51 protein-coding genes and 1 tRNA gene (1 of these 52 running past the window's edge) are annotated in these 57,671 nt (G+C 34.7%); 24 read left to right on the top strand and 28 right to left on the bottom strand.

Annotation, left to right across the window (positions count from 1 at the left end; translation table 11 throughout):
- Positions 1-370 carry the start of an AAA family ATPase gene (locus BAZ10_RS05010; RefSeq protein ID WP_059155224.1) on the bottom strand. Its footprint begins 635 nt before the window's first position, so only the first 370 of its 1,005 coding nucleotides appear in the window; it begins with the start codon at positions 368-370; its stop codon lies beyond the left edge, outside the window.
- 162 nt (positions 371-532) lie between these two features.
- Between BAZ10_RS05010 and BAZ10_RS05005 the strand changes: the two genes are divergently transcribed.
- From BAZ10_RS05005 to BAZ10_RS04965, 9 genes are all read left to right on the top strand, one after another.
- Positions 533-1,003, top strand: coding sequence for a DinB family protein (locus BAZ10_RS05005; protein ID WP_078771128.1), 471 nt, complete (start codon positions 533-535; stop codon positions 1,001-1,003).
- A 49-nt stretch (positions 1,004-1,052) separates the two neighbouring features.
- Positions 1,053-1,466, top strand: a complete 414-nt coding sequence (locus BAZ10_RS05000; protein WP_078771127.1) for a GxxExxY protein — start codon at positions 1,053-1,055, stop codon at positions 1,464-1,466.
- A 76-nt stretch (positions 1,467-1,542) separates the two neighbouring features.
- Complete coding sequence (rlmB, locus tag BAZ10_RS04995) at positions 1,543-2,301, top strand: 23S rRNA (guanosine(2251)-2'-O)-methyltransferase RlmB (RefSeq protein ID WP_078771126.1); 759 nt, start codon at positions 1,543-1,545, stop codon at positions 2,299-2,301.
- 13 nt (positions 2,302-2,314) lie between these two features.
- A complete protein-coding gene (locus tag BAZ10_RS04990; protein WP_078771125.1) occupies positions 2,315-3,343 on the top strand; it encodes a DUF6263 family protein in 1,029 nt (342 codons plus the stop codon).
- A gap of 10 nt (positions 3,344-3,353) precedes the next feature.
- On the top strand, positions 3,354-3,584 hold the full coding sequence (locus BAZ10_RS04985; protein ID WP_045183787.1) for a hypothetical protein: 231 nt from the start codon (positions 3,354-3,356) through the stop codon (positions 3,582-3,584).
- Positions 3,585-3,657: 73 nt separating this feature from the next.
- Positions 3,658-6,189, top strand: a complete 2,532-nt coding sequence (locus tag BAZ10_RS04980; protein WP_078771124.1) for a YfhO family protein — start codon at positions 3,658-3,660, stop codon at positions 6,187-6,189.
- Positions 6,190-6,414: 225 nt separating this feature from the next.
- Complete coding sequence (locus tag BAZ10_RS04975) at positions 6,415-7,707, top strand: glycosyltransferase family protein (RefSeq protein WP_078771123.1); 1,293 nt, start codon at positions 6,415-6,417, stop codon at positions 7,705-7,707.
- A gap of 103 nt (positions 7,708-7,810) precedes the next feature.
- Positions 7,811-8,335 carry a TetR/AcrR family transcriptional regulator gene (locus BAZ10_RS04970; protein ID WP_078771122.1) on the top strand — a complete coding sequence of 175 codons (525 nt, stop codon included), beginning with the start codon at positions 7,811-7,813 and terminating at the stop codon, positions 8,333-8,335.
- 10 nt (positions 8,336-8,345) lie between these two features.
- Entirely contained in the window at positions 8,346-8,756 is a 411-nt protein-coding gene (locus tag BAZ10_RS04965; protein WP_078771121.1) for a nuclear transport factor 2 family protein, read from the top strand.
- 321 nt (positions 8,757-9,077) lie between these two features.
- On the opposite strand, the gene BAZ10_RS04960 is transcribed toward BAZ10_RS04965, so the two are convergent.
- The gene (locus BAZ10_RS04960) at positions 9,078-10,142 is read right to left on the bottom strand and encodes a peptide-N-glycosidase F-related protein (protein ID WP_078771120.1); all 1,065 of its coding nucleotides are present in this window, start codon (positions 10,140-10,142) and stop codon (positions 9,078-9,080) included.
- A 172-nt stretch (positions 10,143-10,314) separates the two neighbouring features.
- Here BAZ10_RS04960 and BAZ10_RS04955 point away from each other — a divergent pair, with 172 nt between their 5' ends.
- Genes BAZ10_RS04955 through BAZ10_RS04945 form a run of 3 tightly spaced genes read left to right on the top strand, consistent with a single transcriptional unit; the run spans position 10,315 to position 12,812 of the window.
- Entirely contained in the window at positions 10,315-10,938 is a 624-nt protein-coding gene (locus BAZ10_RS04955; protein ID WP_078771119.1) for a hypothetical protein, read from the top strand.
- A 57-nt stretch (positions 10,939-10,995) separates the two neighbouring features.
- A complete protein-coding gene (locus BAZ10_RS04950; RefSeq protein ID WP_059323024.1) occupies positions 10,996-11,847 on the top strand; it encodes a transketolase in 852 nt (283 codons plus the stop codon).
- 17 nt (positions 11,848-11,864) lie between these two features.
- Positions 11,865-12,812, top strand: a complete 948-nt coding sequence (locus tag BAZ10_RS04945; protein WP_078402679.1) for a transketolase family protein — start codon at positions 11,865-11,867, stop codon at positions 12,810-12,812.
- Positions 12,813-12,969: 157 nt separating this feature from the next.
- Here BAZ10_RS04945 and BAZ10_RS04940 read toward each other — a convergent pair whose 3' ends face one another.
- The 7 genes from BAZ10_RS04940 to BAZ10_RS04915 form a co-directional block, all read right to left on the bottom strand.
- Positions 12,970-15,381, bottom strand: a complete 2,412-nt coding sequence (locus BAZ10_RS04940; RefSeq protein ID WP_245803758.1) for a glycoside hydrolase family 3 N-terminal domain-containing protein — start codon at positions 15,379-15,381, stop codon at positions 12,970-12,972.
- Between the two features lie 61 nt (positions 15,382-15,442).
- Positions 15,443-15,955: a hypothetical protein gene (locus tag BAZ10_RS04935; RefSeq protein WP_245803757.1), complete on the bottom strand. Its 513-nt coding sequence runs from the start codon at positions 15,953-15,955 to the stop codon at positions 15,443-15,445.
- Positions 15,956-15,960: 5 nt separating this feature from the next.
- A complete protein-coding gene (locus tag BAZ10_RS04930; protein ID WP_078771288.1) occupies positions 15,961-16,407 on the bottom strand; it encodes a hypothetical protein in 447 nt (148 codons plus the stop codon).
- A 20-nt stretch (positions 16,408-16,427) separates the two neighbouring features.
- Complete coding sequence (locus tag BAZ10_RS19000) at positions 16,428-16,589, bottom strand: hypothetical protein (protein WP_165689683.1); 162 nt, start codon at positions 16,587-16,589, stop codon at positions 16,428-16,430.
- 25 nt (positions 16,590-16,614) lie between these two features.
- Positions 16,615-17,562 carry a DUF3829 domain-containing protein gene (locus BAZ10_RS04925; RefSeq protein ID WP_078771117.1) on the bottom strand — a complete coding sequence of 316 codons (948 nt, stop codon included), beginning with the start codon at positions 17,560-17,562 and terminating at the stop codon, positions 16,615-16,617.
- 6 nt (positions 17,563-17,568) lie between these two features.
- Complete coding sequence (locus BAZ10_RS04920) at positions 17,569-18,030, bottom strand: hypothetical protein (RefSeq protein ID WP_078771116.1); 462 nt, start codon at positions 18,028-18,030, stop codon at positions 17,569-17,571.
- A gap of 37 nt (positions 18,031-18,067) precedes the next feature.
- On the bottom strand, positions 18,068-18,388 hold the full coding sequence (locus BAZ10_RS04915; protein WP_078771115.1) for an import component protein: 321 nt from the start codon (positions 18,386-18,388) through the stop codon (positions 18,068-18,070).
- 315 nt (positions 18,389-18,703) lie between these two features.
- Here BAZ10_RS04915 and BAZ10_RS04910 point away from each other — a divergent pair, with 315 nt between their 5' ends.
- Complete coding sequence (locus BAZ10_RS04910; RefSeq protein ID WP_078771114.1) at positions 18,704-20,557, top strand: helix-turn-helix transcriptional regulator; 1,854 nt, start codon at positions 18,704-18,706, stop codon at positions 20,555-20,557.
- Between the two features lie 59 nt (positions 20,558-20,616).
- Here BAZ10_RS04910 and BAZ10_RS04905 read toward each other — a convergent pair whose 3' ends face one another.
- The 4 genes from BAZ10_RS04905 to BAZ10_RS04890 form a co-directional block, all read right to left on the bottom strand.
- Positions 20,617-20,961 (bottom strand): hypothetical protein, encoded by a 345-nt coding sequence (locus BAZ10_RS04905; RefSeq protein ID WP_078771113.1) that lies wholly within the window; start codon positions 20,959-20,961, stop codon positions 20,617-20,619.
- Between the two features lie 54 nt (positions 20,962-21,015).
- Complete coding sequence (locus tag BAZ10_RS04900) at positions 21,016-21,399, bottom strand: hypothetical protein (protein ID WP_034866291.1); 384 nt, start codon at positions 21,397-21,399, stop codon at positions 21,016-21,018.
- Positions 21,400-21,468: 69 nt separating this feature from the next.
- Complete coding sequence (locus tag BAZ10_RS04895) at positions 21,469-21,936, bottom strand: Lrp/AsnC family transcriptional regulator (protein ID WP_009089420.1); 468 nt, start codon at positions 21,934-21,936, stop codon at positions 21,469-21,471.
- Positions 21,937-22,083: 147 nt separating this feature from the next.
- The gene (locus BAZ10_RS04890) at positions 22,084-26,832 is read right to left on the bottom strand and encodes a translocation/assembly module TamB domain-containing protein (RefSeq protein WP_078771112.1); all 4,749 of its coding nucleotides are present in this window, start codon (positions 26,830-26,832) and stop codon (positions 22,084-22,086) included.
- A gap of 2 nt (positions 26,833-26,834) precedes the next feature.
- On the opposite strand from BAZ10_RS04890, the gene tsaD reads away from it, so the two are divergent.
- Genes tsaD through BAZ10_RS04875 form a run of 3 tightly spaced genes read left to right on the top strand, consistent with a single transcriptional unit; the run spans position 26,835 to position 28,999 of the window.
- The gene (tsaD, locus tag BAZ10_RS04885) at positions 26,835-27,851 is read left to right on the top strand and encodes a tRNA (adenosine(37)-N6)-threonylcarbamoyltransferase complex transferase subunit TsaD (RefSeq protein ID WP_078771111.1); all 1,017 of its coding nucleotides are present in this window, start codon (positions 26,835-26,837) and stop codon (positions 27,849-27,851) included.
- Between the two features lie 46 nt (positions 27,852-27,897).
- Entirely contained in the window at positions 27,898-28,257 is a 360-nt protein-coding gene (locus BAZ10_RS04880) for a four helix bundle protein (RefSeq protein ID WP_078771110.1), read from the top strand.
- 46 nt (positions 28,258-28,303) lie between these two features.
- Positions 28,304-28,999: an RsmE family RNA methyltransferase gene (locus BAZ10_RS04875; RefSeq protein WP_078771109.1), complete on the top strand. Its 696-nt coding sequence runs from the start codon at positions 28,304-28,306 to the stop codon at positions 28,997-28,999.
- Positions 29,000-29,079: 80 nt separating this feature from the next.
- Here the strand turns inward: BAZ10_RS04875 and BAZ10_RS04870 are convergent, their stop codons facing one another.
- From BAZ10_RS04870 to BAZ10_RS04855, 4 genes are all read right to left on the bottom strand, one after another.
- Positions 29,080-29,763, bottom strand: coding sequence for a TrmH family RNA methyltransferase (locus tag BAZ10_RS04870; RefSeq protein ID WP_078402689.1), 684 nt, complete (start codon positions 29,761-29,763; stop codon positions 29,080-29,082).
- Between the two features lie 9 nt (positions 29,764-29,772).
- On the bottom strand, positions 29,773-30,867 hold the full coding sequence (locus BAZ10_RS04865; RefSeq protein WP_078771108.1) for a hypothetical protein: 1,095 nt from the start codon (positions 30,865-30,867) through the stop codon (positions 29,773-29,775).
- A 75-nt stretch (positions 30,868-30,942) separates the two neighbouring features.
- Positions 30,943-31,773, bottom strand: a complete 831-nt coding sequence (locus BAZ10_RS04860) for a GLPGLI family protein (protein WP_078771107.1) — start codon at positions 31,771-31,773, stop codon at positions 30,943-30,945.
- 132 nt (positions 31,774-31,905) lie between these two features.
- Positions 31,906-33,066, bottom strand: coding sequence for a hypothetical protein (locus tag BAZ10_RS04855; RefSeq protein ID WP_245803756.1), 1,161 nt, complete (start codon positions 33,064-33,066; stop codon positions 31,906-31,908).
- Between the two features lie 90 nt (positions 33,067-33,156).
- Here BAZ10_RS04855 and BAZ10_RS04850 point away from each other — a divergent pair, with 90 nt between their 5' ends.
- Together BAZ10_RS04850 and BAZ10_RS04845 are read left to right on the top strand one after the other, a co-directional pair.
- Positions 33,157-34,182: an asparaginase gene (locus tag BAZ10_RS04850; RefSeq protein ID WP_078771105.1), complete on the top strand. Its 1,026-nt coding sequence runs from the start codon at positions 33,157-33,159 to the stop codon at positions 34,180-34,182.
- Positions 34,183-34,225: 43 nt separating this feature from the next.
- A tRNA-Ser gene (locus BAZ10_RS04845) sits at positions 34,226-34,313 on the top strand.
- A gap of 59 nt (positions 34,314-34,372) precedes the next feature.
- Here the strand turns inward: BAZ10_RS04845 and BAZ10_RS04840 are convergent.
- Positions 34,373-36,121, bottom strand: coding sequence for an FISUMP domain-containing protein (locus tag BAZ10_RS04840; protein ID WP_078771104.1), 1,749 nt, complete (start codon positions 36,119-36,121; stop codon positions 34,373-34,375).
- Between the two features lie 131 nt (positions 36,122-36,252).
- Positions 36,253-36,786, bottom strand: coding sequence for a TetR/AcrR family transcriptional regulator (locus BAZ10_RS04835; protein WP_078402693.1), 534 nt, complete (start codon positions 36,784-36,786; stop codon positions 36,253-36,255).
- Positions 36,787-37,219: 433 nt separating this feature from the next.
- On the opposite strand from BAZ10_RS04835, the gene BAZ10_RS04830 reads away from it, so the two are divergent.
- The 5 genes from BAZ10_RS04830 to BAZ10_RS04810 all read left to right on the top strand — a co-directional run bounded on the left by BAZ10_RS04830 (position 37,220) and on the right by BAZ10_RS04810 (position 44,650).
- The gene (locus tag BAZ10_RS04830; RefSeq protein ID WP_078771103.1) at positions 37,220-37,726 is read left to right on the top strand and encodes a tetratricopeptide repeat protein; all 507 of its coding nucleotides are present in this window, start codon (positions 37,220-37,222) and stop codon (positions 37,724-37,726) included.
- A gap of 146 nt (positions 37,727-37,872) precedes the next feature.
- Complete coding sequence (locus BAZ10_RS04825; RefSeq protein ID WP_078771102.1) at positions 37,873-39,729, top strand: M61 family metallopeptidase; 1,857 nt, start codon at positions 37,873-37,875, stop codon at positions 39,727-39,729.
- A 357-nt stretch (positions 39,730-40,086) separates the two neighbouring features.
- Positions 40,087-41,841, top strand: coding sequence for a sensor histidine kinase (locus tag BAZ10_RS04820; protein WP_245803755.1), 1,755 nt, complete (start codon positions 40,087-40,089; stop codon positions 41,839-41,841).
- The gene (locus BAZ10_RS04815; protein ID WP_078771100.1) at positions 41,819-42,472 is read left to right on the top strand and encodes a LuxR C-terminal-related transcriptional regulator; all 654 of its coding nucleotides are present in this window, start codon (positions 41,819-41,821) and stop codon (positions 42,470-42,472) included. Before BAZ10_RS04820 ends, BAZ10_RS04815 begins: the two co-directional genes overlap by 23 nt.
- Positions 42,473-43,612: 1,140 nt before the next feature.
- A complete protein-coding gene (locus tag BAZ10_RS04810) occupies positions 43,613-44,650 on the top strand; it encodes a threonine aldolase family protein (RefSeq protein ID WP_078771099.1) in 1,038 nt (345 codons plus the stop codon).
- Positions 44,651-44,882: 232 nt separating this feature from the next.
- Here the strand turns inward: BAZ10_RS04810 and BAZ10_RS04805 are convergent, their stop codons facing one another.
- Together BAZ10_RS04805 and BAZ10_RS04800 are read right to left on the bottom strand one after the other, a co-directional pair.
- Positions 44,883-45,077, bottom strand: a complete 195-nt coding sequence (locus BAZ10_RS04805; RefSeq protein ID WP_078771098.1) for a hypothetical protein — start codon at positions 45,075-45,077, stop codon at positions 44,883-44,885.
- A gap of 206 nt (positions 45,078-45,283) precedes the next feature.
- Positions 45,284-45,811 (bottom strand): helix-turn-helix transcriptional regulator, encoded by a 528-nt coding sequence (locus tag BAZ10_RS04800; protein ID WP_245803754.1) that lies wholly within the window; start codon positions 45,809-45,811, stop codon positions 45,284-45,286.
- Positions 45,812-46,649: 838 nt separating this feature from the next.
- Here BAZ10_RS04800 and BAZ10_RS04795 point away from each other — a divergent pair.
- On the top strand, positions 46,650-48,992 hold the full coding sequence (locus tag BAZ10_RS04795) for a mechanosensitive ion channel family protein (RefSeq protein WP_078771097.1): 2,343 nt from the start codon (positions 46,650-46,652) through the stop codon (positions 48,990-48,992).
- A gap of 149 nt (positions 48,993-49,141) precedes the next feature.
- Here the strand turns inward: BAZ10_RS04795 and BAZ10_RS04790 are convergent, their stop codons facing one another.
- The 7 genes from BAZ10_RS04790 to BAZ10_RS04760 form a co-directional block, all read right to left on the bottom strand.
- Entirely contained in the window at positions 49,142-50,926 is a 1,785-nt protein-coding gene (locus tag BAZ10_RS04790) for a hypothetical protein (protein ID WP_078771096.1), read from the bottom strand.
- A 28-nt stretch (positions 50,927-50,954) separates the two neighbouring features.
- Complete coding sequence (locus tag BAZ10_RS04785; protein WP_078771095.1) at positions 50,955-51,170, bottom strand: hypothetical protein; 216 nt, start codon at positions 51,168-51,170, stop codon at positions 50,955-50,957.
- A gap of 298 nt (positions 51,171-51,468) precedes the next feature.
- Positions 51,469-51,816 (bottom strand): helix-turn-helix transcriptional regulator, encoded by a 348-nt coding sequence (locus BAZ10_RS19220; protein WP_245803753.1) that lies wholly within the window; start codon positions 51,814-51,816, stop codon positions 51,469-51,471.
- Positions 51,817-53,020: 1,204 nt separating this feature from the next.
- Positions 53,021-53,281: a hypothetical protein gene (locus BAZ10_RS04775; protein ID WP_131828243.1), complete on the bottom strand. Its 261-nt coding sequence runs from the start codon at positions 53,279-53,281 to the stop codon at positions 53,021-53,023.
- Between the two features lie 143 nt (positions 53,282-53,424).
- Positions 53,425-54,369, bottom strand: a complete 945-nt coding sequence (locus BAZ10_RS04770) for a helix-turn-helix transcriptional regulator (RefSeq protein ID WP_078771092.1) — start codon at positions 54,367-54,369, stop codon at positions 53,425-53,427.
- 425 nt (positions 54,370-54,794) lie between these two features.
- Complete coding sequence (locus BAZ10_RS04765) at positions 54,795-56,444, bottom strand: fibrobacter succinogenes major paralogous domain-containing protein (RefSeq protein ID WP_078771287.1); 1,650 nt, start codon at positions 56,442-56,444, stop codon at positions 54,795-54,797.
- Positions 56,445-56,454: 10 nt separating this feature from the next.
- Positions 56,455-56,652: a hypothetical protein gene (locus BAZ10_RS04760; RefSeq protein ID WP_078771091.1), complete on the bottom strand. Its 198-nt coding sequence runs from the start codon at positions 56,650-56,652 to the stop codon at positions 56,455-56,457.
- Between the last annotated feature and the right edge of the window lie 1,019 nt (positions 56,653-57,671).

Genomic DNA, 57,671 nt, shown 5'->3' with positions numbered 1-57,671 from the left:
TCTCATCAGCCAGCACAAAATTTGCAAATACAGGTCCTTTTTTAATTGAAAAGTCGTTATCTTTTACATTATAGATCATTGTCCCTACTACATCTGCAGGTAACAAGTCCGGTGTAAACTGAATTCTGGAGTACTGCCCCTGCACAGCATCGGCCAGTGTTTTTATCGCCAACGTCTTTGCCAGTCCCGGAACTCCTTCCAACAAAACGTGTCCGTTTCCTAAAAGTCCTATAAGGAGTCTATCGATCATATATTCCTGACCTATAATAACTTTATTGACTTCTGACTTCAAAAGAGAGAAAAAATAATTCTTCTCTTTCACCTTTTCCATTAAAATTTTAATATCCTCTGCTTGATTATATTCTGACATAGACTTAAATTCAATTTTAGTGGGTAAATTTCTGCAAAAACATTGCAAAAACCACCATAATTAAACGTTATTTATCGTTAAAGTTTGTTAAAGTTAGGCTTTTAAAATTAGGCAATTTGCACGATTTAGATTACTTTTGGAGCAAATTAATCTGAATAAATAGTGAATAACCTTTTCAAAGCACATCGCGTTATTAGAAAAAACCTTGCCGATGTCCTTCAGAAAACCAGCCACCAGGATTTGATGATGATTCCCGATGGCTTTAATAACAATATCTATTGGAATATTGCGCATTGTGTGGCAACACAACAGTTATTAATATACTACCTGAGCGGAAATCCTTTCAGAATAGATAAATACTGGATTGAAACTTATAAAAAAGGAACATTACCAAATCTGGATGTATCGCAGGAGGAAATAGAAGATCTTAATTTTCTGCTTTCGGAAACTTCAAGAATTATGGCAAATGACTATGACGAAAATTTCTTTCTGGATTACACACATTACTCCACAAGCCTGGGAATGGATCTTAAAAATATTGAGGATGCAGTACTCTTCAATAATATACATGAAGGCCAGCATCTTGGATATATAATGGCACAGAAAAGAGCTATTATAGGAGAAATGTATTAACATAAAAATTTGAACCGAGATAGAATTTAACCACATAGAAACATAGGTTATGTTGACAAAAAAATATTTGGACGATTTAACTTATGAAATAATAGGATGTGCTATCGAAGTTCACAAAGTATTAGGCAGAGGCCTGTTGGAAAGCATTTATCATCAATGCTTAATAGAAGAGTTGAAACATAGGACAATAAATTTTCTCACAGAGATGAAAGTTCCTATAACATACAGAGGAAAACAGTTGGATGTAGATTTTAGATGTGACTTGTTTGTAGAGCAGTGTATCGTAGTTGAATTAAAATCGGTACAGGAAATAATACCTACATTTGAGGCACAACTTTTGACCTATATGAAATTATTGCAAAGCCCGAAAGGGCTTCTTATTAATTTCAATTGCCTGAACATTTTCAGAGAAGGGCAAAAGACATTTGTTAATGAGTATTTTAGTTTATTACCAGACCGTTAAAGGCTATGTTCCTATGTGGTTAAAAAAATAAAAAAGTTCCATTAATTGGGAACATATAGATTTAAAAGAATATTGAATGCAAGAAAATAAAGATAAAAAAGACGATTTCATATTTGGGCTAAGACCTGTAATAGAAGCAATAGAAGCAGGCAAAACTGTAGACAAAGTATTTGTACAAAATGGATTACAGGGGCCTATCGTTGCCGATCTAAAAAAACTTTTAGCTCAGCATAACCTACGTGCTAATTATGTTCCTGTGGAAAAACTAAACCGTTTTACCCGGAAAAATCACCAGGGTGTTGTTGCATTTATATCAGATATTCCGTTTTATAAAATAGAAGATGTTTTGCCACAGCTTTTTGAAGAAGGCAAAACGCCTTTCATTCTGATACTGGATCGTCTAACCGATGTAAGAAACTTTGGTGCGATAAGCCGTACTGCAGAATGTGTAGGCGTAGATGCTATCATTATTCCGGAAAAAGGAGCTGCACCTATTAATTCGGATGCTATTAAAACTTCAGCAGGGGCTCTTTATAATCTGAAAATTTGCAAAGAGAAAAACCTTGCTCATGCAGTAGATTTCCTTCAGCAGTCGGGTATCAAAGTTTTTGCAGCTACAGAGAAAGCTCAGAAGCTTATTTATGAAGAAAACTTTACAGAACCTGTCTGTATTGTTATGGGGAATGAAGAAACAGGAATCTCCAAAGAGGTCCTTCATCATGCGGATGAAAAAATAAAACTACCTATTGAGGGAAAAACACAATCGCTTAATGTATCTGTCGCATGTGGTGCTATTCTATATGAAGCCGTAAGACAGAGAATTATCAATCACTAAAAACTACAAAGAAATGAAGAAAGTATTAGCTTTTGCAGCAATAAGTTTATCGCTAATTGCATGTAAAAAGGAAGGAAAAACGACTGAAACTAAAACCGAGGGGAGTAAAACGGAAACAACAACTGAAACTTCACCAGAAGTAAAAGCAGAGGTAAAGCCTGCTATTTCTGATTCTGCCGGCGTTTATACCCTTAAATATAAATTAGAGAAAGGAAAAGCTTATCCTTTTGTTTTGTCACAAAAAGATGTTCAGAGCATGACAATGGGTGACAAAACTCAATCTAATACCAATGAGACTACGGATGATATGACTTTCACAGTAACAAACTTCGACAAAGGAGTTTATGATATGGATGTACATTTTATCTCTAAAAAACAAACAGGATCGGTTCAGGGACAGACACTTAGCGTTGACACAAACGGAGCTGAGCCCAAAAATGAAAATCTGAAAATCTTTTGGAAAGTAAATAAAGCTCTAATGGGGAACACTCTGAAAATGAAAATGAGTGAAACCGGAAAAATTATTTCTTTCGAAGGATTCGAGCCTATTTATGCTAAAGTGAATACTGCAGTAAACAGTGCTGTAAAAGATGCTAACCAGCGTAAAGCACTGAATGAAGGATTTAAGCAAGGGTTTAATCAGGAAGCTTTGAAAGCACAATTCAAAACCAATATCAACCTTTTCCCTGAAAAAGGGTTAAAAGTTGGTCAGAGCTTTACTGAAAGCAATAACCTAAGCCCGGACGGAAAACTAAAAAGCTCCACAACTTTTACTTTAGCAAAAGTAGAAAATGGTGTAGCTGAAATTACTGTACAAGGCGGAATTCCTAAAAAGACAGATAAGCAGTCTCAAAACGGTGTTACCCAAACAATCAGTCTTCAGGGAATACAAAACGGATCTTTGAAGCTTGATACTCAAACCGGATGGATGAAATCATCTGCTCTTACAATGACCTCTACCCAATCGCAAACTTTAAGCGACGGAAAACAAACGCAATCTGCAACGCAGAAAAATGTTTCAACAACTAAAATAAACCCTTAAGCAAAAAGCAATGTTCAAATATTTGTTTGAATTCATTCTAATTGTAATCATCATTTTCTTTGTATGGAATATCCTGAAAAGAATATTTTTTCAGCCATTTTATCAGGGGATGACCGGACAACAAGCGTCCGAAAAACAAAAAAAACAAGAAGACCAGTCTCAGCAAAAGAATAAACAAAATCTTAACTGGGATGCAGAAACTGTAGAATACGAAGAAATTAAAGATGAAACACGCAAATAATTTATAGCAGATAGATTATAAGTGTTCTATTAAACAAAGAATCAGTGGCAAAGCCATAAACAAAAATATACGAATGAAAATAAGCAACAGGAATAGTATTTTTATTGGTATCAGCCTAGTGTTATTTATACTGATGGCTGTATTCTATGCCAATCCTATTTTAACAGGTAAAGAGCTTATCCAGCCTGATATTGTTCACTACAGAGGTGGTGCACAGGAAATGCTGGAATACCGTGCTAAAACAGGCAACGAAACCTACTGGAGTGATGCTATGTTTGGAGGTATGCCTACCTATCAGACAGGTGCAAAGTTCAGTGGAGACATCGTAAAAAAAGTAGATGATCTACTGATGTTCCTTCCAAAGCCTGCCAATTATCTGTTTCTGCTTTTTTCAGGCTTTTTCTTTTTGGGAATGGTTGCACTGCGCAACTGGAAGTATGCTCTTCTGGGGGCTACATTCTTTGGACTTTCTACGTATTTCTGTATTATTATAGCTGCAGGGCATAATGGTAAGGTACATACAATAGCCTACTTTGCGCCTTTAGTAGCCTCTATTCTTCTGGTCTATATCCGAAGAAATTACTTCTGGGGATTTGTAGCCACTACATTGTTTATGGCTTTACAAATCATGGCCAATCACCCGCAGATGACCTATTATCTTTTTATTGCTCTGGGTTTCTTTTTCCTTTCGGAACTCCTTCGCGCTATTCTGAAGACTAAGGACTATAAACATTTCTTTATCTCCACAGCTGTTGTGGGCATTGCAATGGTATTAGGCTTAGGGATGAACAGCCAGAGGATGCTGTCCAATGCTGAATACGTTAAAGAGACTGTTCGTGGGAAGCAAATTCTAAAATCTTCCGGCGGGCAGAAAGATGTACAGGGTATGGACAAAGAGAGCATTACCATGTGGAGCTACGGAGTTACTGAAACGTTAAACCTGTTTATCCCAAGATTAATGGGTGGTGCTAGCCAGGAAGAAGGAAGTGATAAAATGACCGAAAAACTTCAGCAACTGGTACAGGAAAACGCAACCTCTCAGGAAGAAGTTAATAATATGATGAAAGGTCTTACCGGAAGTCTTACTTACTGGGGAGATCAACCAGGAACTTCAGGTCCTGCATATCAGGGTGCTGTTGTGGTATTTTTGGCTATACTAGGTTTTTTCTTTGCATGGCCTAAATACAGATGGTGGATTCTCGGCGCATCAGTGCTGACCATTATGTTGGCATGGGGAAGCAACTTTATGCCGCTAACAGATTTCTTTATAGACAATGTACCGGTATATAATAAATTCAGAGCCCCGTCTTCAATTCTGGTTGTAGTAGAACTACTTTTCCCTTTTATTGCTATTATCGGGCTATACCGTTTCTTTACAGATGAAAAGTTAACAGCTGAATATAAACAGAAAGTTCTTACCTACACTACAGGAAGTGTTGTCGGGATCACATTAATTTTAATTCTTTTTGGTAAAACTATTCTTGGTTTCCATACAGATTTAGAAGGACAGTATTTACCATCTTATCTTCTGGATTATTTAGTTGGTGAAAGATATTCCATGTTCCGTACCGATGCTATAAAAGCAATATTATATGTATTGATTACAGCTGGGGCAATGTTTATGGTAATGAAACAAAAACTGAATCAGAATATCGCATTAATTATTATCGGTGTGATAAGTTTATTTGACCTTTGGACAGTAAACAAGCGCTACCTGAACAACGATAATTTTGCGGATAAAATGTTCGCAAGAAATCCATTTATTACTGAAGCTTCTGAAAGCTATCTGGCAAAATCCAATGGTAATTCTTATATCGAAGGTCTCTTACAACAAGCTCCTGTTAATCAGGCTCTGGAAAGCATTTCTAAAGCAGATAAAAGTCATTACAGAGTTTTCAATACACTACTAGGACCATTCAATGAAACCAATACTTCATACTTCGTAAGTTCTGTAGGTGGCTATAGTGCCGCAAAACTTAGACGTTACGACGACCTTATCAACAAGTATTTCAATGGTGGTGGAGATCCAAATATTCTGAATATGCTTAATACCAAATATGTATTAGTGGCAGATAAAACAGGAATACAACCAAAGGAAAACCCTTTTGCAAACGGACCTGCATGGTTTGTAAGTGAAGTAAAAATAGCGGGTACTCCAAACGAAGAAATTGATCTTATTTCTAAAGTTGATAATAAAAAGGTGGCTGTTGTCGGAAAAGAAGATGAGAAGTATCTTAACGGAAAAACTCTTCAGGCTGATCCTGCTGCAAAGATTGCGGTTAAAACATACCAGCCAAACGAGATCGTATATCAAACCTCATCTGCAACTCCTCAATTAGCAGTAATGTCTGAGATCTATTATCCACATGGATGGAAATTCTATATCGACGGAAAGGAAACTGACTATATAAAAGCAGATTATCTTCTACGTGCAGTTCATGTTCCTGCCGGAAAGCATGAGATTAGAATGGCTTTTGAACCGGAAGTTATCCAGAAAGGAAAAACTATTTCACTGGCCTCAGCAGGTCTATTCATTTTATTAGCTGCATTAGGTTTTTGGTTTTATCAGCGTAAAGAACAACAAACTACGAAAAGTGAAAAATAAACCATTATAGGTATATTTAAATTTTAATAAACCACATAGATACATAGTCAGGTTATTGGATAAATGAAAGTCTGCATAGAAAATGAATTTTACACATTAGCTATGTACTCTAAATTAGTGTCTGGGAAACCTTCATTTACATTATAAAAACTATGTTTCTATGTGGTTAATAAATTCAGGCTCTGAGTATATACTTTTTATTTTGCCACCTATGCGGTTAAAATTATGAAGCAGAAAAAAATTCTTATCATTACTTATTACTGGCCTCCTGCTGGTGGACCTGGTGTACAGCGTTGGCTAAAGTTTGCCAAATATCTTCCGGAGAACAAGTGGGAGCCCATTATTTATACACCGGAGAATCCGTCTTATCCTTTACTGGACGAAAGTCTGGTAAAAGATGTTCCAAAGAATATACAGATCATACAGAACAAAATCTGGGAGCCTTATCAGCTTGCTGAAAAGCTGAATAAGAAGAATAAAAAATTTAAAGCAGGACAATTCGATGTAGGAAAAAACCAGTCGTGGAAATCTAAGCTTTCTATTTTTGTTCGTGGTAATTTCTTTATTCCGGATGCCCGAAAATTTTGGGTTAACCCATCAATTTCTTTTCTGAAAAAATACCTTGAAGCCAATCCTGTAGATGTTATTGTAACGACAGGCCCTCCTCATAGTCTTCACTTGATAGGAAAAGGTCTGAAAAAATACTTTCCGGCTATTAAATGGATTGCAGACTTTCGTGATCCCTGGACGGAAATTTCATATTACAAACACCTGAAACTGACTTCATGGGCAGATCAGAAGCACCGAAAGCTGGAAAAAGAAGTTTTTCAGAATGCTGATATTACTTTGGCTACCAGCTATGGCGATGCTGAAAACTTTAGAAAAGCTGGTGCTAACTCTGCTTGTATTACTAATGGATTTGATAAAGAAGAGTTCAATAAAAAGTCCGTTAAAAATTCAAAGTTCACACTGTCATATATCGGTGTTTTGGAACAGCTAAGAAATCCTGAAAATCTATGGAAGGTTTTATCCGATATCGTTCAGGAAGATTCTGATTTTGCACAAAATTTTGAACTCCGATTTGTAGGACGTGTGGATGATATTATATTAGAAAATCTACAAAGTTCTCCCTTAAAAGATAACCTGAACCTTGTTGGATATATTCCGCATGAACAATCCGTAAAGGAAATGGAAAATGCAGATATGTTGCTTATTACTAATTTCCCAAAACAAGAATCAGCCGGAATTATTCCGGGGAAAATATTTGAATACCTGGCTACACAAAATCCTATTCTCTCTGTAGGACCGGAAAAGGCAGATGTCGAAAAAATCCTGAATGAAACTAAAGCAGGTGATCACTTTACCTACCAGGATCATGAAGCTATAAGATCATTTGTTCTCCAAAATTATAACAACTGGAGGAATAATACTGTTAATCAGAATTCTGAAAACCTGATGCAGTTTTCAAGAAGAAATCTTACAACAAATCTGGCCAGCCTTCTGAATTCAATAGTTTAATAGAATAGCCTGAAATCTTTGGATTGAAAAGTTTATAAAATAAATAGACAGACTTGTCTGTTCATTTTATTTAAACTACATTTGTTGTACAAAATGATAAGATATGAATTCACCTCGTGAACGGATTCTGGATACAGCAACAATATTATTTCACCAACAGGGATATAATAGTACAGGAATTAACCAGATTATCAGCGAAGCAAAGGTTGCAAAGGCAAGTTTTTATCAGCATTTTAAATCCAAGGACGATCTCTGCGCTGCATTTTTAAACAGCCGCCACGATTATTGGTTTGGTGAGCTACAAAAGTTTGTTTCAAAATCTTCGGAGCCTAAGCAAAAAATTTTATCAACATTCGATTTTTTAATAGCAATGAATGAAAAGGAGAACTTCAGAGGATGCAGCTTTCTCAATCTATTGTCGGAGATCCCTACAGACAAAGCAGCTATTTTACAAATAATCCAGAATCATAAACAGGATCTCCGGGATTTTTTCAGAGATCAGCTTGATGATAAAATAAAGACAGATCACATCTACCTCTTGTTTGAAAGTTCTATTATAGAAAGTCAGCTATTTCGTTCCAATGAATTGATCAAAACTTCACAAAATATAATTGATAACCTTATCTAAAATATACACAATGGAAAAGAAAATACCTGTACCGCCATTTACATTGGAAACAGCGAAACAAAAAATACAAATGGCAGAGGATGCATGGAATTCACAAGATCCTGAAAAAGTATCATTCGCCTATACTCCGGATAGTGAGTGGAGAAACAGACATTTGTTTATAAACGGCCGAAAAGAAATTGTACAGTTCCTTACTCAGAAATGGGAAAATGAACTGGATTATAAACTGAAAAAAGAATATTGGGCTCATACAGAAGACCGGATCGCTGTAAGATTTGAATACGAATACAGAAATAAAGAAGGGAAATGGTTTCGTGCCTATGGAAATGAGAATTGGGAGTTTGATGAAAACGGACTGATGAAGAAAAGATATGCAAGCATAAACGATATGGAAATATCAGCTGAAGAAAGATATTTGTAATTCTGGTAAAATACTTTCATAAATACTAAGAGCCTGCTTAAATTTTATTGTTAATACTCTTCGATAGTTCGTCAAGCTCACTATAGACTTAACTCAGAGTGACATTGCTCGTCCAATATATCTTCCTCTTAGAAGTGTCAGGCTGAGTTTATAGTGAGCTTGACGAACTATCGAAATCTAATATTTTTTAATCAAAATTTAAACAGGCTCTAAAAACATACACCCCGCAGATTTTCATCTGCGGGGTGCTTTTCAAGTACCCGAAAAGTAATTGATTCCTTGCCAAGGCGGTTTTATCTATAAATGAATATATCCTATTTTTTAGTTTGTAACTACCGGAGCAGTAATAGGTGTATTACTTTTTGCAATTACAAAACTGGAAATTGCATAAAAAGCATCTCCATTGGTTCCGTTATTTATCCAGTTCTGGAACTTATATTCATAACTGAAAGTACCACCCAATAATGAGTTATTCAATACATCTATACGTGTTGGTACTGCCATTCCCGGACACCACCCTGCTCTGTCAGGAGCCCAATTTCCCGGACTCTGATTATTAATAGGATTGGCTGAACATCCTAAAGCACCCAACTGATGCTGGAAAGTATTTGCGTTATTTATCGCTATAGTATGCGTTCTGAAGCACCATTCTGCACAGCCTCTGCTACCCGCATCATATGGTTTGGCATGTCCCCATCCGGAAATAGTAGTTCTAAGATAAGCTTTTTCCGTGTTTGTCGGTAACTGAATATTCTTTTTCAGAGCCAGTGTATGTGCCTTACCATAAGGAACACCATCAATGGATGATTTGTTATATTGGATTACAGGTACTACTGCCGAATATTTATAATCCGGTGTACCATATACAATATCAAAGTCTACACTGTATTCTCTTCCTTTGGCAAGCCATGTCTCTGTATAAATTTTAAGTTCTGTATTTCCGGACAGTAAAGATTTGAAATCGGTAACATCAATTTCCAGTCCACGAGGTAATTTTTCCGTACCCACCCAATATGGAGTAATAAAGCGTCCTATTTCATACCATTCTCCTGTTGTTTTATTTTTTACATAAACATTGGCATAACGATCCCATTCATCACAAGTCTTGTTAGGACATTCATTTTTAATAAACATCTTAATCGTCTTTATTATTGTTACATCAGCCGGAAATGTAAAGGTTCCTTCGGCACTTTGGGATAGTCCTTCGCCAAAGGCATTTTTTACTTTGTCGAATGTTTTAATATTTACAGTGTTATCCGATTGGGCATTTACTGCATTAAGAGCTAAGCGATCTTCTATTACAGGTGTGGCGCTGTCTATACCTTTACACGAAACGATACCTGCCATTAAGTAGGCAGATATACTAAAAATTAGTAGTTTTCTCATAATTTATTGCGATTTGTTATACGAATATAGTGTATTTATTTAAGAAATGGTTTTAAAAGTCAAATTAAACCCCGATTTATTAACAAAGATTCATTTTTAATCAAATTATAAAATCTTTACAATACTCAGTACAGATCTTCCATTTTTATTACTTTTAGTTAAATATATATGGATGAAAAATTACCTGATCATTTTTGTACTACTAAGTTCTTTTGTTTTTGCACAAAAAGTACCGCAGGATTTATCTGATTTCCGAAAGATTTTCGACCAGCAACTCAAAACATGGAAAGCCTCTATTCCGGGGTTTTCTGTTCAAAATTTCAAAGCACATAATAATTTCGGATTTGATAATATTTCTCAGGAAGATCAGCCTGTCAGAGAATTTACTGCATTCGTAAAAAACTATAAGAACCTGCTGATTTTCTCTCCGGATAAAAAACATTTTATCGATTTGTACAGTTCCTCTGTCTATTATGATGAAAAGAAAAAGAAATATATAGCAGCATACGACATAGACTCGCAGGTAGACCTTGGGGATATGCAAAATCACAAAAGTTCCCGGATCTACTTTATGGGATCCTCGGCATGGATAGAGGATGCTGTATGGATAGACAACGATCGTTTTATTCTCGCAGGTATCCATTCGGACGAGCAATCACAACGTATTCCATATATTATAATAGGGAGTATAAAGGACAAATCTCTTCAGGCTTATCATTGTACAGGTAAGGCTTGTATACAGACTATAGGATATAAAGCTGCAAATATTGGAAAAATAAAAATTGAAGACGACTAATCTCATTCCTCAAAAACCATATAATTTCCTTATTTTTGCTCGGAAATAAATTTAATTATGACTAAGAGTATTGATGAATTAAGCAACATCGCTACACAAATCCGCCGAGATATTGTACGTATGGTTCATGCTGTAAACAGTGGTCACCCTGGAGGTTCTTTAGGTTGTACTGAGTTTTTTACTGCATTATACGGTAAAGTGATGAACTACAAGTTACCATTTACTATGGAAGGGAAAGGAGAAGATCTTTTCTTTTTGTCCAACGGACATATTTCTCCTGTATATTATAGTACACTAGCAAGATTCGACTTCTTCCCTGTTGAAGAGCTGAATACTTTCAGAAAATTAAATTCAAGATTACAGGGCCACCCTACAACTCATGAAGGTTTACCTGGTATCAGAATCGCTTCCGGTTCATTAGGACAGGGACTTTCTGTAGCTATCGGTGCTGCACAGGGTAAGAAATTAGATGGTGATAAAGCTCTTGTTTATACATTACACGGAGATGGTGAGCTTCAGGAAGGACAGGTATGGGAAGCTTTCATGTATGCTGCTGCTAAGAAAGTAGATAATATTATTGCTACAATAGATTATAACGGAAGACAAATTGATGGTGATACAGATGATGTATTAAGCCTTGGTAATCTTCACGCTAAGTTAGAAGCTTTCGGATGGGAAGTTCTGGAAGAGAAAAACGGTAACAACCTGGAGTCAGTAATCGGAATCCTGGGCAGAGCAAAAGAAGAAACAGGAAAAGGAAAACCTGTTGTTATTCTTTTACACACAGAAATGGGTGCCGGAGTAGACTATATGATGGGATCGCACGCATGGCATGGAAAAGCTCCTAATGATGAGCAACTAGCCAAAGCTTTGGATCAGTTACAATTAGACGAGGTAGCAGACTATTAATTCTTCAAAACAAAAAAATGAAATTCACCTATACAGAAAAAAAAGATACACGTTCAGGCTTTGGAGCAGGGCTTGCTGAACTTGCAGATAAAAACCCAAATGTAGTTGCTTTATGCGCTGACCTTATCGGCTCTCTGAAGATGGAAAAATTCATCGAGAAAGCTCCGGAAAGATTTTTCCAGATAGGTATTGCCGAGGCTAACATGATGGGTATTGCAGCTGGTTTAACAATTAACGGAAAAATTCCTTTTACCGGAACTTTCGCTAACTTCTCTACATCCAGAGTATATGATCAAATCCGTCAGTCTATTGCATACTCCGGAAAAAATGTAAAAATCTGTGCTTCGCATGCTGGTCTTACATTAGGAGAAGATGGTGCTACTCACCAGGTTTTAGAAGACATCGGGATGATGAAAATGTTACCAGGTATGGTAGTAATCAACCCATGTGACTACAACCAGACAAAGGCTGCAACTATTGCTATTGCTGATTATGAAGGTCCTGTATACCTTCGTTTCGGTAGACCAACTGTTCCGGTATTCATTCCGGAAGATATGCCTTTCGAAATTGGTAAAGGAATTCTTCTACAGGAAGGTAAAGATGTAACTATCGTAGCTACAGGTCACCTTGTATGGGAATCTCTTGTTGCTGCTGACGAATTAGAGAAAGAAGGTATTTCTTGTGAGGTAATCAATATTCACACAATTAAACCTTTAGATGAAGAAATCATCCTGAAGTCAGTAGAAAAAACAGGTAAACTTGTTACTGCTGAAGAGCACAACTACCTTGGAGGTTTAGGAGAGTCTGTTGCAGGTATGCTTGCAAGAAGAAGACCTACTCCACAAGAGTTTGTTGCTGTAAACGATAGCTTCGGAGAATCTGCAACACCTGCAGAACTAATGAAGAAATATAAAATTGATTCTGAAGCTGTAAAAGAAGCTGTAAAAAGAATTCTGAACAGATAATCAAAATCTTATAAATACTAAAAGGCCGGATATTTTCCGGCCTTTTTTGTGAAGCAGGATTAACTTATTCAACCTTGTCAAAGAAAGTATAACATCAAGCATTAACTTTGAAAAGATTTTTTGGTTAAACCAGTTATCACACTGCTTATAGTGCAGATTAATCTTCAACGTCAAATATTTCTTTAAACTTAATATTCTCCGAAGAGTTTCCTACACTTATACGAAATTCTCCTGGCTCTACAACCCACTCCATTTTATCATTAAGCAGCTGCATGTGTTCTTTGTTGAGAGTAAATTGTACTTCCTTTGTTTCTCCTGGCTCCAGAGTTACTCTCTCAAATCCTCTAAGATCCATTTCGTAGGTTGTAACTGAAGATACCAAATCCGAAAGGTACAATTGTACAACTTCATCTCCCTTTACTTTACCAGTATTGGTTACTTTTAGTTTCACATGCAATTCATCCCCGGCTTTTATTTTTTTTGAAGATAGAGAAAAGTCGGTAAACTCAAAATTGGTATAGCTAAGACCATAACCAAACGGATATAAAAATCCTGTAACTCTGCTGCTACCCGAGCCATTTGGCCCGGTACCGGGCTGCCCTGCCTGTGCCGCAGGCTTCGTTGGAAAATTCATTTCTAACTGACCAATCGATTTAGGGAAAGATATGGACAATTTTCCACCGGGATTGTTTTCACCAAACAAAGTTTCTGCAACTATTTTCCCGCTTTGCGGTCCCAGAAACCACGTTTCCAAAATGGTGGGCAGGTACTTGTTTTCCCAGTTTATAGTAAGAGGTCTTCCGTTCACAAGAACCAAAACTATAGGTTTCCCTGTTTTATATAATTGCTGTAGAAAGTAAGTCTGTTTTCCCGGAAGATTCAAGCTGCTTCGCGATCTGCTCTCACCAACTTCTCTTTCACTTTCCCCCATTACAGCTACTATAACATCTGATTTTTCCGCCATACTTATTGTTTTGGCTATTTCAGACTTTTCTTTTTCTGTAGGTTCAACAGGAATAATTTCTGTTTCTGGCCATCCTTCGTCAATAACGTCTACGCCTTTGGTATACGAAGTATTGATATGATGAAGTGAAGCATAATCCTCAATTCCCTTCCGAATTGTCATCACAGGATTATTAGATGGTCCGTAACGGCTCGTGGTGTAATTCACTCCATCTGCCAATGGACCCGTAATCAAAATATTTTTTATTTTTCCTGCATCAAAAGGTAATGTTTGCTTTTCATTTTTAAGTAAGACAACAGAACGACGGTTAACATCTACAGAAAGCGCCTCATCCTCATTTGTATGCACTTTACGATCGGCTTCTTTAGCAAAGCTCCGGATAGGCTCATCAAATAAGCCCAGTTTAAACTTTGTTTTTAGGACAGCCCTTACCCTTTCATTTAGTACTTCTTCTTTTATTTTCCCAGATTTCAGAGCATCCATAAGTGGTGTGATGTATTCTTTTGGCTGTGAAAAATTAGTCCGGACATCCAGTCCTGCTTCCAGTGCTTTCTGAATACCCTCTTCATAGTCTTTTGCTACATGGTGTTTACTATGTAAAAATTCCAATGCATCACTGTCTGATACTACATAACCATCGAATCCATATTCTTTGCGCAGCAGATCTGTTAAAAAATATTTGCTGCTAATTAATGGTACACCGTCATAATCGTTATAGCTCGCCATTACTCCCAACGGATGTTCTTTACGAATCACTTCTTTAAACGGATAGAGATACATTGTATGCATTTCTCTGGGCGCTACATGCGGGTCAGTTCTGGCAAGGCCATCTCTTCCGCCTTTGGGTACAGAATAAACAGCATAATGCTTGAGCGTAGAGGCCACTCCATTTTGCTGAATTCCCTTTACCATACGTTTTCCATATTCCCCTATCATAAACGGATCCTCGCCGTAAGTCTCTACAACCCTGCCCCAGCGCGGATCTCTTGAAATATCTAATATAGGAGCATATACATTTGTATATCCCAGATAATAAGCTTCTTTTCCTATAGTATTTCCGATTCTTCCGACCAGATCTTTATCCCATGTACTCCCGATATTAATAGGTGCGGGAAATGGCGTCGCTCTGTCATGAGTGAGACCGTGTATACCTTCGTTGGTAAAATCAACAGGAATTCCGAGTCTCGTTTCTTCTATAAACCATTTTTGGATATTATTGAGTGCCTCGGTATGGTTACTGTAAGGATAAGAATATTTTGTAACAGCGCTTTTGTGATAAGGAAGGCTGTTTAGCATTTCATCGATATTAGCAAGCCCATGCACCCAGATTTCATTTTTCCATTGAGGTGTTGGCTGCTCATCTTTTAAAATTCTTCCGTATCCGTAGAGGGTTACCGTCTGGTTGGCTTTTTCCTGCAGGGTCATTTGGGAAAGCAGGTTTTCAACTCTTTTATCGATAGGAGCTTTTCTGTCTTCAAAGATATCCTTCTTCCCGTTTTTGTTAAAGTCTATCCAGTCTTTATGATAAACTTTCAACTTTTGTGCTAAGCCTAAAAAGGACACTGCCAGCAAAGGTAGTGTCAATATGCTTTTATTGATATTCATGTTATTAGTTTTCACAAAGTTATACAAGTTTCCATAAAAAAATGATTTTACTTTCGTAAAATCATTTTTCATTCTCAACTACTATTCCTACTAGTTTCAATATAGGAAATAGTATATTTTCTAAGTATTCGTCTTCTATTTTTTGCGAGGATTTTGAATTGGAAAAGTAATTACTTACTCTGTAATTCTTTATAAATTGCTTTTTCTTTTTCCCGATTGCATAACAATAACCTCCACTTTCATCTTTTACAAAATAAGTCATTTCATCGAAATTCATAATCTTCCTGTTGATAATATTTTTTCGGTAAATACTCTTTTCAGATTTATAAAAAATGTATTTTACAGGAATTCTGAATATTAAGCCGAAGACAAAATAGACCATATAAAGTACCCATACTATAAGAGCTATAAGAAAATTATCCCGCGACATATAATCCATACAAAGATAGATAACAGGGGCAGCAACAATTCCAAGCACCAGCCACCATACTAAAGTGCGAAGAAAATTGTAATTGGGCATAAAGCTGATTTCGCTGCCATTTTCCCTAAACTGATATCTGTCGAATACATTCATTGTACTTACGCCTTACTTTTCATAATATCTTCTGTCTCATTAAGCAAGCGCTCAATAGCTCTTGTAGTCACTGCCTGACCAACAGTGAGTACTTTCTCTTTCCCATCCACTTGGAAATAAGCTGCCAATATGAGGTTAGTTGTAATAAGTCCCATATATTTGGTATGAATCACTTCGAAGGTTATAAAATCTGCAATAGGATAAGTCTTCTCAGGAATAAAGATTCCATGTTTTCCAGTAACCGTTAATTGGTCCATATCGATTATAAACTTTTTGATGAAAAAATTGATAATGATAAAAACTGCAACAGCTGCAATAGCAAGCCCTAGTATTGCTGAAACATTATAAGACATTACTGCTATTATAAAGAAAAGAAGAGCCACTATAAACATCAATACGGGTTGGTTTTTGAAAATATACCGATTACCTTCTTTTTTATAGAATTTATACATGATATTTTTATCTGTTTTTTTTAATAGATTATTAACCCCGGAACTATAAGAACTAATGCCGTAATCATTGGTAGTAAGTCTCCATAAGTAAAAATCCATTTTGTTTCTTCAGAAGGACCAATTTTCACCACGACAGTGATACAGAAGCCTATAATGATAAGTATAATGCCTAATATTTTCATCTTTTATTTATTATATGTGATTGATTTAATCCACAAAATAATTATACCGGCCGAGTACATTTTTAGCTTCTCTTTCCAGATCGTCCAGGTCACTCATCAACTGCTCATTATTTTCATTCATGCTGCGTTGTACAATTCGCATTTTCCCCAAAAAAGTATTTACAGCATTATTAAATGAATTGTAGCTAGCTTCTTTATTCTTTTCTGCAGACGGGATTTTATTTTCAAGATTTCGGTTGTACAATTTCTCTAATTGTTGGTATTGTTGTGCAAAAAGCTTTTTATAAGCAGCCTCGTCTTTAATATCATAAGAATCATCAATAATCTTTTGCGTAAGATCTAATATCTCTTTGGATTGGGTAATTTGTTGCTTAAGCGGATGATTCTTTAGCATTTCTACTTCTGCCTTGTCAGCTTTATCCTCTAGTTTTGTAAATAACTGACTGGCGGCATTTCGGTTCTCATCTATAATCTTGTCGGCCTTAGCTTTAATCTCAGCAATTTTTTTCCCTTTATCATCCTTCCAGTCTTCAGCATTTTTATAAGCTGATAATTCTTCCTGCAGTGCTTTTAGACCTTTAAATGTATTGATCATTTTATCCACTAAGTTCTGATATTCGCTTCCTAATACTTTTGGTGCTTTTATTTCTTCAAGAGCAATAAATGTAGCGGTAGGTGTAGATACTGGAGTGAAACGCATAGCATTAGGATTTTCCAAAGTATTTTTAACAAAATCATCCATGCTGGTTAAACCTTCTTCAAAGCTTTTTATATACTCTGTCTGTGCTTCATCCATTTTTACAATCTTATTATTGAAGGCAATAATATCCTGACTCTCATCTCCGGAATCAACACTAAACGGATTTGCCTTGGTGGTTTTATCCTGTTGTGATAGTTTTTCTTTTATCTTATTACAGGATATGACTGTACATGTCAGTAGAGAGAGGCCTATTACAATTATTATTCTTTTCATTCTTTATTATGTGATTTTATTGTTTATCAATTCTTCTAGCTCATTATACACTTCCTGCATTCTTTTTTTACCAAAAGATTGAGACATTGCAGGACGCTTTATTTTAGGTACATCTTTAAAGTTAGCATACAAATAACTGCCTATCGGAATGAAACCCATCATCACAAAGCTTTGTAATTCAAATCCTTCAAAATCTTTTAGATCATACTGATTCTTTCTCAAACCATGTTTTACAGTAATTATTTTGGCATAAGGATCTATATAAACCCTGGGTCCCCGAAAAGTGAGTAAGGTAGTAAGTAATAATGACAATACAAATATTACAATACCCGTTTTGAAGTAGCTGGTATTAACTATCAGAACAAGACCAATGAGCAGCCATGCCAATACTATTACATGCTGTAGCGAAGGATACTGTTTTACCAGATACCCCGTGCTATCTTTTTTCAAATGTTTATAGACCGACATATTTGTATGGTTATTTTAAATGCCAGAGTATTTTTGATTAGCCTACAAATGCAAATTTGTCTTCAAACATTTTTCCAATCAGTGGTAATGGTTTCTCAGCTTCATTTGCGGCATTAATAATTCCGATAATCATCAGAGCAAAATTTATAAGACCTATATAACCTAAAACATAGAGTCCTGTAATACTCATTATAATCTGAAGCGCTATACCCAATACTATTCCGAAAATAAAAAGTCCGAACGACTGGCGAAGGTGGTATTTCAGTAAACTGTTGGCATTATCTTTTCCCATAACAAAAGATACAATCCACCCGATAATAGTGATATACGAAATGACTGATAAAGTTTTGTTGTCCATAATAAAATTGATTAAAGGTTAAAAAATATATTGTTTTGTGTTTTACAGCTTGACTATGGCAAAATTGTACAATCGGAATAGTAAAATCAATTTTACAGTTACTACATAACAGCTACCACGAAAAAGTGTGCGACTACAGAATGACTACATCTTTCGTAATAAACTGAAAAACAATAAATTGAAAAATACATTTAGTGGTGATATAATTGGGTAGGCTGTGGATTTTTGTTACTTTTATTAAAATTATAACCAGACCGAAGACTTCTATAAAAATAATACAGAATCTGAACACATTATTAATAAAGCATTTGTTTAATGAAAGGGAAATTTTATCTGATATTATTATTCTGTATTCTTTTGTTCCATTCTGTAAAAGCAAAAAATATTTATACAGACAGCCTGATCAACCGATTAAAAACGGAACAGTTACCTGTTGCTGAAAAGCTAAAAGTTTATGAGCTTATTATTGAGAAATACAGAAGCGAACAGCAATATGATAAAGCATCCGATTATAACAAGAAATATCTAAAACTTGCCATAACATCGGATAACCTTTTGGCAATAACAAAAGCTCATGTTTTCCAGGGCATTATAATGTGTAATCTGGAAAAATATGATCAGGTACAGCTTTATATAGATTCCGCCGCTACAAGTGCTTCCAAAACTAATAATAAAATAGCACAAGCCTATGCCAGCTTTTTGCCTGCCTATTATTCTCATTCGCTTTATGAATATAAAAAATCTGTTGCATACATTCTGAAAAGCCTCTCTTTACTGGAAAAAGCAGAAAAAGATCCTATTCTTGAATTCAGGTTATATTACCTTTTATATGGTACCTATACAACCTGGAACGATCTGAAAAACAGCTTCAAATATGCTCGGAAAAGTATAGAACAGGCTGAAAAATCGGGTAATAAAAATCAGCTAAGCAATGCTTATACCGCACTGGCAACAGCCTATACCTATCAGTACGAAAAAACCAATAGCCCGGATGACCTGAATGCCATCATGAGTAATTCTGAAAAAGCAACTGCTTTGTATAAAGAATTTCCGGGGCAAGTATCGGATTACACTTATGCGATCGCCCGGAATAATACTGCCAGCTATCTGCTGAAATACTTTCCAAAATTAACAGATGATCTTCGCAAACAAATAGAATACAATATTGGTGAAGCACTAAATGCTTCGACGCATACAGCTAAACCACAATCTATACAGGCTGGAGGTTTTGGTATGCTCGCTAATCTTGCAACGCGGGATAATGATCTGAATAAAGCGGAACAGTATCTTTTGCAGGCAGAGACAATGTTACTTACACAGTCACCTGTTTATTATTATATTATGATACAGATTGTAAATGATCTGGCAGAATTATATGAGAAGAAGGGAGATCTGACAAAGGCTCTTGAATATCAGAAGAAAGTAACAAAATATAGTATAGATCAGTTTAATGAAGACGAAGCTGCCAATGTAAAAAGACTGGAAGCTCAATATCAGTATGATAAAAAAGAACAGGAAGTTTTGTCTCTCAAAAAGCAAAAACTTTTATACATTATTCTGGGATGCATTGGTTTAATTGGCGCCTTTTTTATGTTCCGATCTTACCACTTCCGACTCAAATACTCCCTTATAAGAGAAAAACAGCTCAATACAGAGAAAAATGAAGCTGAAATACAGATAAAACTGGAAAAAGAAGAGCAGGCAAGGCTAAAAGCTGAACAAGAGTTATTAACACTACAACAACAAAAGTTGCAAACCGAAGTTTTAGCGAATCACCTTCATCTTCAGCATAAAAATGAAGTGCTCCAACAATTACAAACCCGATTATCGGATACAGATATCAACATTAATCAGGTCGTAAAAGAAGTTAGCCGCGTAGACAAGGATTTTGAAAAAGCTAAATTCAGAATTCAGGAACTGCATCCGGATTTCTTCAGAAATATCAGTGAAAAGGCATTGCAAAAACTTACAGCACTGGACCTGAAGTATTGTTCCTATATTTATCTGGGTATGGGTACCAAACAGATTGCCCATCTGCTGAATGTGGAACCTAAAAGTGTAAGAATGGCAAAATACCGTTTGAAAAAGAAGTTTGGTCTGGATGAAGATACGGATCTTGATACTTTCTTTTCGGTTACTTTAGGAAGTACAGATCCGGATAATATTTAGTAAACATTTGATATAAGCTATCTTAATATAGCTTATATCGAAATTGAGAAAATCTCTGTTTAATTAATAGCTTTTTTAAAATAATAGTAATATTCGTATCCACCGTCAAAATTGCGGGTAAATGAGGTTGTGAGTTCCCAACCGTTTTCGCCCATAATATCCAGAGCTTGTGACGGACTGGTCGTTCTGGAAATATCTGCTCTGATATTATCACTAACATATTTACCGTTCACCCATGTTTTATCTTTATAATAATGCTGGAAAACAACTTCGGCATAAGCAAATCTCTGACCGGCAACTATATTACTACTCTTATTAAAAGACTTATAGGGCTTAACAACATCATTCTTAGCAAAAATGAACAAACCGCTGAAAACTGTAACAAATACAAAAAACTTTCTCATAGTATATACTTTGGATTTTAAATTGATCGAAAATATTAATATATTATCGGAAAACTATTTAAAAGATCTCCACTTCGGAATAAATACCAACAGACCAACCCCGATAAAAAAGAACATCATAAATACATCTGTATACAGGAATGTCATCAGATAATTCAGGTGAATGATAAAGTGGATCATAATAAGTACAGGGAACAAATAAACTGCAATTTTTCTGAAGTAGTAAATTCCTACTAACGACAAAATAGCCAGAGCATCCAGACTAAACAGCAATGTAATATACCATTGTGGTATCTGCATCTGCTCTTTCATCCCTACTGTCATGTAGTCTACATTGAGATTATTAATCAATAACAACAATAAAACACCCAATATTAAATAAAAAGGGGTTCCACGTTTTGGCTCATGCTCGTTTTCGAAATAGTCCTGTTCTTCCATAAAAAATAATAATAAAAAAGCTTTTGAAAATTCAAAAGCTTTTGTACTGTAAATTTATTAAATAAAGTTTTAAATAATTGCCTGAATAAGACGATTTTTATCACTTAAGTATTCTTCCATAGAAATCATACTCTCTGTACGCATAACATCTGCAATATCATCGATCTGATAAATAATACGCTTAGCGTCATCTGTGTTTTTAGCTCTTATTTTAATAAAAATGTTATATTTTCCGGAAATAACACTAGCCTCTACTACATTAGGGATTTTTGCTAATTCCTTTAATACCTCCTGCGTTCTGTTAGACTTTGTAAGTAGGATACCGATAAACGCAGTAAAATGGTAATCCAATTTCCCATAGTCTATATTCAGAGAAGACCCCAGGATAATTCCTGCATCTTCCATCTTCTTAACTCTTACGTGAATAGTCCCCGCAGAAACATCCATTAATTTTGCAATTTCTGTAAAAGGCATTCTCGTATTTGCAACTAAATAGCCAAGAATCTTATTGTCTATTTCGTCCAATTGATAGTTCATAATTTTTATTTTAATTTAAAAAAAAATATTATTCTTTATTTATAATGCAAATTTAAGAAAATATACTTTAAACAAAAAACTTTAACGATTTTTAATATATATGCACTATAAAAAATCAATTACGATAAAAACAACAAAATAGATGCGTTACTTTCTTATAGAATCCTGAACGGCTTTGGTGTCAGTTTTATTTTTCTTCTTCTCTTTATTTTTCTTTTTTCCAAATAGTTCACTGAACTTATTAAAACTTCTGGTATAAGCTACACCAGCTCCATAACTCTGATTATCACTGGCATTAGATCCCACCACAAGTCCGATATTGGCTGGTTTGGAATAAGCATGAAGAACAAGACTTCCGTCATTTGCCTTTGAAACATCATACTCTATAGAACCTTCACCCGAGAGGTAATTGTTCTGTACATCTGCAGTACGGGTGATCGGAATACCGATACCTGTTTTAATTTTCACACGCGGAGAAAGAGTAAGATTAACACTTGTATTAGCCCGGTCTCCTGTATTGGACGCCTGATCTCCTTTAATATAATCCATATCGATCTGGAAATCGTTACTAATGGCATTAAATACTGATGCCAGATTTTTGAACAGCATACTGTATCCTGTAGATACTGCTGCGTTCCCAATTGTAACTCCATCTAACGAGGAGGTTACGTTGAAACTGTTCATAATAAGTACAGAACCGATCTGTTTAATCTTCTCGTCTTCTGTATTCAGTTTAGAAGCCAAAGCTTCACGAATCTGACTGGAGGCATCCGGTAATATAATATCCATTGCAATAGCACCTTGCCTGTTCAGCTCTTGCATTTTGTTTTTAATCTTAATCTGCAATTCAACATTCGTAGGCTGAAGCTTCCCTACAGTAAGGTATTCTCCTAGATTTGTAACAACTCTGTAATAATTTGCTACAATATTCAGATCCGGATTCATTACATTTCCGTCCCACGAAATACTACTTCCTTTCTGAATCTGGAAGGTTCTTTCCAGAATTGCTTTTGAAACAAAGGTTCCGTTGTCTACAGCATAAACCCCATTCATGGACATCATTCCGGTACGGTTCATATTAAACCTAAGGTTATTGGCCATACCTCTTACACTGATATTTCCTACATTATCCCCTACTAATACATTTACTGTGGAGTTTTTATCCACATCAAGGATTAAACCAATGTTCATATTGGCTCCTGAGTTTACTTTTTGCTCTATCGAAACCTCTCCTGTCTTTTCGTCTACTTTAAGGAATCTCAGCATTTTAAATTCTTCAACCGAAGAAGCGGTACTTGTATTTAGCGTAAATTCACTACCACCAAGAACAGCAGCCTTGGCATCTAAGTTCAGTTTTGAAGAGGATCCTGATATGTTGATAATCCCTTTTGCTGTTACACGTCCCCAGAAAGTATCGAAATCTTTTTGCGAGGTATTCAGTAATAATAGATCGTCTGCCTGTATAATAAGGTTGATCCCAAGCGCTGAGATTTTCTCAAAATTAATTGCTCCTGCTATAGTTCCCGAGGAATTAGCTCTTCCATCATTTACTTTAAGTCCGTCTAGTACGACCAAACCTTTGGAAACCGGAATTACCGCATCGGCAAAGTTGTAATCTACACCTGTAAAGATAAATTTGAATCCAAGTCCGGTCATTGCAATATCTCCGGAATAATCGATATTATTCAACGGACCTGAGATTTTCACTTCACCATTAGCTTTACCTCTGAGGTTAGAAAAAAGACTCTTTACAAATTCTCCGGCGAATGCAATATTAAAATCTTTTAACGATGTTGTAAGATCTAATGTTGGCGAAGGAGTATTGTTATTTATTGTTCCGTGAAGGGCAAGATTATTCTCTCCTATTATTCCGGAATCCGATGCAATATGGGCATCTATATCATAAACATTTACTGCACTGCTGTTTTTAGCATTCAGTACAAGATTACCAACATCCTGACCGCTCATTTTAATGGCTTCAACCTTAATATCAACAATAGGCTGAAGATCATTTTTATTCATTTTTATTTTAGCCGAACCATTGGCAATACCACGGATATCCATACTATTTTCTCCCGGCAGGAATGCCAGAACTTTAGCTAATTGTAGATTATTCAGTTTTATTTCGGTATCAAAATCCTTTCCGCCTTTAAACATTCCGTTAATCAGAATACTACTTTCTTCTGAAAACAATCTAAGGTTACTCACCATAAAATCTCCTTGCTTCTTTCGGTATACAATGGAATGGTTGAGCTCTGCAGATGTGTCTACACTCCAGGTATCATTATTCAGTTTTACAGATGTTGGCTCAAAACGTACAGCAATATCTCCGTTAGGGTTGGTTACCTGATTCAGGTTGACTGCATATTGTTTAAGTTTTCCGGATGCATCCTGCGATTCATTTCCAACTTTAAATGTGGAAGCGATATGCAGAATCTTGTCATCTTCATTAGTCCCTTTCAGTACAACATCCCTTACAATATTCTTATCGTATTTTATTTTCTGAATATTTGCCAGAATCTGCTCCTGGTGGAGTGCTGTATTAATTTTCAAATGGATACTTTCTACAACAGCGCTATCTGTAACAACAGCTTTTTCTTCTATTTTATACTGAGGATTGAGTCTTGCCAATGCTCTGTCGGCTTCCCTAATCTCTTCTTTCTTAGTCATTACATACTTCAGGCTTGGTACATCCGCATCCAAATTAAGATCATTGGTATCACCTGTATAAGCTCCTTTAATATGAGCTCCGGAAGGTATATATACGTCTGGTAAGAAGTAGCTGATAAGCTTTTGCTGTACATCGAATTCCAGATCAAAATTTTGTCCTTTGTATATTTTTTTCGGCAGATAGCCTACCAATACATTTCCAAGACCACTTTGCGCCATACCGGCCAAATCTCCGAGATTAAAATGCCCTACTACTTTACCTTTTGCTGCACCTGGTGCATCAACATCAATAATTCGGTTTCCATTTTCAAAAAAGGCCTTGACATTGGCATTTGGTATTTCAAATTTCTGATCGGATGAAGTAAATTTGAGATTTTCCAGACTGGCATCCAGATTAAGGTCATTGATATCCGTCATCGAAATTTTACCGTCAAAAATGCCACTTACACTGGCGTTATTATTGGCATTATTACCAAAATAGTTCAGATTGAGGTACTCTATTTCACTTTTTACATCTGCCTGTATTCTTTTGGTACTAAAGTCAATGAGTCCTTTTACATTCCCTTTAATCTGATCATCGTTGATAACGATAAGCCCATCATATTTTCGCTGGGCTAGATTGCCATCTAAAGAAAGATTGTGTACATCTTTCCCCATAATCTGAATGCGCTGTATATTGGATTTTGTTTGTAATGAAAGTGTATTGACATCAAATCCCTGTCCGTTTACATTTATATTTCCTGTAATAAGTCCTACGTCCTTATTTTTGGTGAATGCAGTAACATTAAGGTCTTTTACAAAAATATCACCTACATATTTTGGATCTTTTGAGCTATAATCCGATAGGGTTACACTTTTTATTTCAGCTTGTCCTATTCCCGTGACCAGATTACCGCTGGCAATAACACGGTGCGGGTCTACATCTGCTTTACCATTGAACTTTATATTCTGGAAAACATCCGCAAAATTTCCCATCTTGCCGGAAATAAATTTCGGCAGCATAGCACGCAGATCAGGATATGTGAAATCTGCGGACATCTGATCTGTGGTAATATGATATTTACCTTTTAGTAGATCTTTCACCTGCATTTTGGATGTCTGAACTTTTACATCTTTCCCACGTACTAAAAAGTTATTCAGCGTAAATTTGTTCAGAGGACCATCCATTTTACCGGAAATATTAATCGGAATGTAATTATCCCATCTGTCTACAAAATAACTGATGTCATAACCACTTACCTGACTCCCCTGCTTCAGGGTCATATCCCAGAAAACTTTATTAGTAAAATCTGCAAAATGAGTTTTCTTATCCAGTTTCAGAACCAGATCTCCCATCAATAATGAATGATCTGTATTTAGTGTAAGATCTTTAAATGTTAGCTTTTCTTTGGTCAGAGAGAAATCTGTAGAGAAAGTTTCCACAAAGTGTTTCTTTCCCCAACGAGCCGTCTGAAAGGTCATATTATTAATTCGTGCACTTACCTCAGGACCTTTAACTTTTAGTAAAGGAGCTGTAAGATTAAAATGATCTGCCGTTAGCCATTTTGCTTCTTCACCAGTATGATTCTGATTGACAATAGATATTTTACTATCCAGAATCTGCACTCTGGAACGCAACTGGAATATTGGTTTATTAGGGTTTCGGGGCTTGCCATCATCAAATTTGCTGATAAAGCGATTAAAATTGTCTATGGAATCACCTTTATAAGTAATCACTTTTACATCTGCATTTTTTAAAACCATGGACTTAAAAGCCAAAGTATTTGTTTTTCCAATATCTAGTAAAGAAAACCAGTCGGAACTCGCACGGTATTCTTTTGCTTTTATAAAGGGAAAACCTTTGTGGTCTTTTATTTCTAATCCTTCGATGGTAACATCTCCGAAAATATTAAGCTCTACATTTTTTTTAGAAATTTCGATTCCGAAATCTTTGTTCAGGGAACCTAGAGCTTTGGTTGCTGCCCAGTCTTTGGTAGCTGGTAAGCTTACAACAATAAAAAACAAACCAACTATACCCAATCCTATGTAAAAAAGGTACAATAATAATTTGGCCCACCAGCTGTAATGTGAAGCATCTTCTATAGCCTGTTTTGCAACATCCTCGGCAAAATGTTCTGCTTCATCTACCGCTTTAGAAACCGTATCTATGGTTTTATCTACAGCTTTTCCGATCTGCTTTTCAATCGGTTTTTCGTTATTGTCCTTATTATTCTCTAAATTTGCCATCTATGAGCAAGTCTGTTATTTTAGGTATTGAGTCTTCTTGTGATGACACTTCTGCTGCCATCATACAGGGGAATAGCATTTTGTCCAACATCGCAGCCAACCAGAAAATTCATCTGGAATATGGTGGCGTTGTACCGGAACTGGCTTCACGCGCGCATCAGCAAAATATTATCCCTGTTGTTCACCAAGCACTCAACCAAGCAAATATACAACAAAATGAAATTTGTGCCATAGGTTTTACCCGAGGACCTGGTCTTTTGGGGTCACTTCTTGTGGGAACCTCCTTTGCTAAATCGTTGGCGATGTCTCTGGATGTCCCATTGATAGAAGTGAATCATCTTCAGGCACATATCCTTGCACATTTCATTGAAGATGCTAATCCTAATCCACCAAAATTTCCATTCATTTGCCTTACTGTAAGTGGTGGACATACACTGATTGTACTGGTAAAAGATTATTTCGATATGGAAATTCTTGGCAGAACAATAGATGATGCCGCCGGAGAGGCTTTTGATAAAATAGGTAAAATTATGGATCTGGATTATCCTGCCGGACCGATTATAGATAAACTTTCTAAGGAAGGGGATGAAAACGTATTTCAGTTTAACAAACCTAAATTAGAGGGTTACGACTACTCTTTCAGCGGAATTAAAACTTCAGTTTTATATTTCCTTCAGAAAGAAGTAAAGAAGAACCCCGAGTTTGTTAAAGAAAATCTGAACGATTTGTGTGCTTCTGTTCAGAAGAACATCATTGATATTCTCCTGAAAAAACTGGAAAAAGCAGCTGATGATTATGGCGTAAAAGAAATTGCTATTGCCGGTGGCGTATCTGCTAATTCAAAACTGAGAAGTGCCTTACAAGAGCTTTCTGAGAAAAAAGGATGGAATTATTACATCCCAAAATTTGAATACACAACAGACAATGCTGCAATGATTGCAATGGTTGCCAAACTGAAATACGAGAAAGGAGAATTCACTGATCTTAGAGCTACTGCTACTGCTAAGTATGATCTTTAATATTTTTTGTAAATTCGATTAATCGTGTAACCGTAAAATCGCCATTATGCATCAATTTTATTTTGAAAAATTAGAGGTATGGCAAAATGCTAAAAATCTATCTGTAATTATTTATCAACTAACGTCGAATTACCCTGAAAAGGAACGATTTGGATTAACTTCACAGATGAATAGATCATCGGTTAGTATTGCCGCTAATATTGCAGAAGGATCTACAAGAAAATCTAATAAAGACAAAAGCAGATTTATAAACATTGCATATGGTTCCACGATAGAATTATTAAATTTTCTAATTATTTCTGTTGAGCTAAAATTAATATCTGAAGAAGTCTACGCTGAACTTCGAAATAAAATAGAACATATTGCTAATCAACTAAATGCTCTCGAAAAGAGATTTAGTGCCTGATTATTAACAATTACACAGTTACACAAATTAACATTCAACTTTTTTAATGAAACTTTTTTACGGAAATATTACTGAAAACACTGCGCAGATTCATGAGGATGACCAGCAACATATTGCAAAGGTTTTGCGTATGCGGGAAGGTGAAGAAATTTCGGTTACCAACGGAGAAGGCGCTTTAGCGCATGGAAAGCTTTATTTTGAAGGAAAAAAAGCGCTGATTGAGGTTACTGAAGTCCAATTAGAAACTCCGGATTTCCCACATCATTTACATATAGCTATTGCTCCGACTAAAAATATTGACCGCACTGAGTTCTTTGTTGAGAAAGCGACTGAAATGGGCGTAACAGAAATAAGCTTTTTATTAACCGAAAAAACGGAGCGTAAAAATCTGAATATTGATAAAATCAGAAAGCAGGTTATTGCTGCTTCGAAACAAAGTTTACGTTTCTATTTTCCACAAGTAAATGATCTGATTAAAATATCCGATTTTTTACAAAAGGTAAATGCCGAAAAAACCTATGTAGCACATTGCCATTCGGAATTAGAAAGACAGGATATTACCCGTTTGCAAATACAAAAGGACATTTGTTTCCTTATAGGCCCTGAAGGAGATTTCAGTTTGAAGGAAATACAGATGTTAAAAGAAAAACAGATCAAGGCTGTAAGCCTGGGACCCCAACGTCTTCGTACAGAAACCGCAGGTGTATTTGTAGCAGCCTGGGGATACGAAAAGATGTTTTAGTCTCTACATATTATAACATATAAAAATGGTCAGAAAATTATTCTGACCATTTTTTATACTGATTTGTTTTATTTTTAATTTTAGAAAGTAGCCTCTATATTGTGCTTTTTTAGATAGTGATTCAATACCTCATCACCAGAACGGGCACTGTTAACAGCCCAGCGAATTTTCATTGCCAGTTTTTTTTCATCAGATAGTTTGTAATCAATATCCGACTTCAGAAGTTTTTGTTTCAGCTCGTACATACAAATAGCAGCAGCTACAGAAACATTAAAACTCTGGGTAAAGCCATACATCGGAATAATCAGGGTTTCGTCTGCAAAATCCAATACTTCCTGAGAAACTCCTTCCATCTCGGTACCAAATATTAACGCTACAGGTTCTTTCAGTTCATATTCTGGTAAAGAAACCGCATTTTTTTCCGGAGAAACAGCCAGTATTTTATAGCCTTTATCTCTAATCTGTTGCAGTGAAGATATTGTTTTGGGCATTTTCTCTACCTGCATCCATGTATCGGCTCCACGGGCAACTCTGATATTGGGATTAAATACATTTTCTTCTTCCAACGCTGCAATCTTATGAAATCCACAGGCTTCTACCGAACGAATAATTGCTGCTGCGTTACGAAACTGATATATATTCTCCAACACAGGCAATACAAAATCGGAGCTCTCTTCTGCATATTTCTCAATTTTAGAAAGTCTTTCTTCAGTCAGAAATCCTTTCATATATTCATAGACATCTTGATATCGCGGATCATTCATGCCCCAAAATTACTTATTTTCATCGATAAAGCGGCGCTCTTCTTCTGAAAGCAAAATATCGGAGTCTTTCTTTTCGTTATCAGGAATATTTTCCCATATTTTCTTTTTGAAATCTATCCTATTTGTCAAGCCTTTATTATCTGCTTCTTTAAAGGTCTGAAAAGTAATTTCGCGATGAAAAGATCCTTCATGTTTCTGATTATCATATATAACATAATAATCTCCATAAGACCCAGCCAACCCCGGGATGTATTGATTATTTTTCTGATAAAAATCAAAATATACATTCATATTACCAGGATGGAAATCATATTCAATCCCTTTTTCATTTTTTCTCTTAACAGTTCCCAGTGAATCAGAATTATAATTTACTTCATAATGAGTAATAACTTTATCTTTCTTATTATAAACTATACTACCCTTTAGCCTATATCCCGTTGGCAAATTTATTTTATACTGAATGATTTGTTCATCCCCTTTTTCATTAACCAGCCAACCTGTACATTTCGTTTCTTTTACATTAATAAAAGTAATCAGTCTCTTTAATTCAAAATTTAAAAACATACTGGCAATAAATTCTTTAGACTGATCTAAACTTGAACCACTGAAAAAGCTATTGTTGTCGTCTGTCGTTTGAAAGTATCTGATATTGTTTAGTCCTATCTGAACAAACGAATCATATTCTCCCCTGATTGCATTTTTATAATTATAAATATTTGAATCTGTCCAGAATTTAGCATCTGCAACTAATAAAAGACTTATTTTATTATCACTTATATTCTTCTGTTTGTACAAGATATCATATACAGATGGCTTATTGTAATATAGGCGGGAATAATTATTATCCACTTCTTCCAAAATTTTCTTTACATCGATATTTACAATATTTACACCTTCTATATCTTTATACAAAGGCTTTAGCTTCACTATAGGTATATAAGATTTTATATTTTCTTTCTGATAAGAGGCTGCAAAAACCTCTATTCCAGATGTATCATCCGGTAACAAAACCTTTCCGTCGTCATTCGTGTACAGAATTTTATCCGCCTGTGTGAGCCGCGCCTTAGCAATAGGTTCTCCAGTCTGTTCATCTACAACTTTCATTTCCTTCTGTTGTGCAAAATATAATCCCGCAAACAACAAAAAAATAAATTTACATTTCATATATTATGTACTGATTTAGGGATATGATATTACTCTGGTAAGATCAACAGGATTATTATCTTTTTTGATATTATTTTTCAGACGCTCATTTACCTCTCTTATGTTTGAAGAAGTTACTTTAGTTCCGTCATTCAGAAATACACCATCGCTTGAATTTACTGTTCCTGCAGCATTTTTTATAAAACTTACAGGTGATTCATAGTATGCTAATTTCGCTTTCTTATATTTATCCCAATCAACCAGTACTCCCATTTGCTTAGTCACTTCTAAAAACTGATTTTTACTTGTCAGTTTTAAATTTTCTGATCTGACCAAATTAAAATGGTAATCATTCTGCTCGTCATATAATTCTACAATTAACCCAGGCAGTCCATGAAACCTATATGGACCTTCCTGAAAAGGTAGATCTGTAGAAAACCAAGCCGTCCAGTTTCGACCACCCCATGTAGTTGTTGCTTTTTGCAATGTCAGGTTTTTAATTACTTTTTTATCATCAGATAATTTCCAGGTTTGATTGTCTTCCGACCTCAGTTTAAACACACTATTCTCTAGCAGATCATATTCGTCATAGATATTACTTGCTGGTTTATGTATAACCAATGCAGAAGTATTAAGTACCATATCTTTAGGAAACGGAATATTGTTATTGATAAGTGAATCGGCTATATAGAAATCGCGGATATAGTAAGTAACTTCATCTTTACCAACATCCAAATGATAGTTTTCTTTGATAAAATCAGTTGTTTTTTTGTCTTTTTTAGACCGAACTTCATAAATAAACCGGTGATTTTGGGAATGACAAAGGAGGCTCCCTAAAGTAAAAAGGAATAAAAGTTTAATTTTCATATTCAATAATCTGGTGATTAATAGCTGAAACAAATTAACTTCTAAAAATATAATTCTACAATAGGTGAAGTTTTAATTTTTCCCTAAAATATTGGTGCTAAATGTTAATAAATTTACAATAATATTCTAAAATTATTTCGACTCGATAAAGCTTCGCTCTTCTTCTGAAAGCAAAATAGGCATGGCTTTCACTTCTCCAGTTTGTATATTCTTCCAAAGTTTTTTTCCAAAATCTATTTTATTAGTCAGTCCCTTATTGTCTAATTTATAAAACTGACTGAATGTAATCTCACGATTAAAAGTTCCGGTATGTTTTTGGTCATCGTAAAGCATATAATATTCACCTGATGTATGAGCAAAAGATGGTAAATATTTATCATTGAGCTTATAGAAATCGAAGATCACTTCCCCATTGGTTGTCATATAGCGGTACTCTTCATCAGCTTCATTAATTGTTTTAAAAGGTTTCACATCACCCTGATCATAATTCATCTCACAGTGCGTGATCACTTTATCAGCTTTATTGTAAACAAAAAATCCCGTGTTGGTAACTTTATACTTTGGCGAAAACAATTTGAATGAAATCGTAATCAGGTCACCATCCTCATCTATAATTTTCCCGTCAATTTTCACATCTTTCAGACGAACAAATTTATCCAGCTTATATAATGTATAGTTGAAAAACATATCTCCGATAAAGTCCTTTGAACTATCCAAACTAGAACCATTAAATGCAGTTGTATTTTCTATAGATTTATAATATTTGATTTTATGCAGATCTGCCTGTACAAAAGAATCGAAGTCCTTTCGGCGTACATATATCGGATGGTACATATTATCTAGTGTCCACAAATCCATATTCGCTACTAACAGCATGCTTATTTCTTCGTTTCTGGTGTTTTTTTGTTTGTAAATAGCGTTATAAAGAGATGGTTTGGTATAATAAAGTTTTCCATACTTTTTATACACCGATTTAATAAGGCTGGCTACGTTATTATAATTTCGAATTTGTACTTCCTTTATATTTCTCACGCGTGGTTTTAGTTTTACCAGCGTTGTGAAATTTTTCAATATGATTTTTTCATAATTCCCTGCATAGACTTCTATATTCGAAGCATTTTCAGATATCGGAACTTTTCCGTCATCATTGGTATAGAAAACTTCATTGTCTACTAATATTCTTGCATGTATTATCGGTTTCCCGTCTACAGCATCCTGCACACGCATCGTTTTGATACTTTGAGAATAAAATAAACTAAAGGACAGCATAAAAAGAAAATAATAAATTTTCATAGGCTCATTTTAATTGTTTATAGAATAAAATAAATCATTTTTCAGATCCAAAACTCTTATTTAACGATAATTTAATGTAATTTTGGGCATATGAAGCGCAAAGTACTCATCATTTACACCGGAGGCACCATTGGTATGGAAAAAGACTACGAAAGCGGAAGCCTTAAAGCTTTCGATTTCTCAACAATTGCCAGCCGTATTCCGGAGATTAATCTCCTTGACTGCGATGTTACATTAAGTCAATTCTCGATCCCGTTGGATTCTTCTGATGTAGGTCCTGAGCACTGGACCGCCATAGCCAAAATTATTGAGGGAAATTACGAAGATTATTCGGGATTTTTAATACTTCATGGTACTGATACAATGGCTTATACAGCATCAGCTCTTAGCTTTATGCTAAAGGGGCTTCGCAAGCCGGTTATTCTTACAGGATCTCAGCTTCCTATTGGTGATTTAAGAACAGATGCCAAAGAAAATCTGTTGACCAGCTTATATTACGCTAGCTTTTACGATGGCGATGAGGCAGTGATTCAGGAGGTCGCTTTATACTTTGAATACAAACTATTACGAGGTAATCGTTGTATAAAAGCCAGCGCAGAGAATTTTGATGCCTTTAAAACTCCTAATTATCCTATATTGGGGCAATCTGGTGTAAATCTGGAAGCTGACCGTAATATCTTATATCGGGCTCCTAAAGATGAGGAATTCAATGTCGATCTGCATATTTCCAAGAAGGTATTTCTGATATGGATATTCCCGGGAATGAATCTGAATGAACTGGAAAGCTTTATTAAAGCTTCAGAAATAAAGGTATTGATCCTTCGTGTATTTGGATCCGGAACATTTTTTTCAGATAAAAATATCGAAAATATCCTCTTTAATATAAGAGAAAATGGAACGGAAATCGTGATTATTTCTCAGTGTATTTCCGGAGAAATCTCCATCGGAAAGTATGATAACAGTAACATTTTCAAACGCATTGGTGCTATCAGCGGTGGTGACCTTACTGCGGAAAGTGCTCTTACCAAAGCCATGCACCTTATCGAAAACCCTCATTATACAGAGAGCTTCGGTACATTGTTCCAGAAAAATTTAAGAGGAGAAATGTCAAATTAATTTGTGAAAACCAAACATAAGTTATATTTTTGCAACCGCAATTAGAGAGGTGGCCGAGTGGTCGAAGGCGCACGCCTGGAAAGTGTGTATACTCCAAAAGGGTATCGAGGGTTCGAATCCCTTCCTCTCTGCAAATAAAAAGAAAACCTACTAGTGATAGTAGGTTTTTTCTGTTATGCCAAATCAATATCTAGTTAGGCGTATCAGCAATACATCGTAGAGAGTATTGGTTAAAAGATTTATCAGTTGTACTTATACTCGTTACAATAGCAGTGGTTGCCGGAACCGGATTTTCAGCTGAAAATCTGATAAGCTGAACATTACTGCTTTCTGTGCTTGTCCAGTAATTTCCTACATATCCCCGGTAATCCACATGGGCAGCGGCGTGAAATGTTCCGGCAATAGGAAGCGTTATCTGTACATTGGTATTTTTTTTACTTCTCAGAACCTTTCCTGCACCAAATGAACCGCCGAAGTCTACAGGAGTAGCATCCCATTTTCCGATATTTTCAGAAGTTGTATACTCTATTAGCTTAAGCCATTCATTTGTTGTTGGAACTCTAAAGCCAGAAGGGCAAGGATCATAAGTCTGGTTTTTCACAGGTGCATAATTTGTTCCGTTATTCCAAGCGCCTGCAGGACCACTTTTTTGTGTATTATTTGTTGCACTATATGGATCTTTCAGCCCCCAGAAATAGTATCCTCCATACAATGCCGCAACCTGCGGGTTCTGATCCGGGCTGTTAGCTGTCGGATCCATATTGGTAACTCCCATATTGTAGCGCATCCATATCTGGCCATTGACTCGTGCGGCAGCTACTCCCATATAAGTAAGGTAAGTATCTACAGGCACCAAACTAATATTCAGTTTATATTTAACTCCCGGTGTTACTTTCAGATTTTCTATTTTGATATTTTTATTAACAATACTAGCTCCCTGAGAAGGGGAAGCGCCTATTCCCAAACGAACAGATGGAATATTAAAAACAGTAGTATTATTCGTATCATTATTCACAACATTAATGTTACTAACAGAATTTGGGTAAAGATCAATATTATTCCCCGTAGGTAAACTAAACTGGATCGGCGTACTTCCTAAACTACTTCTGCTAATAACTCCATCTGCTAGCTGAACACTTGCTTTGTTATAATGTGGAGCAATATTGGCATCTATGGTATGAATCTTATATCCGGTCTGAGAAACATCCAATGTCGTTGTAATCTGACTAAACATATGTTTTAGCACAATATCCAGATAATTATTAGCTCCCCCCTGTAATGTTATAGGGGAAGATTTAAAATACATTAAATCTGTGGTACCCGCCATATCACTCAATACAGCGCCTGCCAGTGTATTTTTATTAACAACAGCAGGAAGAGAAGCTATAGTTGTTGTATTTACACAATAAGATACAAAAGTATAAGTCTGTCCCCCGTCCAGCATAAGAGCAGGCGTAATTGCTGTATCACTCTCCTTACCACGGATATAATCCCTTTCAGCAACATAATTACCATTATTATCATAAACTAAAAGCTTATAGCAAATATCGTTAGGCAGCAAGCCAGGTTCGGTCGCAGCCATAAGATTTTTAGTATTATTTGCCACAGTCTGCAATTCTGAAGTTGCTTTTTGCGGAATAAGATCTGCAACAACAATGAAGTCATTATCCATCTTTATTTCCTGATGCTGATTAAGGTTCTGGTATTGTAAACTTCCGCCTGTCGAGGCCTGCGTACCTAATTCAGCAATACCGTCATAGTTGCTGCCTTTAAAGTTTATTTTCACTTCAGCTGTTCCGGTAACATGTTCTGTCTCTGCACTCCGGCACGATACCACAGAAAAAATAAGACTCAGTCCGACAGACAAAACCATAGCTTTTGCAAGATTAGGCAAGAGATAATCATTACATTTTTTTTTCGGGAATAGTTCTTCTTTCATAGTTTATTATTTAATAGGTTATAATTATTGTTTTTAAGCCATCCCTTATTTTGGGAATGACAACAGTTTTCTTGTCTGTACTAAATAATACAGACAATTTATAAATGTGATGTGGTTGGGATTTAGGCTAATTAATCTTTCAGCAGGCCGTTTACTATAATTTTAGATTTTATGGTTAACTCATTATTTCCATAAAGTCTACCCATAACTATTGAGCTTTCAAAAAGCATGTAAATATGCGCTGATAAAATCTCATCAGGGATTTCTCTTATGAAAAAGTTTCTTAATTCGTTTTTGTGCTGGCGGATTGTTTTGTGAATCTGGATTTTATCATCAGGGATTTCAGAAGATATGTTTAGAAAACTACAGCCTCTGAAATTCTCTTTCTCATTCATATATATAAGGAAATCAAATGACATGAGTATTTTTTCTTTGCGGCCGGAGGCCTTAGAAATAAATGTTTCCCATTGTGAAGACCAGTACTCATATCTTTTATTCAGAAATTCCAGACATAAATCGTCTTTAGATCTGAAATGATCATAAAAACTAGCTTTGGAAACTCCCGAATCTGCAATAATCTGATTTATGCCCGTGTTATTATAACCTTGTGTATGAAACAAGATACTGGCCGTATTTAATATTCTTTCACGTGGAGAATTGCCCATGGTAATATCGCAAAAATAACAAAAAAACAAACAGACAAGTCTGTTTGTTCTATTCTTTGCATAAAATAATGCATTATCAATTATTAAATAATAATAAACACACTATTTAACGGCATTTTTGACAACAAAAAAATATTTTATTTCTACACTTGATATGAAAATGAATTGATTTCTATCGTTTTCAAAAGAAACAACAGGTTATTTTCATTCCATAATATTGTTATTATTTCATTTTTATGTTCGGGATAAAATGAAATTTCACATAAAAAACACAACTCTTTCTCTTTAAGCCAATCTTAAGTTTTCATAAAAAGCTGTCTTATACTGTTAATATTTAGACAAAAAGATTAATGTTTCAAAAAGTTTTCTGGCACACGGAATCATAATTGCAGCACTTTAATCACAATAAATATTAATTACTAAAACCAGAAAAATGAACAAGAACAAAATGAAAAGTGTAAAGCAAGTAGTAATCGGAATGTTATTATTAGGATCTGTAAATGTGGCTTACGCACAAACAACAGACAGCACCAAACAATCACAACCCACTGACCAGGTAAAACAACAAGACAACAATGCATTGGTAAAAGAGGCAATAGCTTACCAGGATAAACAAGACTGGAACAATGCTCTTGCAACCTGGAAAAAAGTTAGTGCATCTATCCCGGATTGGGCACCAGCTTACTATGGACAGGGTTATGTCTACCAATCTCTGAAAGACAAAGCAAATGCTCAGGCTTCTTTTGAGAAATTTATCGCTACGGTAAAACCTGAAGAAGTTGAAGCTAACAAACAAAATCTGGCTTATGCCCATATGTATGTTGCTTTCGCCTTGTATGAAACGAATAAAGAAGAAGCAAAAAAGCATATTGCAAAAGCTTTAGAATACGATCCTAACAATGAAGATGCTAAAAAACTAAGTAAAAGTATCAATCAATAGGAAACGTTATAAACACATTTGATAAAAGTTTTCAAAATCCTCAGTTTAAAAAGCTGGGGATTTTTTTATATAATACCCACAGTTTTTTCATCTCATTTGTAACAAATAATTATAGTTGAACAACTTATTAGGTAAATTCAATATCAATGAATAAAATCACAACTTTGATAGGAGCTTTAGCTGTTACTATGGTCAGCGCTCAGACTATTAAAACCAACATCGACCTTGTTAATATAAAAGATGACAAAGTAGCCGTAACAATAGAGTTCCCGAAAATGAAATCATCTGATGTAAAATTTCATTTTCCTAAAACAGTTCCCGGAACTTATTCTGTAGACGATTATGGAAGATTTATAGAAGGCATTAAGTTTTACGACAATAAAGGAAGAGAATTACCTTACACAAAGGTTGATGACAATACTTATAGCCTGAAAAACGCAAGCGATCTGACTAAAGTTACTTATCTGGTTAATGACAGCTTCGACGAAGAAACGGATACTTCGAAACACAAAGCTGTATTTTCACCTTCAGGAACGGATATTGAAGAGAACAAAGTACATTTAATCAATACTCATGGTTTCATCGGCTATATAGATAAAATGCAGGATGTACCTTATAGACTGGTGGTACAAAAACCAGCAGATTTCTATGGTACTACAGCTTTAGTGGATCAGGATAAATCTGATGTTACGGATACTTATGTTCTGGCAAACTATGCTAAAGTAACGGATTCGCCATTAATGTATACAAAACCTAATTACACAAGCTTCAACGCAGGTGGTATGGATCTGGTTCTGGGGGTATACTCTCCTACCGGCAAATACAAAGCTGCAGATTTTAAAGATAATCTGGAGAAAATGGTTGTTGCACAAAAGAAATTCTTAGGTGATATGAACACTAATAAGAAATATGCTATTATGTTGTATTTATCTGGTGGAGATGGACCTAGCATTAAAGGTTACGGAGCATTGGAACACCATGAATCCACAAGTGTGGTTCTTCCGGAAGCAATGTCCAAAGAAGCTATTGATAAAAGCCTTACAGATGTAGTTTCTCACGAATTTTTCCATACTGTAAATCCTTTAAAAACACATTCTGAGGAAATACACTACTTTGATTATGCTGATCCAAAAATGTCTCAGCACTTATGGATGTATGAAGGTGGTACCGAATATTTTGCTAATTTGTTCCAGATACAGGAAGGCCTTATCGATAAGAATGACTTCTTAGCCAGAATAAACCAAAAAATTGCAGGTTCCAAAAGATATAAAGATACCTTGCCATTTACAGTAATGAGTAAGAATATTCTTCAGGATGCCTATAAAGATCAGTATGCAAATGTTTACGAAAAAGGAACGCTTCTTACTATGTGCCTTGATATAGAATTAAGAGAGCTATCGAAGGGTGAAATGGGTTACCGTGACATGATCAGAAAATTATCCCAGCGATTTGGAGAAAACAAACCATTCAAAGATGATAAATTAATTGATGAATTAGTTATTGTTACAGGCTATCCACAGGTAAAAGACTTCTACAATAAATATATTGCCGGAAACGAGCCAACTCCATATGAGAAATACCTGAATAAAGTTGGAATAGAGGTTGTAAAAACAGAGAAGCCAGTCTTCTGGCTAACGAAGAATCCAAACGGAACAACTTCTTACAACAACAAAGACAACGCATTTACTTTCTCACCTAATGCCGAGGTATCTCCTTTTGGAAAAACTATAGGTTTTAAAACTACAGACGAATTCGTAGCCGTAAACGGGAAGACAATTGATGTTTCAAAAATGAGAGACTTTATCAACTACATGTCCAGCATTAAAGAAGGTGAAGATGTTACCATTACAGTCCTAAGACAAAATGGAGACAAAAAAGAAAAAATTGATCTTAAAGGAAAAGCGATTATTGATAAACTTGTAAATGAAAAATTACAATATAAAGCTAATCCAACTCCTGCTGAGCAAAAGTTGCAGGATCAGTGGTTAACAGGAAAAAAGTAATATTTAATCAGATATAATTCAGATCTGTAAAACAGAGAAAGCCTTGTTCATGCAACAGGGCTTTTTGCTTCATATATCATAGTATTATAAGCTCTGTAATTATATTCAACTGGATTTCTTAGTATAAAATCCCGTAAATTTAGGGTCATATAATGCAAACCCTGCATTTTATCAGACATTTACTACTACAGAAAAACAGAAATTACATTAACTTTGCCTATTGAATGATATGCACCAATTACGATATTTCCGGGAAAAATATTATATTGTTAAAAACAAAGCCCAAACGGATTTAAGTAATCAGACAGTTAATTTAGTTGACCAATAGATATGAAATATAAATTCTTAAATTTTAAATTGAGGAAAATTGTTCATTACTCATTAATACTGTGCATCTTACTGATACAGGTTATCATAGCTGTCTTCTTTTACAACGAATTCACAAACGAAAAGAAGCTAAAGTTTATCGAAAGTCAGCTAAAGGATAGTAAAGCACTGGGAGGACTGACTGAAAATTCAAGAAAGAACTTCACAGAAGCACAGAATTATCTTCAAAAATATATGGTCAGCCAGGACGACAAAGACCTAAAACTCTATTTTGAATCTCTAAAGAAACTTAAAGGTAATTTTGATAAAATTGGGGAATACGAAAGTCTAAGTACAGGACTTAAAAATAGCATTGCCCGGCAAAAAAAGGATACTCCAAAGCTGATAGACCTGAAAGTATTAATGGATTCTGTATACCAATCTTCTCTAAAGCATCCTGCAAAAATCGAGGATCAATATTATGAACCGGAAAAGTATAAAAGTAATTTTGATAATCTGGATGTACAGACTCAGACTCATACTACGACTACGACTACTGATACAATTAAAAAGAAAGGCTTTTTTGGTCGTCTTAAAGATGCAATAACAGGGAAAGTCGATGTTCAGAAGGAGAAAGAAAAAGAAAGTACTATTGTTACTGTGACTAATAACAGCAAGGACAAAAGTAAACATAAAACAATAGACATTTCGGATGTAAAAACAGAAATGAATAATGCTATAAAATCTATAAATAAGCATTATTCGGATCAGATAAAAAAAGTACAGTTATCTGCTGCTAAAAGCCAGCGGGACAATCTTCGGTTTTATAGTAACTTCAATAAATTACTGGTTTACAGTAACGGGCTTATTGATGTTTATGAAAATGCTATTAAAGGTTTCAAGTCCGAGTTAGAAAAAGAATACAACGAACAAAATTCCAGGAATAGTAAAACCAGAACTTATCTGGTACTAGGGTTAATGGTGCTTATGTTTATTGTATCCATTCTGATTATGTATTTCACAAGAATCGCATTTATATACGAAATGAAACTTAATGAAGCCAATGAGTTAAATAAAAAGAATCTCGGCTTCAAAAACAGAATATTGGGTATGCTGAGCCACGAACTAAGGTCGCCGCTAAAAATTATTAATATTTTCATTGATAAAATTACCAGAACAACAAAAGACGAAGCTATAAAGGGTTACCTTAATTCGATAAAGTTTACCAACAGTTCTTTGCTTATACAATCCAATCAGATTCTGGAGTATACAAAAAATCAGGATGCCGGCCAGAAATTAGTCAATACAACCTTCAATCTTAAAGATGAAATCAGTGCTATTGCAACAGCTATCACTCCGTACATAGAGACCAGAAACAACAAGTTTGTTGTAAATGATCAAATCCCTGCAGATATTATTATATATTCAGATAATATAAAAATCAACCAGTTATTGATGAATATTCTGGGGAATGCCAATAAGTTTACAGAAAACGGGCAGATAGACCTTAACCTTACTACCCAAATGTCGGGTTCGGATAAGATTATTCTGACAACAGTCGTAAGTGATACTGGTTCCGGAATCTCGGAAACTGATCTTAAAAAGATCTTTGAACCTTATTATCAGGGTATGGTTTCTGATGAAATTGATAATCTTGGTGCCGGACTGGGTCTGAATTTATGTAAAGAGATAGTAGAATTGTTTAATGGTGAAATATCAGTTGCGAGTGAGCTCCGTAAAGGAACACAGGTAACATTCAGTATAAATTTAAATATTGATAGTAATGGAGTTACAGACAGAGCATAAAGAAATAACATTCCTTTTGGCAGATGATCATAGTATTGTACGGCACGGAATCGAAATTGTAATTCATGAATGTATTCCTGATGCTACAGTTTATCATACCTCATCTTTACACCAGATCGAGGAACTGATAGAATCAAAAAATGTAAATATCCTGATTGTTGATGCACATTTCCCAGACGGAAACAGTCTGCATATACTACCAAAACTGAAAAGTTTATATCCCAATCTCAGAATTCTCATCTTCTCCGGTCTTGAAGAAAATCTGCATGCGATAAAGTTTATACATGCAGGAGCTAATGGCTATCTTAGCAAATTAAGCGAAGAGGAAGAGGTTGAACAAGCTATCCGAAGTATTGTTCAAAAAGGCGAATACATCTCCGAAATATCCCGTAATCTTTTGGTACAATATGCTAACAATCCTAATTCAATCAATCCTCTTAGCAGTCTTACCAAGAGAGAGCTACAGATTGCAGAGATGTATGCAGAGGGATATGGAAATCTGGAAATTGCAAATCAGCTGGATATAAAGCAAAATACGGTAAGTACGATCAAGAAGAATATCTTCGATAAACTAAAAATAGAAAATCTTGTAGAGCTCATAGAGCTTATCAAAACCCATCATAAAATATAGAATTCCTGGAATTCTTTATTCATTCCTGTTGAACATCGACTAATCATCGATATATATCTACACCTTTATCGATATATATCGATGCCTTTTATTAGGCATCTTCCTTCCGGATGTCGTTTCTTTGTATAAGCAAAATTTACCAAACGAAACACAAAATTAAAAATGCGGTAGGAGGCTTTTTAATTCGGGTAAATGTTTTATAGCTATGCAAATACTAAACTATAGTTATAAAAAACACAAATGATGAAATTTATTACAGAAGTGTCCATATAACCTTCGACCGATTTTCTCGAAACAACTGATTTATAAAAACACAAACACAATATATAAACAGAGAGATTGGTCTTTTGAGGTTAATTATTAAGAAGAAGGAGATTTCTAAAAAATTGAGACTGTCTTTCAGACAGTCTTTTTATTTACACTTCAATAAACCCAGCAAGCACATTAATCGGAGGTAAAAAGTCTCATACTCTTCGGGCTCTTTTGGAAGAAGCTCGCTACCTACTTTTTTTATCAGTAAATAATCGATATATATCTATGTTCTTATCGATATCTATCGATGTACTTTATTAGACGTTTTACTTCCGGATGTTGTTACTTTGTAGAAGCAAAATTTACCAAACGAAACACAAAATTAAAATGCAGTAGGAGGCTTTTTAATTTCCGGTAAATATTTTATGACTATGCAACAAATACTATACTAAACTAAACTATAGTTATAAAAAACACAAATGATGAAATTTATTACAGAAGTGTCCATATAACCTTCGACCGATTTTCTCGAAACAACTGATTTATAAAAACACAAACACAATATATAAACAGAGAGATTGGTCTTTTGAGGTTATTTATTAAGAAGAAGGAGATTTCTAAAAAATCGAGACTGTCTTTCAGATAGTCTCTTTTTATTTAATATAATTTAGCCGCAATCACTTTTCCAAAAATATAAATTTTTCATTCTATATTAAAAATTTCAATAATGAAATCACATTAAAATTTTGTTTAAAGTCTGAGTCATTTTATTTTAAAGTTAAAGTTTTACTATAACACATTCTAAATAGATCTATAAGCAATTAAAAATATTTGGATTTAAAAATGTAATACTATAAATTTAACCTTACAATAAAAAACATACACGAAATGATTAATCTAAGCAGAATAGATTTAAGAAGTGACACCCTCACACTTCCTACAAGAGGGATGAAAGAAGCAATGACAAATGCAGCCTTAGGAGACGATGTATATGGTGAGGATCCTACGGTTAATGAACTGGAAAAAAAAGTAGCAGCAATGTTCGGAATGGAGGCAGCTCTTTTCTGCCCTACAGGTACAATGACGAATCAGTTGGGAATAAAAGTACATACACAACCCGGGGATGAAGTTATCTGTGATAAAACAGCACATATCTATTTGTATGAAGGCGGAGGAATTGCAGTAAATTCACTATGTTCCGTAAGACCATTGGAAGGTAAATATGGTATGATCACTGCAGAATCTGTAAAAACTTCCATTAATAACCCGGAAGATATTCACCAACCTATAACAAGTCTTGTAGCTTTGGAAAATACCACAAACAAAGGTGGTGGTGCTTTTTACGATTTTAAAGAAATTATAAAAATTAAAGAAGTTTGCACACAAAATAACATTGCACTCCATCTGGACGGAGCCAGACTTTTCAATGCCCTGGCAGAAACAGAAGAAACACCTTTAGATTATGGAAAAACTTTTGATACAATTTCTATATGTCTTTCCAAAGGATTGGGTTGTCCGGTAGGTTCTTTACTTATTGGCAAAAAAGATAAAATCACCAAAGCCAGACGCCTGAGAAAATTGATGGGTGGAGGCTGGAGACAGGCCGGAGGATTGGCTGCTGCAGGAATTTATGCACTGGATAATCATGTAGACCTGCTAAAGGACGATCATAAAAGAGCAAAAGAGCTGGAAAAAATCCTCAATGAGCTACCCGAAATTGAATATATTAATCCAGTCGCTACTAATATTGTAATGGCTAAGCTTCCAAACACTATTGACTCTGCAACATTTGTAAATAAACTTAGAGAAAATAACATTTATTGTTCTTCTTTTGGTAAAGACCTTGTGCGGTTTGTTACTCACCTGGATTTTTCGGATGAACAATTAAACTTGTTTGCAGAAAGAATAAGCAATATAAAGTTTTAATAAATACATTCACATTACAGGCCTTAAGGCCTGTTTTTTTTATTCCACAACAACATTTTTCTGATTATAACTATGATACATTAAAAAACAGATGCCCCGAAGGCCATCTGTTCCTGCAAATTAAATTTGCTGACTAATGAATAATATTTCTGAAGTGTGTTTTTGTATATTATTCTAAAAACTAATGTCATTTCTGACTTTGTTTTTCATCTTTTGTGATTTTAGGATTGTATTACCATTCTATAGTACGATTATCATCTGCTCCGGTATCCCATTCTTCTTTTACAGATCCTGAGGAATCAGGAGGGATTACTTTTGCAGATCCGGCAGCTATGCCGTACTCCAACTCTACTGACTCTACAATCAATACAGGTTCTTTGTAGCTTTCTTTGCAAAAGCCACATTCAGTTTTTTTACTTTTTTTCATCATTTGTGTTTTTGTTTTATATGTAATTCAGGCTCATCATTTTGCGTAAACAAAAGTCAAAATATCTATTCAATTAATCCTTATATTATACTATCCTTTGGATCATACTTTATCATTTATTTTCTATTTGCACCTATCCCCTGCCTATTACCTTTAATTATATATTACTGATAAACAATAATTAACAGACAGTTTCAGGACATTTCTCATCCCAACTGATCAAAGAAAAAATAAAGATCGGCTTCACTGGGAATATTAAGCCTCTTTCGAATTTTATTTTTCCTTTTCTGTACAGAGGTATGTAATACCCCGGTAATATTTGCAATTTCTTTTGAAGAGAAATTGAGTTTTAGCATAGCGCAAAACATAAGTTCTGAACGTTTCAAATCTGGATTAATCTTTTGCAGGCCAGGTACAAAATCCGGATATAAAGCAGTGAACTTGGTAAAAAATACGGTATCATTCTTTTTTGCCAATGCTATTACCTCATCAAAACTTTTATCATGAATTTTTGTTTTCAGTATCTTGGTTTCATTCTCTAAAATTTTTCTTTTAGATTCCGATATACTAACCCTCTTATATACAAATAAACCCAGTCCCAAGGCAGAAGCCAAAAGCATACCTGTATATATTAAAATATTATCTCTTCTATCTGCTTTCAATTCAGCAATATCGGCGGTTAATAAATATATCACATTATTATACCTGACATCATTTTTATATGATGATGGCATATCAGAATTATTATATGATTCAGTTTTTAAAGCCGAATTACAAGAAAAGGGTATATGTACCAACCATAGTATGATCAGGTGCGTTTCAATATTTATCTTCATATGATCAGAATAAAGACTATAAGATCTAAATACTTACATACTTAAAAGGAAGGTGTCAGAAGACAGATTTAGTACACAGAAAAAAGCATAGACCAGCAGGTGCATATTATTTACACATTTACAAAATACAGTTATCACACATGCCCATTCTCTTTAATCATTTAGTCATTATGAATAAGCTGTTTAATTTCAGTTTTCCGCCTGTTGTGAATAAAAATTATTCAGCAATCATATCTATTTCTGTATGGAAAACTCCCTGTAACACCCTGCCTGTTTAAAGTAATATTGAAGCAGGACTAATAATGGTTTGTATTTGTAACGTACTCGTTACCGGGTATGATTCCTTGTTTATTCGTTTACTTTTCATCATCATTATATGTTTGTTTATTATTTGTTGTTCAAAATAAGGATAGAATTTTATCTAAGCAAAAATCATGATATCTGCCGGAATAACATCTATATCAATATCCCCTTTATATATTACTTTTTCCTGTAATGTACGAAAACAATATATCCTTTACCTATTACTTTTTATACAACTAACTGAATAGCAATTTCAAAAATGACACAAATCTGTCATTTTATTATTTAAAACAATTTCTTATTTACGCAAAATAATAAATAACATCTTCTGTATACCAACTATTGCGTTTACATTAACATAGGCTACAATTATAGTCTGTCAATTCTGTTTAGCTCTTAAACAGTTGGTTCACACAAATTATTACTTATTCAAATGCTAAAAAGAAACGTTTTATTAATTATCATATTCTGCTCACTTTTATCCCAGCTATTTTCTTCTCAGGAAAAACAGAAAAATGAAGATCAGCAAAAGATCAACTTACTACTGAATGAAACTACAGATAGTGATTATCTGCTGGCGATTGAAAAAGTTGGTGAAATATTGCAATCAGCATATATCAATGCAGAATTTACAACAGATGTGTATCTTTTATTCGGAGATATAGATAATACCAGTAAAAATCTGGATATAATACTGAGGAGTATAAAAGCGGCAAATCTTAATGTTCGCAATCAGCAGATGTACTACACAATATTACAACAGCTAAAAACGAAACTAGACGATCAGAGTAAACTGATCAACAAACAAGACAGCATACAAGGTAAGATACAAGACCAAATTACTTCTCTGGGGAAAGATAAAACTATTATTGCTTTTGCTAAAGATACGTTGCGACAAAAACAATTTACAAAAGAACTGCTTGCACTAGGAGAACACTATAAAAAGACATCTGGACTGCTCAGTGAAAATGCTAAACTATTGAATGAAAAAAAGAGAAAAATTCTTGATAATAAGACCGCCATTTTCAATGCATTGCAAACAGTGGAAGAAAGGCTTCATAAATCGGAGTTCAATCTTTTAAGAAAAGAGTATCCACTGCTTTGGAAAACAGAAACGTCTGTTGTAAAAAATGATCTACCTGCTAATTTCACAGAAAAAATAAAAGTTGAAAAAGAGGTCACACTTTATTATCTTAATCATATTACCGGAAGACTGATTGCCGTCAGTCTTATAATTTTATTTTTGTTGCTATATATAAATGCAAACCTAAGGTATCTGAGAAAGACTGGATATATCAGTAATCTAGAAAAGCTTAGTTTTAATTTTCTTAATCAGGGAGCTCTTGTACCAGTACTCGTTCTAGGCATTCATATCATTATTCTCAAAAATCTATCAGCTCCGGCAGTATTTACTACACTATTGCATTTTGTTCTTTTAGTAAGTGTCTGTTTTCTTTTTCGCAAAAACTGGCAAAAAGCAAGCATGGGTAACTGGCTTTTCCTTATCGCATTTTTTTCGGCTTTCAGCTTCATCAATCTTTTTGTACCGGTAAGTTTCTTAGAGCGTTGCATTTTCATATTGATTAATGCAGGTGCTGTTTACTATATTATAAAACAACTCAAAAATGCGGATAATAACCTTTTCAAGCTCAGCTTTTTTAGATGGGCAGGTTTCTTTTTCATATGCTTCGGTATGTTGTCCATTATATTCAATCTTTTTGGAAGAGTTTCTTTATCACATACACTAAGCCTTAGTGCGACAGTGGCCCTTACATATGTGATCGCTCTAAGTGTTTTACTGAAGATAATTATAGAGATAATTTTACTCCAGATATACAGAATCCGTGTACAAAGAGGAATTACTGCAATCTTTGATCACAAAAGTCTTTCGGATAACCTCAAAACACCTTTTATCATCATAACTGGTTATATGTGGTTTCTTGTTACAGCTTCCAGCCTAAATATCTGGAGCGGAATCCAAAGTGCTATTACCAATTTGCTAAGCCATCCTGTCAGCATCGGAAACTTCACCTTTACTATGGGAAGTGTAATCCTGTTTTTTGCTTTAATATGGATGGCACATTTACTGCAAAAATATGTGGCATATTTCTTTGGTGAGATTGAGGAAGAAGATGAAGAGAACATTAATAAAAGTCAGCATTCAAGACTATTAATTATAAGACTAATATTGCTGATCGGTGGTTACATGCTGGCCATATTAGCATCCGGTATACCTCTGAACAAATTAAGTATTATTCTTGGTGCTCTGGGCGTTGGCGTCGGGCTAGGTCTACAGGGGATTGTCAGTAACTTTGTATCCGGTATTATCCTGATATTTGATAAGGCAATACAGATTGGAGATATCATTGAACTCAATTCGCAAAAGGGACGGGTAAAATCCATGGATCTTCGTACTACCAAAATAAATGCGCCCAACGGATCAGAAATTATAATTCCTAACGGAAGTCTGCTTTCCCAGAATATTACAAACTGGACTTATACCGACAATCTAAAACAGATTGAAATAAGCTTTAGCCTGAAAGGCAATGCTACACCAGAAGATATTAATCAGATCATCCACAAAGCTATAGCCAATGTTCCACTGGCAGAACATTCAAGGTCCTGTCAAATATATTACAATACCCTGTCTAAAGATAATTTCGGTATACTTATAAAATTCTGGTGTAGTATTTATCGCACAGAAGAAGTAATTAGTGATACCAAACAAAACCTTTTTACATATTTTGAAACAAATAACATTGAAGTAGTGATTTAATAATAAATCATTACATAAAAAAACGGGTAGTAAAATTTTTACTACCCGCTAAAACACTGTTAACAAACAAAATGATGTTGTTCTGTACATCCGGTTGCACCGGAAAATGGCTAACAGATTTTACAAACAAATGATGATATTTTTTTTAATTAAGGATTTTTTACACAACGGATAGGAACTCTGTCATCCGCAGACCAGTTTGCTTCATCCGAAGGCTGTCCTCTTCTGGTAACAAAAGTTTTGTTTCCGCCGCTGGAATCTCCATTCACAATAGAAGGTACCATTGCTCTTACGTTAGCATCTGCTCCTGTAAGGTAAGGCATAGCATCGCTAGCCATATATTGTGCATTATTAGCTGTCCATACGGCATTGTCACCATTTTGATACCCCGCAGCAGCCTGCGCTGTTGTAAAGTTCCCGAAATAACGTCCTGCAGCATAGAATCTTAACCGTACAGCCGTACCACCCATTTCATTAGTCCCGTCAAAATACACATAAGGAAAATTGTTGGCGGTAATGTTCCCGTTTGGTTGGGCTATTCCTCCAGCGAAGATTGTCGCAGGCAAACCATCATTTGCTCCGCTTGTATCTCCACCATTATGTACTTTGAATACTCCAAGGTTAGCAAAATCGCTAACTGTAGGCATTCTCCATTTACCTCCGGCAACCAGCTTACAAGGATCCTGAATCGGAAGCGTTATCTGATTTATAGGTGCTGTATTAGCATCTGTCCATCCATTTATAATTTTTTTAGGTACCAATGGTGTTTCCATAGATCCAAAATTCCAATAGTCAGTATCTCTGTAATTAGAACCTGTTTCCTGTGGATAATATCTGTTGTAATATATTTTATTCACCCAATCATAAGCCAGATTTCCTCTTGCCCAGATTAATCCTCCAATCGAGATACCTGTTGCCTGGAAACTCAGGTTTACTTTATAGCTTACTCCTTTCTGAAAAGTTCCTGCTGGCACATTAATAGCAGGTACATCTGTTCTCGCCGGAGAACCATTTGTAGAAACCGACGTAATATTAATCGTATGAGCATTTCCTGCCGAAGATACCAATACAGAAGAGCTGGTAACCGCCTGAGCATTGATTACAGGAAAAGTAAAAGACTTGTTGTAAGAAGTCGCAGTTCCCGAAGTTGTTGTTCCATTTGCTGCAAGATTTACAGCCCCTGTTCCTGCAATGTTGGCTGCAATTGCAGTAATTCGTCCCATTTCAGCTGTTGCATCTACACTTAGGCTTACCCTGCTGTTCACATGTTTAAAGGTAATGTTGATATAGTTCTGCTGGCCATAGATAATATTAACCGGACCACTATTATAATAAAGATAATCTGAAGTGTTGTCTACCGCTATAGTATTGGCTACATCGCTAAAAGTAGTCGCTGCTGCATTAAATGTTGGTGCTGTGGTTGTATTATAGGAAATTGCAACAAATGTGTAATTCTTTCCGGCATTCAGTGTCATCTGATTAGCTGTAGTACTTTGATTACTGCTATCATATACTTTTTCCTGAGCTGTTATACGATTACCATTCTCATCAAATACCATAACCAGATACTTTACATTGGCTGCAATAGGATTAGTACTTGGTGTTTGTGGCGTCGTTGTCCATGCCGTAGGATTAATAGAAGCCTGAGCATTAGTTTTTACTGAGGAAGTTTCCGGAGTAATAGTTGCCACTATATTGTAATCTTTATTATAAGGCACTTCCATTACATAAGCTGTTGGAATTCCTTCAGTTTTAACAGCAGAAGCCTGTTTTATAGGAGCATCCATAGCCTCAGTAATGCCGAGTAAGTTTATTTTCACTGTAGTCTGACCTTCTCCTTCAACGTTATCTGTTGTACTGCGACAAGACAAAACACTAAAAGATATTATAAACAACAGTATAACTGTTATATGCGTAAATATTTTTGATTTCATAAATTTTGTTTTTAAAAACGTTTGTGTATTACCAATAGATTGGCTGATCTGGTGTAACATCTGCATTATCCCATGTTTCGTTAACAGGGGTATTTGTACTGGCTGGAAGAGCAGTCCCCGAACTGGCAGCTATCCCGTTTTCCATTTTCACATAAAGTACTTTGATTTCGGGAGAGATATAGTCTTTCCCTTTTTCCAGGGTTTCTGCGGACAAATTATTGTCATTTTTTTTCTTTGTTTGCATTTTCTATTTAGTTTGTAAGAATTTGTGTTGTCTGGAAAAACAATTATCATATCTCCACCCTATCCTGTTAAGCTATAACATCTGCAACTGATGATAATGTATTGAGCAAAATTCAATAAAAAACATGTCCAAAACAATGAACCAGTGGTAACCCCAGCTCCAATAAAAACACTCAATAATTTGATATACAAATATTTAAGTAAAAAACATAGATAGCTATCAGGTATCATATAGCGTATGTATTACGTATCAAACAGATACAATAAAGTGGATACTTATAGATGTCGAGCATTATAAATCAGAAACTTTCAATCCATATATAAAGATCTGTATCAGAAGGAATATTGAAGGATTTTCTCAGGCGATTTTTCCTTCCCTGAACTGTACGAACCGCCAAATGATTATACTCGGCAATATCTTTCGTTGTGAATCCTAATTTCAATAATGCACAAAGCTTAAACTCTTCATTGGTCATATTAGGATTTACTTCTAAGAGATTATCATAAAAGAAAGGAAAAAACTGTCTGAACACAGGAATAAACGTAACGCCGTTATCCATAGCCAGTTTTACAACATCTTCTATGTTTACCTGAAAAACACCATTCAGCTTCTTTTTTAATTCTGATATAATCTTTTCACTCTTCAAAGTCTGTTGGTATAACCGGACAAGCTTATAATGCTTGTTGAAAATAAAATATCCGGTTAAAGCCAGTAAAACAAAAACCTGTATAAAAGTGGTAATACGGACATTTTTAGTAAAATAAGCATTTCCCTGGCAGCTACTTTTAAAAAACTGAAAATTGTATATGTGACTAATTAAAAAAAAAATAAAAATGCTGCTGTAAATAATAACTATCGGAATAATATCTTTTTTTTTATTCAACACCAACAAACTGCCTGTTAGTATTGGAAAATAATAGAATACCAAACCGTTATCAAATCCGTCTCTAGATGAATAATAAAAAACCAGAAGGGTAATAAATAAACAGGTTGAAAATATAACACATGAATTAAATCTTAACCTTTTAAATAAAAAAGAAAAAATTAAAAGACAGCCTATTGTAAACAAAATATAAAAATTAGTTACAAGATCAAATGTCAGATCTCTTATAGAATCTGTAATAAAAAAAAGGGCAATGAAAAATGTGAACTGATTAATCGTCTTGTTTTGTATAACTTCCAGTTTGTCCATTTCATCTGTAATGTGTCTGTTTGAAATGTAGCTCCAATACTTTTTTAACATAATCAATTATTTTAATATATATATTAATGTTAAAATATCGACATACAAACTGGTACATCAATATTTTATTATTTTCAATTATGTATCGTTAAATAAAAAAGGAAAAGGAAATAAATCTGTATTTCTAACATGCAAGAGTAAGCACATTTATAAGATTACCTAAAATAAAAGATACCTTACAGATACTTTTCAGGTATACTTTACAGATACCCAATAATAGTTTAAATACTTATATTAAAGTATTTATAATTATTAAAAAAATCGGGCAGTGAATTTTTCACTGCCCGAAAAAGCTGTTAATACACAGAAAAATGATGAAACTCTGTGCTAAAGAACGTATAACAGCTTTTTAAAAATATAGACTGATGAAACTGCTCCAGCTCTGTATACAAAGACATATTATATTTCTGCTATTCCAAGCACATTTATATTCACCATGGTCTGTACTTTTTTTTCACTATTATCTCTAATATCTTGGCATAACAAAATAATAAAAGATAAAATATTGTTATTATATCTACATATATAGTACTTATACGTATAAATCGGAGTTAAAAGTATCTATAACCAATAAACTGGATTGTATGGTGTAACATCGGACATTATTTCACGTTTCATTGATTGGTGTATTGTTTATTGCCGGGAATGCAAAGCCTGAATTTGCTGCCAGACCGTTTTCCATCTCAACCCACATAACCTCTATGGCTGGAGGAATATATTTCCACCGACGGTCTTCTGGTTTTATAATATTCCCCTCTATAGAGGAATTTGAATCAATATCCAGAATTATTTTTGATTCTTTAATTGTAGGCGGAACATATTCCCGTTTACAATTTTTATCTTTTTTGTTTTTATTATATACCTTCATGATTTGATCATTGAAAAGTTCCATACAATAGTAAACAGATTTAAGAAAAACTACTATTAAAAGGCTACTATACAAATACATCAGGTATTACAACACGTGTACAACAGCTAATACTACATTCCTACAGCATAAGGCAAAACCTGTTAAAAATTATCCACCCAGGTATACAAATCAGTTTCTGAAGAAATATTAAATGACTTCCGGAGCCTGTTCTTTTTTGTCTGAACAGTGCGAACAGTAAAATGACAATATTCAGCAATATCTTTAGTTCTGAATCCTAGTTTCAGTAATGCACAAAATTTAAATTCATCATTTGTTAAGTGAGGATTTTCAGCTACAAGATTATTATAAAAATAGGGAAAAGCTTCCCTGAACAAAGGAATAAATGTAACATCATTATCCATAGCCGATTTTACAACATCACCTATATCAATTTTCACATCCTCATTTAGTTTTTTATTAAGTTCCGATATTATAAACTCACTTCTTAGTATCTGTTGATATAATCCGGTGAGCTGATTATGTTTAAGTACAATAAAATAGCCGGCTACCGACAGGAGAACAAATGCCTGAATAAAAGTGATAATTCTAACATTATCTTCAAGGGCTTCATGAACCAGTAATGTACTGTCAAAGAAGTAAAAATCATGGATATGACCAATATAAAAGAGAATAAAAATAATTATATAGAAAACAATAATCAATCTGACACCTATTTTTCCGTTCAATACTAATAATACAATCATGAGCAATGAAAAATAATAAAAGGTAATCCCATTATCAAATCCGTCTTTGGATGCATAATAAAAAACAAGAATCCCGATTAGTAAGAAAATAGCGAATATATTATATGGATTGAGGCGGGCTTTTCCAAAAAAGAAAGAGGATAGCAGCAAGCACCCCATTACTAATAAAATATAAGAACTTGTGACAAGCCCGAATATCCGGTCTCTTATAGCATCTATAACAAAAAAAATCCCTTTAATAAATATAATCTGGTTAATTATTCTGGCCTGTATAATCTCCAACTTATTCATATCTCTGGTTATATCTCTATCTGCGATATAACCCCAATATTCCTTTAGCATAGCATTCTTTTAATTCATTCGCAATCCATTTAGTATGTACCTGTCCACAAGTAAACAGTAATTTTTATTATACCGGAGATTTTTATTTGACAATGTTTTTATTCCGGTATTATATCAAGGGGGGCTGAAAACGAATACATATTGTAAAAACAATTTTACACACATGTATATAATTTCAATAATTTCAATTATATAATAAAATAAATAATCAAAAACATTATTTAAATTTATTTTATAAAGTGTAAAAATATAAAAAAAATCAATAACTACTAAATAAAATATTACAAATCAATTGATTATAAAATAAAAAAGGAGATTTCCAATAGAAATCTCCCACCAAAAAAACATATTATGAAAACAAAAAATGATAAAATTGAAAGTGTATATATTTTTGTCGTTCCTTTTTAAAAGCTTTATTTCAAATATTATTTTTTCATACAACGAACACTCATCCCAATACTACGAAAAGTAGAACTTACAAAGGCTCCATTTGTTGCTATTACCATATGATGAGAATTTGTATTATTATTTGAATCATATGTTGAAGACCAGTATCCGCCATTAATACCTCTATTGCGAATGGTTGTTGTACTATTATTAGAATTATAGGATCGATCTCCTGCTGTAGGCAGCATTAAAAAATCTCCAATTTTCAATCCTGAACCGTAATTGGCATGCTGTATCCCAGTATTAAATGGATCATTCCCCCAGGTACCTACCGTTTGTTTAGAGTTACTAATTATAATATTTCCCCATTCATCTCTGGTAGGAAGTCTGTAATCAGAATTGTTAGCAGTACATGGATCTTGAAATATAATACTGGTAAAATCAGAAAAGGACCAACCACTTCCTGCTTGATGATAGAAAGTGCTAGCACTTTGATCCTGTAATTGTGTTATAACCGGAAATTGACCCCATTGATACTTTGCCCCATGAATCTCTTTTGCAGGCTCAAAAGGTTTTCCATTTTCTGTAGCTCCTAAATTATAACACATAAATTCTCTGAAAGTACCATTAAGTATTGCTCCACATCTCACTTCTTTAAGTTTTATTTTATAAGTGGTCAGAAATCCCGGCTTTATCCTAAAGCCGTTGGTTACGGTAATAGGTTTGCTTACTCCGCCCACAGTAACATTAGCTGTAAAACTTATTATTTTATTCGTTTCAGGACTGCTCTCTGCATTTATAAAAACAGGATTTGAAATCCATTCTGTAGAAGGGCTTTGTGGCCCAAAAGTAGTTGTTACATTTTCAGGCATAGAACGGTTTTTTATAAAAGGTTCGGAGAACTTAAATTCTGCTTTTCTATTGTGACCTGTCAATATAGCAGAAGAAACAGCAGTAATATTGTTTGAACCCGCAGGAAGTGCACTGGAATTTATTTTAGTCGTTACTTGTGCAATTTTATGTCTTAAGATAACGGAAGGTAAAGTATTATCCCCCTCTACAGGTGTAAAAGATTGCACAAAGTATAAAAACCCGTTCTGACTATTGCCCATACTATCATAATTGTGTATTGCAAGATTAAAAGATGTCATTTCGCTGGCAGTAATATTAGGAAGATAATTTGTCCCATACGAATACACAACCATTTTATAAGCAACATTTTTAGGCAATCTCAATCCCCCATTAGTATTTGGCGTTCCTACTGTAAAATCCTTATAACCGGCATAACCTCCATCGGAATCTCTATATGCAATCAATCTGAATTTATGATTTAAGTCCAAAGGGGGGCCAACAATAACTGCTACCGGACTAATCCCTGCAGATGTATTTATTGGTATTGAATTCTCTACAGACACTTCCGCAGCCAATAATGTACTTGGACTTGTTAAAGTATAAAAAGTTTCTGTAGAAGGCTGGTTTTTCAGCAGCTTATTTGTAGAAGCTTGCGGGTTATTGCCATCGGAATCCGAAAATTCCGATCCCAGTAAATTAACAACAACAGATGCATCACCAATATTATTCTGGAGATCAGTAATATTTTCTGAACTTTCTGAATTTTGGCTACGACATGAACTTATTGATAAAATTAAAAATAGTAAAATAGCTCCGTAATAATCTTTTGATTTCATTTTCATAGTGTTAAAATGTTGCATCTGCTTCCTGATTATCTTCTCCTTCCCATTCTGTATTAACATCTCCTTTATTAATAGATATATAAGTCGAACTATTAGCAAATCCCTGCTCAAGCTCTATCCATATTACATCCACACTGGGCGGAACATATTCTTTTTTTGTAAAGGTGATTCCCTTAACTTCTTTTTTAGTTTCTTTTTTCATTGTGCATTTTATTTAGCTTTACTTTGATATAAGGTCAGAACATATTGATATAAGCTACTTAACCATAACTCTACTATATTAAAACAGGCATTCCTTAAGTCTGTAAAAAGGAAGCGTTTTCAATAAGTGACAAAGCTATTTTTTTATAACAGCCCTTTCAAAAAAACAGCATTCTGTTTCCTTACTTACCACCTTCTGATTTATTACTACATAGCGTAAGGAAAAGAAATAAACAATCTGTATAAATACTACACCGGAGATGGGGAAAAACATAAAGATTACAACTCACAAAAAAATAAGCTCATTTTGTTTCATTCACTTACGTTTACTTGCTAATCTTTAAAAAAGTATTCAGAAAAATTCTGGAGTATAGAAGTACGTAAAGGACCGAAAGAAATATTCGGTCCTATTTTTTAAACTGAGTAAAACTAAAGCACAGTTTATTCTACATTGCAATATGTTTTGAAACCAAGGCTTGAAGTCTAAGATTTGCCAAGCCACTGTGAAGAAATAAAAATGATATGAGTAACTTTTAACTTAAGCTAAAAATTAGAAAAACTAAAATAATTCTACCATTTAGACATTAAGAAAATTAAGTTTTCAACAATCATTCCTAGGCCTTAGTGGTTTCGCGACCTTAAAAGCAGTATAACGGGTAAAAAGTCTTTGCGATAAGCAATTTGTTCTTTTACCTTAATGCAAAAGAACCAAAACATCAAGGTCCGGAAACTCCAGCTAAATTGTTTTTTTATTTTCTAAAAAGTGATCATTTTTAACGAAAATATTGCTACAATTCTTAACGCCTTCATTCCCCTGCTCGAGTAATAAAGTCTTCACACAATAACATCCTTGTTTTGTATATCCAAGCTTCTTAGAATTAAAACGCCTTAGGTTTTGCAGGCGAGTGTCAAAAGCTTGAAAATTTCGTTAAAAATGATCATTGTTTGAGCGTAGCGAGTTCTGAGCATTTTAGAGATTGAAAGCTATTTTGACCGCCGATGTAAGTACCCCATATTTCA

Source organism: Elizabethkingia occulta (genome assembly GCF_002023715.1).
Classification (GTDB): Bacteria; Bacteroidota; Bacteroidia; order Flavobacteriales; family Weeksellaceae; genus Elizabethkingia; species Elizabethkingia occulta.
The sequence above is the reverse complement of the archived record's forward strand: the minus strand, read 5'-3'. Positions and strand labels throughout refer to the sequence as shown.

Coding starts and splice junctions, on each gene's coding strand:
- BAZ10_RS04980 (WP_078771124.1), top strand. CDS start 3,658: ATGAAAATAAGCAACAGGAATAGTATTTTTATTGGTATCAGCCTAGTG.
- BAZ10_RS04800 (WP_245803754.1), bottom strand. CDS start 45,811: ATGCCATCATCATATAAAAATGATGTCAGGTATAATAATGTGATATAT.
- BAZ10_RS04965 (WP_078771121.1), top strand. CDS start 8,346: ATGGAAAAGAAAATACCTGTACCGCCATTTACATTGGAAACAGCGAAA.
- BAZ10_RS04795 (WP_078771097.1), top strand. CDS start 46,650: ATGCTAAAAAGAAACGTTTTATTAATTATCATATTCTGCTCACTTTTA.
- BAZ10_RS04940 (WP_245803758.1), bottom strand. CDS start 15,381: ATGAATATCAATAAAAGCATATTGACACTACCTTTGCTGGCAGTGTCC.
- BAZ10_RS04895 (WP_009089420.1), bottom strand. CDS start 21,936: ATGAACTATCAATTGGACGAAATAGACAATAAGATTCTTGGCTATTTA.
- BAZ10_RS04860 (WP_078771107.1), bottom strand. CDS start 31,773: ATGAAAATTAAACTTTTATTCCTTTTTACTTTAGGGAGCCTCCTTTGT.
- BAZ10_RS04960 (WP_078771120.1), bottom strand. CDS start 10,142: ATGAGAAAACTACTAATTTTTAGTATATCTGCCTACTTAATGGCAGGT.
- BAZ10_RS04920 (WP_078771116.1), bottom strand. CDS start 18,030: ATGTCGGTCTATAAACATTTGAAAAAAGATAGCACGGGGTATCTGGTA.
- BAZ10_RS04950 (WP_059323024.1), top strand. CDS start 10,996: ATGACTAAGAGTATTGATGAATTAAGCAACATCGCTACACAAATCCGC.
- BAZ10_RS04900 (WP_034866291.1), bottom strand. CDS start 21,399: ATGGAAGAACAGGACTATTTCGAAAACGAGCATGAGCCAAAACGTGGA.
- BAZ10_RS04915 (WP_078771115.1), bottom strand. CDS start 18,388: ATGGACAACAAAACTTTATCAGTCATTTCGTATATCACTATTATCGGG.
- BAZ10_RS04770 (WP_078771092.1), bottom strand. CDS start 54,369: ATGCTAAAGGAATATTGGGGTTATATCGCAGATAGAGATATAACCAGA.
- BAZ10_RS04930 (WP_078771288.1), bottom strand. CDS start 16,407: ATGTATAAATTCTATAAAAAAGAAGGTAATCGGTATATTTTCAAAAAC.
- BAZ10_RS19000 (WP_165689683.1), bottom strand. CDS start 16,589: ATGAAAATATTAGGCATTATACTTATCATTATAGGCTTCTGTATCACT.
- BAZ10_RS04760 (WP_078771091.1), bottom strand. CDS start 56,652: ATGAAAAAAGAAACTAAAAAAGAAGTTAAGGGAATCACCTTTACAAAA.
- BAZ10_RS04870 (WP_078402689.1), bottom strand. CDS start 29,763: ATGAATGATCCGCGATATCAAGATGTCTATGAATATATGAAAGGATTT.
- BAZ10_RS04975 (WP_078771123.1), top strand. CDS start 6,415: ATGAAGCAGAAAAAAATTCTTATCATTACTTATTACTGGCCTCCTGCT.
- BAZ10_RS04765 (WP_078771287.1), bottom strand. CDS start 56,444: ATGAAATCAAAAGATTATTACGGAGCTATTTTACTATTTTTAATTTTA.
- BAZ10_RS04835 (WP_078402693.1), bottom strand. CDS start 36,786: ATGGGCAATTCTCCACGTGAAAGAATATTAAATACGGCCAGTATCTTG.
- BAZ10_RS04910 (WP_078771114.1), top strand. CDS start 18,704: ATGAAAGGGAAATTTTATCTGATATTATTATTCTGTATTCTTTTGTTC.
- BAZ10_RS04815 (WP_078771100.1), top strand. CDS start 41,819: ATGGAGTTACAGACAGAGCATAAAGAAATAACATTCCTTTTGGCAGAT.
- BAZ10_RS04880 (WP_078771110.1), top strand. CDS start 27,898: ATGCATCAATTTTATTTTGAAAAATTAGAGGTATGGCAAAATGCTAAA.
- BAZ10_RS04775 (WP_131828243.1), bottom strand. CDS start 53,281: ATGAAGGTATATAATAAAAACAAAAAAGATAAAAATTGTAAACGGGAA.
- BAZ10_RS04990 (WP_078771125.1), top strand. CDS start 2,315: ATGAAGAAAGTATTAGCTTTTGCAGCAATAAGTTTATCGCTAATTGCA.
- BAZ10_RS05000 (WP_078771127.1), top strand. CDS start 1,053: ATGTTGACAAAAAAATATTTGGACGATTTAACTTATGAAATAATAGGA.
- BAZ10_RS04790 (WP_078771096.1), bottom strand. CDS start 50,926: ATGAAATCAAAAATATTTACGCATATAACAGTTATACTGTTGTTTATA.
- BAZ10_RS04805 (WP_078771098.1), bottom strand. CDS start 45,077: ATGAAAAAAAGTAAAAAAACTGAATGTGGCTTTTGCAAAGAAAGCTAC.
- BAZ10_RS04875 (WP_078771109.1), top strand. CDS start 28,304: ATGAAACTTTTTTACGGAAATATTACTGAAAACACTGCGCAGATTCAT.
- BAZ10_RS04905 (WP_078771113.1), bottom strand. CDS start 20,961: ATGAGAAAGTTTTTTGTATTTGTTACAGTTTTCAGCGGTTTGTTCATT.
- BAZ10_RS04785 (WP_078771095.1), bottom strand. CDS start 51,170: ATGCAAACAAAGAAAAAAAATGACAATAATTTGTCCGCAGAAACCCTG.
- BAZ10_RS04865 (WP_078771108.1), bottom strand. CDS start 30,867: ATGAAAGTTGTAGATGAACAGACTGGAGAACCTATTGCTAAGGCGCGG.
- BAZ10_RS04925 (WP_078771117.1), bottom strand. CDS start 17,562: ATGAAAAGAATAATAATTGTAATAGGCCTCTCTCTACTGACATGTACA.
- BAZ10_RS04850 (WP_078771105.1), top strand. CDS start 33,157: ATGAAGCGCAAAGTACTCATCATTTACACCGGAGGCACCATTGGTATG.
- BAZ10_RS04840 (WP_078771104.1), bottom strand. CDS start 36,121: ATGAAAGAAGAACTATTCCCGAAAAAAAAATGTAATGATTATCTCTTG.
- BAZ10_RS04985 (WP_045183787.1), top strand. CDS start 3,354: ATGTTCAAATATTTGTTTGAATTCATTCTAATTGTAATCATCATTTTC.
- BAZ10_RS04810 (WP_078771099.1), top strand. CDS start 43,613: ATGATTAATCTAAGCAGAATAGATTTAAGAAGTGACACCCTCACACTT.
- BAZ10_RS04955 (WP_078771119.1), top strand. CDS start 10,315: ATGAAAAATTACCTGATCATTTTTGTACTACTAAGTTCTTTTGTTTTT.
- BAZ10_RS04825 (WP_078771102.1), top strand. CDS start 37,873: ATGAATAAAATCACAACTTTGATAGGAGCTTTAGCTGTTACTATGGTC.
- BAZ10_RS04830 (WP_078771103.1), top strand. CDS start 37,220: ATGAACAAGAACAAAATGAAAAGTGTAAAGCAAGTAGTAATCGGAATG.
- BAZ10_RS04970 (WP_078771122.1), top strand. CDS start 7,811: ATGAATTCACCTCGTGAACGGATTCTGGATACAGCAACAATATTATTT.
- BAZ10_RS04855 (WP_245803756.1), bottom strand. CDS start 33,066: ATGAAAATTTATTATTTTCTTTTTATGCTGTCCTTTAGTTTATTTTAT.
- BAZ10_RS04890 (WP_078771112.1), bottom strand. CDS start 26,832: ATGGCAAATTTAGAGAATAATAAGGACAATAACGAAAAACCGATTGAA.
- tsaD (WP_078771111.1), top strand. CDS start 26,835: ATGAGCAAGTCTGTTATTTTAGGTATTGAGTCTTCTTGTGATGACACT.
- rlmB (WP_078771126.1), top strand. CDS start 1,543: ATGCAAGAAAATAAAGATAAAAAAGACGATTTCATATTTGGGCTAAGA.
- BAZ10_RS04945 (WP_078402679.1), top strand. CDS start 11,865: ATGAAATTCACCTATACAGAAAAAAAAGATACACGTTCAGGCTTTGGA.
- BAZ10_RS04935 (WP_245803757.1), bottom strand. CDS start 15,955: ATGAATGTATTCGACAGATATCAGTTTAGGGAAAATGGCAGCGAAATC.